General features: G+C 64.8%; 56 protein-coding genes and 2 pseudogenes (1 of these 58 running past the window's edge). 38 read left to right on the plus strand and 20 right to left on the minus strand.

The genetic code is table 11. The annotated features are described in order from the left end of the window. Both FM113_RS13570 and FM113_RS13575 read right to left on the minus strand, forming a co-directional pair. A partial coding sequence (locus FM113_RS13570; RefSeq protein ID WP_087015359.1) for an iron ABC transporter permease occupies positions 1-860 on the minus strand: 860 nt, incomplete at its 3' end. Next, the gene (locus FM113_RS13575; RefSeq protein ID WP_087015360.1) at positions 857-1,870 is read right to left on the minus strand and encodes an ABC transporter substrate-binding protein; all 1,014 of its coding nucleotides are present in this window, start codon (positions 1,868-1,870) and stop codon (positions 857-859) included. The genes FM113_RS13570 and FM113_RS13575, both read right to left, overlap by 4 nt. Before the next feature lie 124 nt (positions 1,871-1,994). On the opposite strand from FM113_RS13575, the gene FM113_RS13580 reads away from it, so the two are divergent. The 10 genes from FM113_RS13580 to FM113_RS13625 all read left to right on the plus strand — a co-directional run bounded on the left by FM113_RS13580 (position 1,995) and on the right by FM113_RS13625 (position 12,428). Then, the gene (locus FM113_RS13580; RefSeq protein WP_254909014.1) at positions 1,995-3,014 is read left to right on the plus strand and encodes a GlxA family transcriptional regulator; all 1,020 of its coding nucleotides are present in this window, start codon (positions 1,995-1,997) and stop codon (positions 3,012-3,014) included. A 157-nt stretch (positions 3,015-3,171) separates the two neighbouring features. After that, positions 3,172-3,555 carry a BlaI/MecI/CopY family transcriptional regulator gene (locus tag FM113_RS13585; RefSeq protein ID WP_087015362.1) on the plus strand — a complete coding sequence of 128 codons (384 nt, stop codon included), beginning with the start codon at positions 3,172-3,174 and terminating at the stop codon, positions 3,553-3,555. A 4-nt stretch (positions 3,556-3,559) separates the two neighbouring features. Beyond that, complete coding sequence (locus tag FM113_RS13590; protein ID WP_087015363.1) at positions 3,560-4,366, plus strand: M56 family metallopeptidase; 807 nt, start codon at positions 3,560-3,562, stop codon at positions 4,364-4,366. Positions 4,367-4,443: 77 nt separating this feature from the next. Then, positions 4,444-4,671 (plus strand): heavy-metal-associated domain-containing protein, encoded by a 228-nt coding sequence (locus tag FM113_RS13595; RefSeq protein ID WP_087015364.1) that lies wholly within the window; start codon positions 4,444-4,446, stop codon positions 4,669-4,671. Beyond that, positions 4,664-6,733: a cytochrome c oxidase assembly protein gene (locus FM113_RS13600; RefSeq protein ID WP_087015365.1), complete on the plus strand. Its 2,070-nt coding sequence runs from the start codon at positions 4,664-4,666 to the stop codon at positions 6,731-6,733. Before FM113_RS13595 ends, FM113_RS13600 begins: the two co-directional genes overlap by 8 nt. Further along, a complete protein-coding gene (locus FM113_RS13605) occupies positions 6,730-8,985 on the plus strand; it encodes a cation-translocating P-type ATPase (RefSeq protein ID WP_087015366.1) in 2,256 nt (751 codons plus the stop codon). Before FM113_RS13600 ends, FM113_RS13605 begins: the two co-directional genes overlap by 4 nt. 26 nt (positions 8,986-9,011) lie before the next feature. Then, a complete protein-coding gene (locus FM113_RS13610) occupies positions 9,012-9,197 on the plus strand; it encodes a hypothetical protein (RefSeq protein ID WP_087015367.1) in 186 nt (61 codons plus the stop codon). Between the two features lie 119 nt (positions 9,198-9,316). Then, the gene (locus FM113_RS13615; protein ID WP_087015368.1) at positions 9,317-9,907 is read left to right on the plus strand and encodes a DUF5134 domain-containing protein; all 591 of its coding nucleotides are present in this window, start codon (positions 9,317-9,319) and stop codon (positions 9,905-9,907) included. A 65-nt stretch (positions 9,908-9,972) separates the two neighbouring features. Continuing rightward, a complete protein-coding gene (locus FM113_RS13620) occupies positions 9,973-10,710 on the plus strand; it encodes a YcnI family protein (protein ID WP_087015369.1) in 738 nt (245 codons plus the stop codon). Continuing rightward, positions 10,707-12,428, plus strand: a complete 1,722-nt coding sequence (locus tag FM113_RS13625; protein ID WP_087015370.1) for a copper resistance CopC/CopD family protein — start codon at positions 10,707-10,709, stop codon at positions 12,426-12,428. Before FM113_RS13620 ends, FM113_RS13625 begins: the two co-directional genes overlap by 4 nt. 224 nt (positions 12,429-12,652) lie before the next feature. On the opposite strand, the gene FM113_RS18635 is transcribed toward FM113_RS13625, so the two are convergent. Next, positions 12,653-12,931 (minus strand): helix-turn-helix domain-containing protein, encoded by a 279-nt coding sequence (locus FM113_RS18635; RefSeq protein WP_369676698.1) that lies wholly within the window; start codon positions 12,929-12,931, stop codon positions 12,653-12,655. A gap of 358 nt (positions 12,932-13,289) precedes the next feature. Here FM113_RS18635 and FM113_RS13630 point away from each other — a divergent pair, with 358 nt between their 5' ends. From FM113_RS13630 to FM113_RS13660, 6 genes and pseudogenes are all read left to right on the plus strand, one after another. Next, positions 13,290-14,546: an MFS transporter gene (locus FM113_RS13630; protein WP_087015371.1), complete on the plus strand. Its 1,257-nt coding sequence runs from the start codon at positions 13,290-13,292 to the stop codon at positions 14,544-14,546. Then, positions 14,539-15,294: a MerR family transcriptional regulator gene (locus FM113_RS13635; protein ID WP_087015372.1), complete on the plus strand. Its 756-nt coding sequence runs from the start codon at positions 14,539-14,541 to the stop codon at positions 15,292-15,294. Before FM113_RS13630 ends, FM113_RS13635 begins: the two co-directional genes overlap by 8 nt. 60 nt (positions 15,295-15,354) lie before the next feature. Beyond that, entirely contained in the window at positions 15,355-15,930 is a 576-nt protein-coding gene (locus tag FM113_RS13640) for a helix-turn-helix transcriptional regulator (protein WP_087015373.1), read from the plus strand. 326 nt (positions 15,931-16,256) lie between these two features. Then, positions 16,257-17,161: pseudogene (locus tag FM113_RS18505) on the plus strand (IS3 family transposase); the annotation flags it as partial. A 46-nt stretch (positions 17,162-17,207) separates the two neighbouring features. Beyond that, positions 17,208-18,605 (plus strand): IS30 family transposase, encoded by a 1,398-nt coding sequence (locus FM113_RS13655; RefSeq protein WP_087015375.1) that lies wholly within the window; start codon positions 17,208-17,210, stop codon positions 18,603-18,605. 7 nt (positions 18,606-18,612) lie between these two features. Further along, positions 18,613-18,903: pseudogene (locus FM113_RS13660) on the plus strand (integrase core domain-containing protein); the annotation flags it as partial. A gap of 165 nt (positions 18,904-19,068) precedes the next feature. Here FM113_RS13660 and FM113_RS13665 read toward each other — a convergent pair. From FM113_RS13665 to FM113_RS13685, 4 genes are all read right to left on the minus strand, one after another. Further along, positions 19,069-19,605, minus strand: coding sequence for a hypothetical protein (locus tag FM113_RS13665; protein WP_087015376.1), 537 nt, complete (start codon positions 19,603-19,605; stop codon positions 19,069-19,071). After that, on the minus strand, positions 19,605-20,567 hold the full coding sequence (locus FM113_RS13670; RefSeq protein ID WP_087015377.1) for a hypothetical protein: 963 nt from the start codon (positions 20,565-20,567) through the stop codon (positions 19,605-19,607). Before FM113_RS13670 ends, FM113_RS13665 begins: the two co-directional genes overlap by 1 nt. Continuing rightward, the gene (locus tag FM113_RS13675; RefSeq protein ID WP_254909015.1) at positions 20,564-21,169 is read right to left on the minus strand and encodes an ATP-binding cassette domain-containing protein; all 606 of its coding nucleotides are present in this window, start codon (positions 21,167-21,169) and stop codon (positions 20,564-20,566) included. The genes FM113_RS13670 and FM113_RS13675 overlap by 4 nt, the downstream gene beginning before the upstream one ends. 876 nt (positions 21,170-22,045) lie before the next feature. Then, positions 22,046-22,639: a helix-turn-helix domain-containing protein gene (locus FM113_RS13685; RefSeq protein ID WP_087015442.1), complete on the minus strand. Its 594-nt coding sequence runs from the start codon at positions 22,637-22,639 to the stop codon at positions 22,046-22,048. 94 nt (positions 22,640-22,733) lie between these two features. Here FM113_RS13685 and FM113_RS13690 point away from each other — a divergent pair, with 94 nt between their 5' ends. The 4 genes from FM113_RS13690 to FM113_RS13705 all read left to right on the plus strand — a co-directional run bounded on the left by FM113_RS13690 (position 22,734) and on the right by FM113_RS13705 (position 26,700). Beyond that, positions 22,734-23,693 (plus strand): NAD(P)/FAD-dependent oxidoreductase, encoded by a 960-nt coding sequence (locus FM113_RS13690; protein ID WP_087015379.1) that lies wholly within the window; start codon positions 22,734-22,736, stop codon positions 23,691-23,693. Beyond that, on the plus strand, positions 23,693-24,310 hold the full coding sequence (locus FM113_RS13695) for a bifunctional 2-polyprenyl-6-hydroxyphenol methylase/3-demethylubiquinol 3-O-methyltransferase UbiG (protein WP_087015380.1): 618 nt from the start codon (positions 23,693-23,695) through the stop codon (positions 24,308-24,310). The genes FM113_RS13690 and FM113_RS13695 overlap by 1 nt, the downstream gene beginning before the upstream one ends. Positions 24,311-24,417: 107 nt before the next feature. Continuing rightward, the gene (locus tag FM113_RS13700) at positions 24,418-26,028 is read left to right on the plus strand and encodes an MFS transporter (protein ID WP_087015381.1); all 1,611 of its coding nucleotides are present in this window, start codon (positions 24,418-24,420) and stop codon (positions 26,026-26,028) included. Positions 26,029-26,055: 27 nt separating this feature from the next. Beyond that, positions 26,056-26,700, plus strand: a complete 645-nt coding sequence (locus FM113_RS13705; protein ID WP_087015382.1) for a DsbA family protein — start codon at positions 26,056-26,058, stop codon at positions 26,698-26,700. 275 nt (positions 26,701-26,975) lie between these two features. Here the strand turns inward: FM113_RS13705 and FM113_RS13710 are convergent, their stop codons facing one another. The 3 genes from FM113_RS13710 to FM113_RS13720 are packed head-to-tail and all read right to left on the minus strand — an operon-like array spanning position 26,976 to position 29,204. Continuing rightward, a complete protein-coding gene (locus FM113_RS13710) occupies positions 26,976-27,692 on the minus strand; it encodes a hypothetical protein (RefSeq protein WP_087015383.1) in 717 nt (238 codons plus the stop codon). A 7-nt stretch (positions 27,693-27,699) separates the two neighbouring features. After that, positions 27,700-28,494 carry an ABC transporter permease gene (locus FM113_RS13715; protein WP_087015384.1) on the minus strand — a complete coding sequence of 265 codons (795 nt, stop codon included), beginning with the start codon at positions 28,492-28,494 and terminating at the stop codon, positions 27,700-27,702. Further along, positions 28,491-29,204, minus strand: a complete 714-nt coding sequence (locus tag FM113_RS13720; RefSeq protein WP_087015385.1) for an ABC transporter ATP-binding protein — start codon at positions 29,202-29,204, stop codon at positions 28,491-28,493. The genes FM113_RS13715 and FM113_RS13720 overlap by 4 nt, the downstream gene beginning before the upstream one ends. 121 nt (positions 29,205-29,325) lie before the next feature. Between FM113_RS13720 and FM113_RS13725 the strand changes: the two genes are divergently transcribed. The 4 genes from FM113_RS13725 to FM113_RS13740 all read left to right on the plus strand — a co-directional run bounded on the left by FM113_RS13725 (position 29,326) and on the right by FM113_RS13740 (position 33,041). Continuing rightward, complete coding sequence (locus tag FM113_RS13725) at positions 29,326-30,180, plus strand: sensor histidine kinase (protein WP_087015386.1); 855 nt, start codon at positions 29,326-29,328, stop codon at positions 30,178-30,180. Further along, on the plus strand, positions 30,177-30,851 hold the full coding sequence (locus tag FM113_RS13730) for a response regulator transcription factor (protein WP_087015387.1): 675 nt from the start codon (positions 30,177-30,179) through the stop codon (positions 30,849-30,851). The genes FM113_RS13725 and FM113_RS13730 overlap by 4 nt, the downstream gene beginning before the upstream one ends. Positions 30,852-31,173: 322 nt before the next feature. Next, entirely contained in the window at positions 31,174-32,124 is a 951-nt protein-coding gene (locus tag FM113_RS13735; protein ID WP_087015388.1) for a DUF4238 domain-containing protein, read from the plus strand. 215 nt (positions 32,125-32,339) lie between these two features. Further along, complete coding sequence (locus FM113_RS13740) at positions 32,340-33,041, plus strand: hypothetical protein (RefSeq protein WP_140393375.1); 702 nt, start codon at positions 32,340-32,342, stop codon at positions 33,039-33,041. 24 nt (positions 33,042-33,065) lie between these two features. Here the strand turns inward: FM113_RS13740 and FM113_RS13745 are convergent, their stop codons facing one another. From FM113_RS13745 to FM113_RS13770, 7 genes are all read right to left on the minus strand, one after another. Then, positions 33,066-33,293 (minus strand): hypothetical protein, encoded by a 228-nt coding sequence (locus tag FM113_RS13745; RefSeq protein WP_087015390.1) that lies wholly within the window; start codon positions 33,291-33,293, stop codon positions 33,066-33,068. Next, the gene (locus FM113_RS13750) at positions 33,286-35,064 is read right to left on the minus strand and encodes a DEAD/DEAH box helicase (protein WP_087015391.1); all 1,779 of its coding nucleotides are present in this window, start codon (positions 35,062-35,064) and stop codon (positions 33,286-33,288) included. The genes FM113_RS13745 and FM113_RS13750 overlap by 8 nt, the downstream gene beginning before the upstream one ends. A 100-nt stretch (positions 35,065-35,164) precedes the next feature. Beyond that, entirely contained in the window at positions 35,165-35,290 is a 126-nt protein-coding gene (locus tag FM113_RS18510; protein ID WP_254909016.1) for a hypothetical protein, read from the minus strand. Between the two features lie 37 nt (positions 35,291-35,327). Then, a complete protein-coding gene (locus tag FM113_RS13755) occupies positions 35,328-36,884 on the minus strand; it encodes a serine/threonine-protein kinase (RefSeq protein ID WP_217896016.1) in 1,557 nt (518 codons plus the stop codon). A 174-nt stretch (positions 36,885-37,058) separates the two neighbouring features. Further along, on the minus strand, positions 37,059-38,522 hold the full coding sequence (locus tag FM113_RS13760) for a hypothetical protein (RefSeq protein WP_087015393.1): 1,464 nt from the start codon (positions 38,520-38,522) through the stop codon (positions 37,059-37,061). Positions 38,523-38,556: 34 nt separating this feature from the next. Further along, the gene (locus FM113_RS13765; protein WP_254909017.1) at positions 38,557-39,597 is read right to left on the minus strand and encodes an XRE family transcriptional regulator; all 1,041 of its coding nucleotides are present in this window, start codon (positions 39,595-39,597) and stop codon (positions 38,557-38,559) included. Between the two features lie 54 nt (positions 39,598-39,651). Next, a complete protein-coding gene (locus tag FM113_RS13770) occupies positions 39,652-40,089 on the minus strand; it encodes a hypothetical protein (protein ID WP_087015394.1) in 438 nt (145 codons plus the stop codon). Positions 40,090-40,724: 635 nt separating this feature from the next. On the opposite strand from FM113_RS13770, the gene FM113_RS13775 reads away from it, so the two are divergent. The 6 genes from FM113_RS13775 to FM113_RS13795 all read left to right on the plus strand — a co-directional run bounded on the left by FM113_RS13775 (position 40,725) and on the right by FM113_RS13795 (position 45,954). Continuing rightward, positions 40,725-41,003 (plus strand): hypothetical protein, encoded by a 279-nt coding sequence (locus tag FM113_RS13775; RefSeq protein WP_087015395.1) that lies wholly within the window; start codon positions 40,725-40,727, stop codon positions 41,001-41,003. Between the two features lie 6 nt (positions 41,004-41,009). Further along, positions 41,010-41,780 carry a recombinase family protein gene (locus tag FM113_RS18300; protein WP_217896017.1) on the plus strand — a complete coding sequence of 257 codons (771 nt, stop codon included), beginning with the start codon at positions 41,010-41,012 and terminating at the stop codon, positions 41,778-41,780. Between the two features lie 30 nt (positions 41,781-41,810). Beyond that, positions 41,811-42,626, plus strand: a complete 816-nt coding sequence (locus FM113_RS18305) for a zinc ribbon domain-containing protein (protein ID WP_254909025.1) — start codon at positions 41,811-41,813, stop codon at positions 42,624-42,626. Between the two features lie 451 nt (positions 42,627-43,077). Next, the gene (locus tag FM113_RS13785; protein WP_254909018.1) at positions 43,078-43,716 is read left to right on the plus strand and encodes an ATP-binding protein; all 639 of its coding nucleotides are present in this window, start codon (positions 43,078-43,080) and stop codon (positions 43,714-43,716) included. After that, the gene (gene dprA / locus FM113_RS13790; RefSeq protein WP_087015397.1) at positions 43,713-44,990 is read left to right on the plus strand and encodes a DNA-processing protein DprA; all 1,278 of its coding nucleotides are present in this window, start codon (positions 43,713-43,715) and stop codon (positions 44,988-44,990) included. The genes FM113_RS13785 and dprA overlap by 4 nt, the downstream gene beginning before the upstream one ends. Before the next feature lie 4 nt (positions 44,991-44,994). Continuing rightward, positions 44,995-45,954, plus strand: coding sequence for a tyrosine recombinase XerC (locus FM113_RS13795; RefSeq protein ID WP_087015398.1), 960 nt, complete (start codon positions 44,995-44,997; stop codon positions 45,952-45,954). A gap of 12 nt (positions 45,955-45,966) precedes the next feature. Here FM113_RS13795 and FM113_RS13800 read toward each other — a convergent pair whose 3' ends face one another. Continuing rightward, on the minus strand, positions 45,967-46,584 hold the full coding sequence (locus FM113_RS13800) for a M23 family metallopeptidase (RefSeq protein WP_176387240.1): 618 nt from the start codon (positions 46,582-46,584) through the stop codon (positions 45,967-45,969). 346 nt (positions 46,585-46,930) lie between these two features. On the opposite strand from FM113_RS13800, the gene rpsB reads away from it, so the two are divergent. The 8 genes from rpsB to FM113_RS13840 all read left to right on the plus strand — a co-directional run bounded on the left by rpsB (position 46,931) and on the right by FM113_RS13840 (position 52,673). After that, entirely contained in the window at positions 46,931-47,809 is an 879-nt protein-coding gene (rpsB, locus tag FM113_RS13805; protein WP_087015400.1) for a 30S ribosomal protein S2, read from the plus strand. Positions 47,810-47,854: 45 nt separating this feature from the next. Then, a complete protein-coding gene (gene tsf, locus FM113_RS13810) occupies positions 47,855-48,685 on the plus strand; it encodes a translation elongation factor Ts (protein ID WP_087015401.1) in 831 nt (276 codons plus the stop codon). Between the two features lie 122 nt (positions 48,686-48,807). Continuing rightward, the gene (gene pyrH / locus FM113_RS13815; RefSeq protein WP_087015402.1) at positions 48,808-49,527 is read left to right on the plus strand and encodes a UMP kinase; all 720 of its coding nucleotides are present in this window, start codon (positions 48,808-48,810) and stop codon (positions 49,525-49,527) included. Positions 49,528-49,563: 36 nt separating this feature from the next. Further along, positions 49,564-50,118, plus strand: coding sequence for a ribosome recycling factor (gene frr / locus FM113_RS13820; protein WP_087015403.1), 555 nt, complete (start codon positions 49,564-49,566; stop codon positions 50,116-50,118). 5 nt (positions 50,119-50,123) lie between these two features. Beyond that, on the plus strand, positions 50,124-51,041 hold the full coding sequence (locus FM113_RS13825) for a phosphatidate cytidylyltransferase (RefSeq protein WP_087015404.1): 918 nt from the start codon (positions 50,124-50,126) through the stop codon (positions 51,039-51,041). 50 nt (positions 51,042-51,091) lie between these two features. Continuing rightward, the gene (locus FM113_RS13830) at positions 51,092-51,637 is read left to right on the plus strand and encodes a DivIVA domain-containing protein (protein WP_254909019.1); all 546 of its coding nucleotides are present in this window, start codon (positions 51,092-51,094) and stop codon (positions 51,635-51,637) included. A 76-nt stretch (positions 51,638-51,713) separates the two neighbouring features. Continuing rightward, positions 51,714-52,379 carry a transglycosylase SLT domain-containing protein gene (locus FM113_RS13835; protein WP_254909020.1) on the plus strand — a complete coding sequence of 222 codons (666 nt, stop codon included), beginning with the start codon at positions 51,714-51,716 and terminating at the stop codon, positions 52,377-52,379. A gap of 48 nt (positions 52,380-52,427) precedes the next feature. After that, complete coding sequence (locus FM113_RS13840; RefSeq protein ID WP_254909021.1) at positions 52,428-52,673, plus strand: ATP/GTP-binding protein; 246 nt, start codon at positions 52,428-52,430, stop codon at positions 52,671-52,673. A gap of 7 nt (positions 52,674-52,680) precedes the next feature. Here FM113_RS13840 and FM113_RS13845 read toward each other — a convergent pair whose 3' ends face one another. After that, entirely contained in the window at positions 52,681-53,205 is a 525-nt protein-coding gene (locus tag FM113_RS13845; protein ID WP_087015407.1) for a ribonuclease H, read from the minus strand. Positions 53,206-53,268: 63 nt separating this feature from the next. Beyond that, positions 53,269-56,108, minus strand: the 3' portion of a protein-coding gene (locus FM113_RS13850) for a hypothetical protein (RefSeq protein WP_087015408.1). The gene runs 7 nt beyond the window's last position; 2,840 of the gene's 2,847 nt are visible here — the last part of the coding sequence; its start codon lies off the right edge, out of view; it ends in the stop codon at positions 53,269-53,271.

Consider the following 56,108-nt stretch of genomic DNA (forward strand, 5'->3'; position numbering starts at 1 on the left):
GCGTGGGGAATGATCAGACCGACGAAACCGATCGCACCGCTGACCGCGACAGCAACACCAACCAAGAGCGAGGTGATGACGAAGAACACGAGGCGCCCACGCCCCACGTCCACCCCCAGACTCACCGCGGTCTCGTCGCCCGTCAGGAATGCGTTGAGAATCCGGGAAAGCAGCACCAATAGTACGGTCGCCACCACTAACACCCCTGCGGGGAGGCCGAGGTCGTCCCAGTCCGCTGCGGCGAGGCTCCCCGCAAGCCACGACAGCACCTCACTCACACCGCCGCCGGGGGTGCTCGCCCGGAGAACGAGGTAACTTGTGACCGAACTCAGCAGGTAAGACATTGCAACTCCTGCCAGCACGAGCCGGTTCGGGGTTACCCGTCCCCGGCGCTGCGCCAGCAGGAAAACGAGGAGCGTCGTGAGGAGCGCGCCGAAGAACGCGGCAACCGGCACCGAGACTGTGGCCAGTGACCCGGTCGCGAGGGTAAGCATCGCAACAGCGGCGACCGACGCGCCGGAGGACACCCCGAACACGAACGGGTCGGCGAGCGGGTTGCGTACGACCGCTTGGAGGACCGCGCCCGCAACGGCCAGCGCAGCCCCGACGAGGAAGCCGAGTAGTGCGCGCGGCAGCCGGAACTCCCACACGATCTGCGCCTGGGTCGCGGTGAACGAAGTTCCGGTATCCCAGGGAATGAGGTGATCCGCGACCACACCGACGACGACGCCGGGATGGATCGGAACCGACCCGACCGCGACAGACAGAACCACCGCAACGACCGCCGCGACGGCAAGCACGAGGATCGTGGTGCGCGGACGCCGACGACGTCTGCGCACCACGATGTCAGCGCGGGTCACGAAGCGGGGACCGGCAGGTCCAGACCGTGCAGCCCGTTCGCGATCTGCGTGAGCCCTCGCATCACAGAGATCGAGGCGTCCGTGTCGGCGACCGGGATCTCAACGAGCCGGTCCTCCTGAACGGCAGTGAGTTCGGGGAAGGTCTGCCGCAGGAAGGCGCTCAGGGTCTCGTAGTCCTGGCCCTCGAACGTCCCGACCAGGATCACGTCTGGCTGAGATGCGGCGAACTCTTCCTTGCTGACGTAGACCGCGTCCCGAGGAAAGACATTTGTGCCGCCGGCTGTGGCGATCGCATCGTCGTAGATGCCACCGGCCAGGACGATAAGCGGTCCCTCACCTCCGTTGTAAAACGCGACCGTGACCTCTTCCTGCCCGGCCACCGCGTCGATCACCGCCTGACGCTGTTCCTCAAGGGATCTGATGAGTTCCTCGGCGCGATCGCTCGCCCCGAAGATCGTCCCGAGGTCGCGGAGCGCGTCGAGCGGGGTATCCAGCGTCATATCCACGGCGCCGCCGGAGTCCGCGTCGCAGACGTTCGCGCCGTATACTTGGGCGCCGCTCTGCTCGAGTTGTTCGACTGAGGCGTATCCCATCGAGGTATCGAAAGCGTAGCCGACCAAGGATTGGCCGAGCACAAGATCCGCGTCATAGCTGAGCACGGTTTCTTTGTCGGGCCATCCCATCGCCGTTCCGATCGAGGGGATGTCCTCCACCTCCGGCGCCACGGACTCGGGATACGTCGCGTAGTCGCCTGCGCGAGCCACCACCCGGTCTCCCAGTCCCAGCGCGAGCATCATCTCGGTCGGCGCCTGCCACAGGCTCAGCACCTTTTCGGGAGCCGAGTCGAAGCTCAGTGTGCGATCGCAGTTCTCGACCGAGATGGGGTAGCCCTGCGCTTCGGATGACGGTGTTCCGCTGGGCTGCGGGGCTTCAGGAGGTGTACACCCGGCGAGTACGAAGATGGTAGCGGCGGCAACCACACCGGTGGCTGCCTTTCGGTTGAGGGTCATGAGTTCCTTGCTGCTGTGTCCACATACGAGATGATCTCCACATGATGTAGAGATAATCCATCATCGCCTCAAGCCTCGCGCTGGGACAAGTGGCATAAATGCCGTGTTGCGATAGATTTACGACATGAGCCATGCCTCGATGCTTTCCAAGCAGAAGAAGCCGCACCGCATCGCAGTGCTCGTGATGGAGCATGCGCTTCCGGTGGAAGTCAGCATGCCGTTCCTAGTCTTCGGCGCACCCGCCCTCGGGTATGAACTCATGCTGTGCGCCGAGACGCCAGGGCCAGTCGAAACCGATCACGGATGGTCGGTGACGGTGCAGCACGGGCTGGACGCTCTGGCGACCGCAGACACAGTCATCGTCACGGCCTTTCGCGGCTTTCTCGACACCCCCTCGCGCGATGTCCTCGCGAAAATGAAGAGTGCGCACGACAGCGGAGCGCGTATCGCATCCATCTGCACCGGCGCGTTTGTGCTCGCCGCCGCGGGACTGCTTGACGGACGCCGAGCCACGACCCACTGGCAGTTCGCGGCAGATCTCGCCCGGATGTACCCTGCCGTTCGTGTCGATCCGACCCCCCTCTACATCGATGAAGGCAACATCATCACTTCGGCAGGCGTTGTCAGCGGGATTGACCTCTGCCTCCATCTGCTCCGCGATGACCGTGGAGCGGCCGTCGCCAATGAGATCGCCAGCACGATAGTCGCCTCACCCCACAGAGATGGCGGCCAGGCACAGTTCATCCGCCGCCCGGACGGCCCACCGCGATCAGCCGGCGGGGTTGGGGCGACCCAGGACTGGGCGCTCGCGCACCTCGATCAACCGCTCACCGTCAAGGACTTCGCCTCGCACGCGGGGGTGCCCGTGCGCACATTCGAACGCCGCTTCGCCGCAGAGAACGGCGTTTCACCGATCAAATGGCTGAATGCCGCGCGCATCGACCATGCGCGCAAACTTCTAGAGACGACTGATGTGAGCATCGACGACGTCAGCCGGGTCTGCGGACTGGGGACACCGGCGAACTTCCGGCAGCACTTCCGCCGAGCAACAGGGACCTCGCCGAGCGAGTATCGGCACACCTTCGCGTCTGTCGGCTCGCCGAGGGAATGGTCGAGGACACATAGCCCAGCAATATCCGTTTAGCCTTCAATGGAAAAGATGCCACCATGACCGCAGGACACCGGGGAGAATGCGAGCGAACTGACGTCCAGTACGAAGTCCACCGAGACACATGGACGAGACGGGTTTCTACGTCAGGATGTAGAGTTGAGGCTGGGCAGGCCGAACACGGAGGTGCCAGATGGCGGGCGAGCGCACGCGCGAACGAGGTGAGCTTGAAGGCGAGGTCATGCGCATCCTTTGGGGGGCATCCGAACCGTTAAGCGCCCGTGACATCCAGGCCGTGTTCACTGGGCACGTTCCTGCATATACGACGTTGATGACGGCCCTTGAACGGTTGCAGAAAAAGGGCGATGTCGTCCGTTCCGGTGACTCGCCCCGGAAGGTTCGCTTCCATGCGGCACGAAGCGGGGACGAGCATGTCGGTCGCTCGATGATGACCGCCTTGGACGGTGCTGGCGATCGGCAGGCTGCGCTATTGCAGTTCGCCGGAAACCTTGCCGAAGAGGATCTCGATCTGCTCCGTAGCGCGCTCACTGGCAAAACCTCGCGCAAGCGCAGGTGAGACGTTGATCGCCACGGCCTCCCTCCTCGTCGCAGCAGCGCTAGTTCTGCTACTCGCGCCTCTCGTGCTGACTGCGGGACGGTGGCAGGTGCGGCATCCGCGTATCGCGCTGACACTCTGGTTCTGCGCCTTCTTCGCCGGGATCGGATTCGCCGTGGCCTCCGCCGCCACCGCGCTGATGTGCGCAGTCGGCGGGGTGAGTCCGGCGAGTTCGGGCGAAGCTTTGGTACTGACGCTCGCCGGCTGGTTGAGTCTCGGGGTGATCGCCGCGGTGATCGCCTTCGTCTCCGCGTCCGCGGAGCCGCTCGCCGACTCGTGGCGGGAAGCGGTCGGTCGCTTCGCGCCGGTCGCGGTCTCCCGCGAGGACTCGGATGGTGCGACCCTGGTCTGGTTCAACTCCGACGAGCCGGTCGCATGTGCCGTTCCTTCCCATGAGCCTGAGATCTTTCTCTCCACGGCACTCAGAGACCTTCTGAGCTCTCCCGAGCTTCGCGCTGTGATCGAGCATGAGCGTGCTCATCTACGTCAGCATCACGGGTGGGCCGTGCGGATCGCCGAGGTCAACGCCCTCTGCCTCCCCCGGCAGTTCGCGGGCGGGCGCGCCCTAAAGAGGGCCACGCTGCTGCTCATTGAACTCATCGCGGACGATGCCGCCGCTCGCCGCGCCGGTGCCGTCCACCTCGCGAACGCGCTCGCGACTATGGGGCGCACGACAGCCGATCCTGGCCTGGAGCTTCGCGCCGATCGTCTCACCCTTCGCCGCTGGAAGAAACCGCGCAGCCAGCGACGCGCAACCCTCGTGCGCGCCTGACCTGGTCTCTGCCAGCCACCCGGATCTACGACACGATGTAGAGTTAAGGGAGTGGTCCGGCGTCAAGAGGAGTGGTCATGGCCGAGTTCGAGTTCTGGGTGAACGGGATGACCTGCGAGCACTGCGAGCGTGCCGTCACTGCGGAGCTCTCCGCCCTTCCCGGCATCATCGATGTCCAGGTCGATGCCGCCTCCGGCCGTGTCAACCTGGGCCACGAAACGCCCGTTGATCTGAATGCGGTGGAGTCGGCAGTCGAGGACGCCGGCTACACGGTGCGGTCCTGGCCCACGACCACGAATGCCTGACGCCATCACCGCCACCCCCGCTGCGGCACCCGTGCCCATCTCGGATCCTCGAATCCGCAGGCCCAGGAGCGCGGTGGCCGCGCTCCTGATCGGCGGGGCCGCCCTCGCCCTCGTCGTCTTCCCGGTCGTTGTGGCGGTCATGCTCGGCGAAGAACCGTACGACCGATTGCATGTCGGGTATCCCGGTGTCGATGTCGCCGTGGTCACCACGATCCTGCTTTCCGGTGCCCAGCTCGGAACCCTGGTCACCAGTGGGGCTCTGGTGCATGTGATGTTTCTGCGAGACGCTCCAGCCCGTAAAGCGCGGTATCTCGAGGATGGTTTCGAGATCTCGGTGCTGCGCGTCGCCTCCGGTGTGTGGGCAACCTGCGCGGGTGCGTTGGTGGTCTTCGAAGCGCTCGACTCCAACGGCACTCCGTTGGAGCGACTGGCTACTCCCGGGGCATTGCCGTATCTGTGGGAGGCGAGTTATGCGCCGAAGGCGTGGACGATCAGTTTCCTGGCGGCGTTGATCGTCTTCTTCGTCTCCTTCTTCGCAGAACGGTGGACGGGTTTGCTGATCCCGTTGTGGGCGACCGGAATCGCGGCGCTCGCACCTGTTGTCACCGGGCAAGTCCTCGTGGGACCGGACCACGACTTCGGCAGCGACGCCGCGATTTTCCAGACCGTCGCCGTGAACGCGTTCTTCGGAGCGGCCGTGGTTGCCGTCGTGCGCGTGGTCTCCGGGCGGCTTGTCTCGCCGCTGACCTTGCGGCGACTGTTCCGGATCGGAGCCGTCGCACTCCCCGTCGTCATCGTCTCCGATGTGGTCATCGCCGTGTTCAAGCTCGCCGGCGGCAGCATCACCGCCTCGCTGACCGGGTGGCTGATCCTCGCCGGCTTCGCCTGCCTGGTTGCGATCGCGGTGGCGTTCGTTACCGTCGCGACCCTCGCGCGACGGGGACAGCTGCGGGCGGGGCACATCACCGGACTCCTCTCCCTAGCGGCCGTGGCGGTGGCGGGGTGGACAGGTGTGGGCGTGGCGATGACACGGCAGCCGCCGCCGCAGTACTTCGTGCCGACGAGCATCGAGCAGGTCTTCATGGGCTTCGAGGTCCCCGACGCTCCGACGCTCGGAGTGTTGTTCGGGCAGTGGCGACCGAACCTGCTGTTCCTGGGTATCGCCGCGACAGCGATCATCGTCTACCTGGTCGCCGTGCGCACGCTGCACCGCCGGGGTGATCGGTGGCCTCTCGGCCGGACAGCCGCGTGGATCGGCGGGTGGACGGTCGTGATCGTCGCGACGAGTTCCGGGTTCGGGAAGTACTCCGCCCCGGATTTCGGGGTGCACATGATCGTGCACATGTCGCTGAATATGCTCGCCCCCGGGCTTCTCGTCCTCGGCGGCATCGTCACGTTGCTGCTGCGGGCATCCCGCTCGGACCGAACCAAGCCCGCGGGCCTGCACGACTGGATCACGTGGGTGCTGCACTGGCGGGTGCTGCAGTTCCTCTACAACCCGCTGATCGTGTTCGTGGTCTTCATCGGCTCCTACTACGGCCTCTATCTCACCGGCATCTTCGGCGACTACATGCGGTTCCACTGGGCGCACCAGCTCATGAACCTGCACTTCCTCATCGTCGGCTACCTCTACTACAGCCTGATCATCGGCGTCGACCGGCCACCACGCCCCCTGCCGCACATCGGCAAGCTCGGGTACGTGCTGGCGGCGATGCCGTTCCATGCCTTCTTCGGGGTGATCCTGATGACCAGCCCTAACATCATCGCCGAGACCTTCTACCGCTACCTCGACCTGCCCTGGGCCGATCTGCAGGCTCAGCAGTATCTCGGTGGCGGTGTCGCCTGGGCGGGTGGGGAGATCCCGCTGATGATCGTCATCGTCGCACTTGGCATCCAATGGAGCAGGCAAGACGCTAAGGATGCCCGCCGTAAGGACCGGCACCTCGACACCGGCCGCGATGACGAGTACGACGCCTACAACCAGATGCTCCAACGCCTCACCGATCGCGACGCGACCCGACCCGGCCCCCGACCGACCGTCCGAGAGGACACCCACTCATGACGACGACAGACACCACCACCCCTGTGGTCCTCGCTCCGGTGGAGCTCGACATCTCCGGGATGACCTGCGCGGCCTGCGCGGGACGCGTCGAGCGCGCACTGGGCAAGCTCGACGGGGTGACAGCGAGCGTCAACTACGCCACCGAACGCGCCATCATCACCGGCCTTCCCGACAACGATGTCGAGACGGCCATCCGGCAGGTCGAGAACGCCGGATACGGCGCGCACCTGCGCGATGGCAGCGACGACGCCTGGTCGACGCGCGCCACCGAGGTACGGATCTCGTCGCTCCGGAGGCGCCTGGCTGTGTCCGCGCTGCTCACCGTCCCGCTCATGGACATCACGATCGTCCTGGCCCTCGTCCCCGGATGGAGGTTCCCCGGCTGGGAATGGGTGTGCGTGCTGATGGCGCTGCCGATCGTGACATGGGCGGCGTGGCCGTTCCACCGGGCGACGCTCCGCAACCTCCGTCACTGTGCGGTCAGCATGGACACGCTCGTCTCTCTCGGCATCGCCGCGTCCTTCGGGTGGGCGATCCTCACCCTGCTGCTCGGGTTCGGCACCACCGAGGCCGCCGGCTACTGGCTCGGCTTCGGCGTCACCCCCGCAGGTGCCGACTCCATCTATCTCGACGTCGCCGCCGGCATGACGACCTTCCAACTCGCCGGCCGGTACTTCGAAACCCGTTCACGCCGCAAGGCCGGTGACGTGCTCGGCGCTCTGAACGCCCTCGCCGCCACCCACGTCCGGGTCGTTCGCGACGGCGTCGAGACGATCGAACCCGCCACCGCACTCCGCGTCGGCGATACGTTCGTCGTCCTCCCGGGAGAGACGATCCCCGCTGATGGCACCGTCCACGCGGGCGCTGCTGCAGTGGATGCGAGCATGATGACCGGGGAACCCGTGCCTGTCGCGGTCGGCCCCGGCGCCACGGTGACCGGCGGCACGATCAGCACCGACGGTCGCCTGGAAGTGACCACGACCTCGGTCGGCGCCAACACCCAGCTCGCGCAGATGGCCGCGCTCACCGAGCAGGCCCAGGCGCGCAAAGCGCGCGTGCAGAACCTCGTCGACCGGATCGTCACCTGGTTCGTCCCCGCCGTCATCACCCTTGCGATCATCGTCACCATCGCGTGGACCCTCACCGGCACTCCGTTTGCGCAGGCGTTCGGCATCGGGATCAGCGTCCTCATCATCGCCTGCCCCTGCGCGCTCGGGCTCGCCACGCCGACTGCGCTCATGGTCGGGATCGGGCGGGCCGCGACGCTCGGCATCCTGATCAAAGGCCACGACGCCCTCGAAGCCTCTGGCACCATCACCACCGTCGTTCTCGATAAGACCGGAACCCTCACCACCGGACGCATGACCGTCGAAACCGCGACCCCCTTTGGAATCGCCGATCATGAGCTGTGGCGTTTGGCCGCGTCCGTCGAGCAGGGTTCCGAGCATGCGATCGCCCACGCCATCCAGGACGCCGCCCGCGCTCACGTCACCGACCTTCACCCGTTGGAGGACTTCACCGCCCTCCCCGGTCTCGGTGCTACCGCCCGCATCACAGGGAGCACCCTCCTCGTCGGGAACGCCGACCTGCTCCGCGAGCACGGCGTCGACCTCACCCCGGCGGTCGCAGCTCTCGCGGATGCCCACGAGCACGGGCACACCGTCGCACTGGTCGCTCGCGACAGGCAACTGATCGGCCTCCTTGCCCTCGCCGACACCATCAAGCCTGGAGCTGCGGACGCCATCACAGCGCTGCACGCCCAGAACCTCACCACCGTGCTCCTCACCGGCGACAGCCCTGCTGCCGGCGCTCGCATCGCGGCCGAACTCGGCATCGAACGCGTCCACGCCGGCGTCGCCCCTGCCCAGAAGGCCGATGTCGTCCGCGAACTCCAAGCAGCCGGAGAGAAGGTCGCGATGGTCGGCGACGGCATCAACGACGCCATCGCCCTCGCCACCGCCGACCTCGGGCTCGCGCTCGTGTCCGGCACCGACATCGCCCTCAAAGCCGCGGACATCATCCTCGTCCGCGACGACCTCCACGTCATCCCCGATGCGATCGCGATCTCCCGCAAGACCCTCCGCACCATCCGCACCAACCTCGGCTGGGCCTTCGGATACAACATCGCCGCCATCCCCATCGCTGCAGCCGGGTTCCTGAACCCTCTCATCGCCGCCGCCGCGATGTCCCTGTCCTCCGTGCTCGTCGTCTACAACAGCCTCCGCATCCAGCGCGTGCGCAGCACCCGGTAGGAGAACGTCAGAAGACAACTATCCCGATGGAGTTCTTCCTACCGCTGTCCCTTGCCGCGATGCTCTACCTCCTCGTGCTCTGGATCGCCCTCACCGCACCACCACGGCCCCCACAGCTCTCAGATCCCACCCTGCGCGACGAATGGGACTCCGTCGCCTTTCGGGTACGCAAAGGCGTCGAACGCCTGCGCAGGCGCTTGCGCAGGTGGTAGCGCCCTCGCGGGAGCCGGAACCGGCTCACCCGCAGAGGCGCTGTGCGCAGGCGTTTTGACCTCGCGATCGCCACCCCGCTAGTGTATCTACTACATGTTGTAGAGATAAGGTGTGTGGCATGCTGTCTGACCCGGTGCTCCAATGGACGCTGACACTCGCCTTCTCCGCGACCGCCGCGTACGCCACACTGCGACTTTTCACAGACCGCAAGCGGCTGCTCATCGTGGGCAACTCTCTGCACCTGGTAATGAGCCTCGTGATGATCGCCATGTGCTGGCCGTGGTGGACCGTACTGCCGTCACTCCCGCAGACGCTCTTCTTCTCGGCCGGCACGGCGTGGTTCGGTGCGGTCGCGCTCCTCCAGACACGGCGTCGCATCACCCGGGCTGCCGTTGGCGGACACAGCGCGTGGCATCAGGTGGCACACGCGATCATGATGCTCGCGATGGTGTGGATGCTCCTCGCGATGCCTTCCGGAACCGACGCCACGACGCATGCCCACCACCATGGAGGACTCGAGCCATGGGCGGCCCTGACCGGGGTTGCCATCACCGCGGCACTGGCGACATCCGGGGTCGTCTTTCTGGTCGAGCTCGTCCGCTGCCTGCGCGGGCGTACCACCTGGCTCGGGCACACCGGGGATGTCGCCTCCGGGACGCTCATGAGCTTCGGCATGGCAGCGATGTGCTGGCCGATGATCACCGGCTGAACACCCTTGACCACCACCATCAATCCGCCGGCCTTGCCGGCGGGCCAACAAGAAAGAGAGACACCATGAGTACACGACGCACCAAGAGACCCCTTCTGATCGGAACCGGAGCCCTCGCGGCTACTGCCGCACTGATTCTCGGCGGCGCGGTCGCCGCGAGCGCACACGTCGGCATTGCCGAAGGCCCGGTCGAGGCCGGCTCGTACTCGATCCTCACCTTCGGGGTGCCGCATGGATGCGATGGGTCTGCGACGACGGAGGTGGCGATCCAGATCCCCGAGGGCATCAACGCCGTCACCCCGACCCGCAACGGCCTATACACGGTCGAGAAGGTGATGGAAGACCTCGCCACCCCCATCACTGACAGTCACGGCAACGAGGTCACCGAACGGGTCGCGCAGGTCGTCTACACCACCTCGACGCCCCTGCCCGATGGGCAGCGGGACGCGTTCGAGCTCTCGCTGCAGATCCCCGAGGACGCCGCAGACACCACCCTGTACTTCCCGACTGTGCAGACGTGCGAGCAGGGTGAGACCGCCTGGGTGCAGATCCCGGAAGAAGGTCAGGACGGCCACGAGCTTGATGCACCAGCCCCCAGCGTCGACGTCGTCGCAGCCAGCGACGCTGGATCGCACGGGCACGGTGACAGCTCCGAGGCCACCGTCGATGCGCACGACGAGGATTCGGCATCCGCGACAGCTCCTGCAGATCAGACGCCGCTCGTGGTCACCTCGCTCGCCGTCGGGGCCCTCGGGCTGATCGTCGCGGTGATCGCCCTGCTGAGGGGACGCAAGAAGGCGTGAGCACTCTCATCGCCGGGAAACGCGCACCGCGACGCGCTTCCGCCCTGGTCCTTCGTGCGCTGGCAGCCCTCCTCCTCGGCTGGTTGCTGGCGCTCACGGGAGCACAGGCGGCGTCCGCGCATGCCGAGCTGCTGTCCACGACACCCGAGGACGGTGCCGTACTCGATGAGGCTCCCGCGGAGGCGGTGCTGACGTTCAACGAGCCCGTACAGCTCATCGACGGCAGCATCCGCCTGTTTCCCGGCGATGAAGACCCCCTCACCCTCGTCGCACACGTGAACAACACCAGCGTCGTCGCCGCGCTCCCCGCCGACCTTGCGGACGGAGCCCATGCGCTGAGCTACCGCGTCGTCTCAGCAGACGGGCACCCCATCTCCGGCGCGATCACCTTCACCATCGGAGACGGCCAGGCGGACGGCGCGACGGCTCCCCTCGTGGAAACCGCGACCCCGCCAGATACCCAGTTCGCCGTCAGCGCCCTGACGGCACTGCAGTACCTCTCGCTCCTGGTCTTCGCCGGCCTGATTCTGTTCGAGCGACTGGTGCTGCGCAGCACGGCACCACCTGAACGCCGGTCCAGGAACATCCTGCGACTGACCGGCATCGGAGCGGGGACCGCCTCGCTGCTGCTCATTCCCACGTCAGCGCTCAACGTGACCGGAAACCCACTGACCGCGGTGATCGATCCGACTGCCTGGTGGTCGGGTGTCTTCTGGGCACCGGTGACTGCGGCCATCATCGTATGCGCAGGGCTCGCCGGAGCAGCCGTGCTATCGATACGACAGCTGGGGAGCAGAGGGATGCGCCTGCTCGCCGTGCTGCCGCCGCTCCTCGCACTGGCCGCGCCCGTGCTCGTCGGACATACCCAGCTGATGGAACCGCGAGCGCTGATCATCGCCGCCGACCTCGGACACCTTCTCGCCGGCTCCTTCTGGACAGGAGGAGTCCTCGGCCTCCTCCTATTCCTCGCGGCCACCCGCGTGACCAACGCCCAGGAGGCAGGCACCTCACCTGCTCTCGCAGCGAAGGTCGTGCAGAGGTTCTCCCGCGTCGCGGTCTGGAGCGTCGTTATCCTCGCAGTCAGCGGAACTGTCATGGGCATCATGATCGTCGGAAGCGTCGACGCTCTCATCACGACCAGCTACGGGCTCACCCTCCTGCTCAAGATCGGGATCGTCATCCCCGTCATCGCGATCGCCGCCTACAACGGGCTCCGACTCCTCCCACGGATCTCGTCACGACCGACCGCAAGCATGCAATGGCAGACGCTCACCCGAGCCCTCAGCTACGAAGCAGCCCTCCTCATCGCGGTTTTGCTCCTAACCGGCTTCCTCACCAACCTCAGCCCTACGCATGAAAACCACGAGACACCAAGTGCGAGCACACCGACGCCCGCACAGACCATCGCCATCGACGCGGACGCTCAAGGACTCACGCTGCGAGGTGAACTCGAACCAGCACTGACCGGCGACAACAAGATCACCTTCACGCTCGAATACGACGGCAAACCAGTCGCCCCCGACGAGGTGACCATTCGCACCACTCAACCTGAGCACGACCTCGGACCGTTCCAGTCCGTAGCCGAACTCGACCCTGAAACCGGTGAATACTCCGCCCACCTGGACATGCCCGTCGCAGGTGAATGGGAGATACAGGTACTCGCCCGCGTATCCACCTTCGCTCAGCCGATCGTCACGATACCTGTCACCGTCAACTAAGCAGATCGCCGAGGCTTCTCATGTTCATGACGACCGAACATCACTGTCGTGGCGGGGGTTCACGTCCACACCTTTCGTAGACGGCGAGAGACGTCAGAACCGTTGCGCGTCGATCAAGATAGCGAACAACGCTCCTCCTCCTAACGTCGAAGAAACCGCTCGACTGACCAAGCCCTTCAATTGCGGAGGCCGAACACTCGCATCCGCACTGAGTTGCCGAGAAGTCATTCACTCGCTTCACGAACTGGCGGAGTAAAGTGGCGCCCTCGCGGACGAATAGTGCCACCGTCAGCGACGATGGCGACGCGCACTGTCTTTGGGTCAACGCCAAGTCGTTCGGCGACTTCCGCCAACGTCAGTCCCGCCTCGTAAAGGGCAACCGCTCGACGACGGCTATCGTCATCCAAGCCAGGCGTTCTGAGACGACCTCCAGCACGCGAAACCAATCCCGGGATCGTTCCACGATGCACCCGATACTTCGCAGCGATAGCCTTTACTGGCATCCCCGCCTCGTAGTCGGCGACCAGCGCCGCACGCCGCTCAGGGGTCAACCGTGTTTGAGACTTCACCGAACTCTTCGCGACTGCACCTCGCGAGTCCTGCCTATCCGGGGTTCGGTTCCGCTGTCCGCGTCGCTCAGAGCCCTTGAGAACCCGGCGAATCAACGATTTCAGCGCCGGGCGCTTGTTTGAGAATCGCTTGGGAAGGTCCACCCAAACCTTCTTGCTCAAACCCTGGAGCTTTCGGCAGGTTAGGCGTGCTGATGTCGGCCAGGGCGGGCGCAGGCCTAGTTCGTCGCAGGTGAGTGCTCATCTGTGCGGCGCTTGACTCCGCCCTTACGTCATGGTTCTGACTGGATGTATGAAGCTCATTCCGTTCGCGTACCTGGCGTCCTATCTGCTGTCCCTGCTCGGCAACTCGATCGCTGGGGTTGCTCTGCCGCTTATCGTGTTGCAGGTCACCGGGAGCGCCCTGAGCGCTGGTGCCGTTGCCGCAGCGACCGCGATCCCTGCGGTGCTCGCTGGTCTGCTGATGGGTGTCGTGATCGACAGGATCAACCGCCGCACGTCGTCAGTCGTGACCGATCTCATCTCGGCGGTAGCGGTCGCAGCCCTCCCGCTGATCGACATGATCTCGGGGCTGAGCCTGGGGTGGTTCATCCTTTTCGGCATCATCGGTTCGCTGGGCGACGTGCCCGGCATGACAGCGAGGGACGCTCTGTTGCCGGCGATCGTGCGTCACGGTGGGGTCGCTGCGGAACGGCTCGTGGGCATCCGCGAGGCGTTGGGCGCGGTCGCGCTGCTGCTCGGCCCGGCGATGGCAGGTGCGCTCATGGTGCTTTTCGACGGGTCCACGGTGTTGTGGATCACCGCGGCGACCTCGCTGGCTGCCGCGCTACTCACCCTGCTCATCCCGCACCGCGTTGGGGTGATCTTGATTGCGGACGGCGCGGCGGCGAGCACGACGGGGAATGGGTGGTCACAGCTGCGTGACGGGTGGCGGGTGCTGTTCCGCAGCCCGTTCCTGCTGGTCACGACGACGCTCAGTCTTGTGTCGGTGATCGTGCTCGCCTCCTTGCAAGGCCTGATTCTGCCGGTCTACTTCACGCTGGTCGAGCAGCCCGGAATGCTCGGGTTCGTTTTCACGGCCCTCGCCGGGGGGATGCTCGTCGGCGGAACGGTCTACGCAGTTGCCGGAACGAAGGGGCATCGGCGGACGTGGTTCCTGGCCGGGCTGATCGGCAGCACCCTCGGCTTCGGGATCATCGCGCCCCTGTCCTCAGTGTGGGTGGTGTTTGCCGGGGCGTTCGTTGTCGGGCTGTCCAGTGGACTGTTCGGCAGCCTGATCGGGGTGCTGATGATCGAGTGGATCCCTGAGCAGATGCGGGGACGGATCATGGGAACACAGAACGCGATCATGACCGCCGCCCCACCAGTCGGGATCGTCGCCGCCGCGGTACTGACTGAGTACGCCGGGGTGAATGTCGCGGCCGTGCTGCTCGCCTCGCTATGGCTGATCGCTCTCGTCCTCGGCCTGTCAGCCCGGTCCTTGCGTAATCTGGAGCCCCAGAGCGAACAGGCAGTGAGAGGCGAGAAGGCGGAGGCCGGCGGTGCATAGCAGCGAACTGGCGCGACTGTCCGGAGTGACCGTTCGCGCGCTACGTCACTACCACCACGTCGGTGTTCTCGCGGAACCGGAGCGTCGCAGCAACGGATACCGCGAGTACGACGTCCATGACTTGATCCGTGTCCTGCGGATCAAACGCCTCGCCTCTCTCGGCATACCGCTAGAGAGAATGCCTGACCTTCTCGATGACCCCGACGACGACGCCCAAGGTCTGCTGGATGAACTGGACGAGGAACTGGCTCGGCAGATCGACCACCTCACCACACAACGAGACCTGATCGCGCGACTCCGCGACCACAACACCGCCCCAGACCTCCCACCCGAGCTGGCTCCGTTCCTTGCCGTGTTCGCCGCCACGGGCTTGTCGCCGGAAATGGTCAAGATCGACCGGGATCAGTCCGTGCTCCTGGCCCACCTTGTCGGCGAGGACGGAATGCCGCACCTGGCCAGCTTCTACCAGCGGCTCAGCGCGCCAGGGCTTGCCCCGGAAGTGACGGCCGTCTCCGAACGTTTCGCGCGACTCGGCCCCGACAGCACCGAGCAGGACGTCGCCGATCTGGTCGAGGACTTCATGACTACCTTTACCACCGCGATCGAAGACTTCGCTGCGGTAGAACCGTCGATCGAACTCAGCGGAACAGCCGACCTCGTCTCCGAGTACACCAGTGCCTTGTTCAACAAACAGCAAAGACGAACCCTCAAAGAACTCGAGAGTCGACTCGGCGAATCCAAAATGTAGTGTCAGTTCCAGCGCCACGGGGGAGCGCCACCGGGTGAGAGTCTTTCGTAGAGTTGACAGATGATCCTCACCAACGCTGTTGCCGAGAGCATCGCTCGTGGCGAGATCACGGTCGTCTTCCGACGGTGGAAGATCCCGCGCGTCTCAGCGGGGCACCGGTTCCACTCGGTCGCCGGGATCATGATCATCGACGAAATACAGGAAACCGACGCGACGTCAATCACCACAGCAGACGCGGAGCACGCCGGATTCACCACGACGGCGGACGTCCTCGCAAGCCTGCGCGGAGACCCAGCCCATCCGGTCTTCCGCATCCAGCTGTCGTGGGGAGGAGCGGACCCACGCATCGCCCTCGCCGCCACCACAGAGGTAGCCGCCGATGAGCGCGCAGGAATCACTCGCGCGCTGGACCGACTTGACGCTCGCAGCAGTCACGGTCCCTGGACCAGAGAAGTCCTCCGGCTGATCCGACAGCACCCGGGCATGCGCGCAGCGGAAATCGCAAGGATTCTCGATCGCGACAAGAACGCGGTGAAGATCGACATCCGCAAACTCAAGAACCTCGGCCTCACCCGCAGTCTGACCACTGGCTACGAGATTTCAGACCGAGGCCATGTCTATCTTGCCCTCGCCTGATCTGAGTCGGCCATCGTCGGTCTGAGATCTGGACCAATGATCAACCCCGTCAACAACCCCCTCGGCGGTTAAAATGAGATCACCCAATCGAGGTGTACTCCATTCCCTTTTTGAGGCCCGCGAGATCACTGTTACACCCGACCTCATGCGGGAGGATGTAGCCGAGGCTTTTGCGGATTCTGTTGGGCGGGGGAGTCGAACTGACCTCGACCCCCATCACGCCGCGAATCTCGGTAGCGCGTTCTCCCGCACAAGACCGGGTCTGCTGCACGAATAGGTGACAACTGACCTGGCTTGCCCGTGGGCAGGCTTGAGAGGATGTCGCTGTGCCCAAGCCCTACCCCCGCGAGTTCCGTGACGACGTTGTGCGCGTCGCCAGGAGCCGGGACCCGAAGACCCCGTTGGAGCAGATCGCGAAGGACTTCGGGATCCACCAGACCACGTTGAACTCGTGGATGCGCAAGGCCGATGTCGAAGAGGGCGTGAAGCCCGGGATGACCAAGGACCAGAACGCCGAGCTGCGTGAACTGAAGCGGCGAAACCGGCTGCTGGAGCAAGAGGTCGAGGTCCTACGTCGGGCGGCTGCCTATCTGTCGCAGGCGAACCTGCCGGGAAAATGATGTACCCGCTCGTCCGCGAGCTGGCCGCTGACGGAATTCCCGTCACGGTGACGTGCCGGGTGCTCAAGATCGCTCGCCAGCCCTACTACCGCTGGCTGCAGTCGCCCGTCACCGCCGCCGAACTCGTCGAGGCCTACCGCGCCAACGCACTGTTCGACGCCCACCGCGACGACCCGGAGTTCGGCTACCGGTTCCTGGTCGATCAGGCCCGTGAAGCAGGTGAGTTGATGGCCGATCGGACCGCGTGGCGGATCTGCTCGGACCTGGGCTGGTGGAGCGCGTTCGGCAAGCCCAAGCGCGGCAAGGCGAAGAAGCCCGGTCCGCCTGTCCACGACGACCTGTGCACCGTGGTCGACGAGAAGGGCCGGGTCCGGCACGTCTTCGAAGCCGATGCTTCGAACGAGCTCTGGCTGACCGACATCACCGAGCACCACACCGGTGAGGGCAAGCTCTACGTCTGCGCGATCAAGGACGTCTACTCCAACCGGATCGTCGGCTACTCCATCAGCGACCGGATGAAGTCCCGGCTCGCGGTCGCGGCGCTCAACAACGCAGTCGCCCGGCGCGGTGACGTCGCCGGTTGCATCGTGCACAGCGACCGAGGGTCGCAAGCCGTATTCAATCGGTCGTCGCAACACCGACGAATCGGGGTATCGGATGAGCGTGTGGGACAGGCAGAAGCAGGTCCGGGCGTATCGGGGTCAGATCGTGTCGCCGGGGCGGCCGACGGTGGCGTGGCGTCAGGATCGGGTGCGGTTCTGGGTGGCGATCGCGGCGGGGAAGAAGACGCGCGAGGCCGGCGAAGCGGCGGGTGTTTCGGAGCCGGTCGCGCACCGATGGTTCCGAGACGCTGGTGGAGTGAACCCACGATTACCTCCCACCGTGTCAGGTCGATATCTGTCGCCGTCGGAGCGCGAGGATATCGCGCTGTGGCGCGCGCAAGGCGGTGGCGTGCGTGAGATCGCCGGACGATTGGGGCGTGCTCCGTCGACGATCTCGCGTGAGTTGCGGCGCAATGCGTCTACGCGCACGTATCGGCTCGAGTACAAGGCATCGACGGCGCAGTGGCATGCGGAGCGTCGTGCACGCAGGCCGAAGACCGCGAAGCTCGTCACCCACGATGCGCTGCGCACTTACGTCCAGGACAAGCTCAGCGGCAGCCTCTTCACTGCGGACGGCACACGGATCGGGCCGGCCGGACCTGCATGGGATGGGAAGAACAAACCGCATCGCGGGGATCGGGAGTGGGTGACGGCGTGGAGTCCACGGCAGATCGCCAAGCGGCTACCGATCGATTTCCCCGGCGATCCTTCGATGCGGATCTCGCACGAAGCGATCTATCAGGCCCTCTACGTCGAAGCGCGCGGAGGACTGGAGCGGCACCGATCCTGGCATCTACGTCGAGGACGCACCAAGCGCATGCCAAGGGCACGGACCAGGCAGCAAGCGTGGGCTCACGTCACCGAGGACACGGTGCTATCGAAGCGTCCGAAGGAGGCAACGGATCGCAAGACCGCTGGGCATTGGGAAGGAGACCTCATCATCGGGTTGAAGCGCTCCGCGATCGCCACGCTCGTGGACCGGACCACACGATTCGCGATACTCGTTCACCTTCCGCGACAGGCCGGATACGGGATCATCCCACCACGCAAGAACGGCCCCGCGCTGGCGGGGTATGGCGCGATCACGATGAAGAACGCCCTCACCGCGACGTTCTCCACCCTACCCGCGGCACTACGTCGTTCGCTGACCTGGGACCGCGGCAAAGAGCTCTCTGCACACCGATTGCTGACGACTGAGATCGGGCTGCCGGTCTACTTCGCCGATCCGAAGAGCCCCTGGCAGCGCGGCAGCAACGAGCATCTCAACGGACTCCTACGCCAGTACTTCCCCAAGGGCACAGATCTCTCCCGGTGGAGCGCGGCGGAGATCACCGCTGTTGCGGACGCGATCAACAACCGCCCGAGAGAGATCCTCGACTGGCGCACCCCCGCCGAGGCCTTCGAAGAGCTACTACGATCGATCTCACAAACCATCGTTGCGACGACCGATTGAATACGGCCAATTTCGCAGCCGGAAATTCGTCCACGCGCTCAACCGTCACGGCATGGTCGGATCCATGGGCCGCGTCGGTGCAGCCGGGGACAACGCGGCCATGGAGTCGTTCTTCTCGCTGCTGCAGAAGAACGTACTGAACCGGCGCTCCTGGCAGACCCGCGAGGACCTCCGGATCGAGATCGTGACCTGGATCGAGCGCACCTACCACCGACGCCGAAGGCAGGCCGCCCTCGGCCGATTGACCCCCATCGAATACGAGACCATCATGACCACGCCAGCCACCCAGGCTGCCTGACCCAACCTGTCACCCGATCGTGCAGCAGTCCCACCAACTAGCTACGGCATGTGACCTGTGGATAACTCCACAGTGACCCTCCGACCTACAGGTTGCTTAGCGCTTTCGTTAGCACTTTTCGCTGCCGCACTGAGCGGTGCAACTACGAACGCCACAACTGCTGGCTCAGCGTCGTTTCTTCCATCGAACCAGGACGAGCCCCCCAACCCAGATCGCCAGCATCACGACCGGGATTGGCGTGATGGGGAGCATGGTGATGGTGAGTGCTCCAAGAATCGCGATCAGAGGGTCGCTGAGTGCCCAGCCGATTTGCATGACGATGCTGAGGTCGCCTGCCGGTGTGTTGACGGGCGTGAGCAGGCTCGGAGGTAGCGGCCCTTTCAGTGCGCTACCCATGCGAAGTGCCAACGCGAGGACGCCGAGCGCGCCCACTCCGGTAAGCGCAACCCCAAGGGGCACACCGCTGGCGAATGCAGTGACGGTAGCGGACGCAGAGAGGACGGCCAGCAGAGCTATGAGCGGAAAGAGGGCGTGGAGGATCACGAGGTGTCGGTCGCTGATGCCGTATAGCGGGTAGTCGCCCGCGACGCTTGCGGCGTGCTGGAGCCCCTTGGTGAGCGGGCCAGCCGCGCCGTAGATCACGATTCCGGCCGTGCCCGCCAGAAGCGCGGCCGGTGTGCCAGATAGGAGTGAGAGCGTCATTAGGGCTCCCGCAGCGACGGTCGCAGTGATGGCTCCCAGTAATCGGCCGGGCGTTCGAGCCTGTCCAACCACATCGCGGAGGAAGAACGTCGCCCATCGGTGCCTGCTCGGTCTGATGCCGCGGAGGTTGCGCCCGAGTGTGGTTCGGCCTCGTAGACGGCGGTCGCTGCGCGGAAGTCGAAGGAGAACGAGAACGCTGTCGCTCGTTCCCACTGCGTCGCCTGCTTGCTGAGCTGGATCCCGGTGAGTCGGTCGAGCAGTGCCGGAATCATGAAGATGGATGCTGTGGCGAGCACCGTCGTGCCCGTCAACGAAAGGACTCCTAATCCCGCGAGCGGGTAGGTCGCTCCCACCCACCCCCACGGCGTGAACGCGAGCACCTCCGGTACCGAAGGACTTATCGCCGCAAGTACCAGCGCGGTCAGCGCGCTCGGGAGAGCAGCACGGGGGAAGACCTGCCCGACCAGCCACAGCGTCGCGGTCACGATACCGGTCGCGACGGCGGCAACAACGAAGACCATGACGCGCCAGAGTTGTGCGTGGCTTTCACTGAGCAGAGCCATTCCCACGAGCACTGCTCCGGCAGCGCATGCAGCGACGATGATCGTCGCGGAGCGGAGCACGGGCCGTCTGAGGGTGAGCGCGCGGCGGATGCTACTGGCGGTCAGCGCGTGAAGCAGAAACGGCGGCAAGAGTGCCGGGCCACGCTTTCGCCCCGCCATCAATGCCCCACCCCAGAGCGCTGCAATGATCATCGACACTGCGGCGGAAGCGTCCGCGGAGGCCAGCACTGCCAGCCCGTTCGGACTGCTCGCGAAAACCCACAGCGCGCGAACGATAGGCACGATGGCGATCACCGTAACCAATAGGAAGGCGTAGAACGCGTAGGCCTTGTCCCCACCGGAGTGTTCTCGCCGGGCTCCCCAGATGACCCATGCAGCCGAGAGCCGTGGGGTGCTCATGATTGTGCCTCTAGCGTGATCGTGAGGTCAGCGGTGCGGTCCGCAAGGCTGCTGCTGTGCGTGGCGGCAATGATCGTCGCCCCGGCCGCTCGACGTTTCAGCATCGCCTGTGCGAGCGGTTCAACCCGGCCAGGGTCGAGACGTTGCTCGGGCTCGTCGAGGAGGAGCACGTCGAAGGGGCGAACGAACACCAGCGCAAGCCCGAACAACTGGGTCTGCCCGGAGGAGAGTTCATGCGGATACCGGGCCCCCAATGCGATGAGACCGAACTCAGTGAGCACACGACGGGTCACCGCTTCCACTGATCCGGGGGTCTTCTCCCAGGTCGACGACACGAGCGCGACATGATCGAATACCGTCAGGTCAGACGCCATCGGCGGCAATCCGATCATGACCGCCACCCTGCGCCGGAACTCGGGATCACGTTCGTTCACCGCCTGGCCACGAACCTGAACGGCGCCCGTTGTCGGTCTGATGCGCCCCGCCAAGGCGCGCAGGAGCGTCGTCTTACCTGACCCGTTCTCGCCGCGTAGCGCCACGACCTGGCCCGGCCCGGCCTGGAACGTCGTCGGTGGGAGCAGGAGCGTGTCGTTGGCCGTCACACTCACCGCTTCTACGCCAACGAGCGACGGCAACACACTTGCCTGGACGGCGGCGCTCTGGGGTCTTGGAGTGACAGGAAAAGAAGGATCGTTCGTCGGGAAATCTCTGTGGTGCACAATTCGCCTTTGGTCGCGTACGGGCATTCGGAACTGACCGATGCCACCCACGACAGCGCGACTAACGTTCAGCGCTCATGAGGGCGCGAGCGAGGATCGAGCTACTTAGCCGTGGGTAGCGAGCAGGCCCGACGGTGCACGCGAGCGCACTGTCCCACGTGCACCTGGGGCGACGGGGCGGAGTAGTTGCCAAGCACCTAGGGTCGTTGAACGAACAATCGACGGCTGAACACGCGGGAAGAACCGGTGAGACAGGGTGCGCGCGAATCGCAGGAAGAGCGGAACCGCAGCGACCAGCGCCAGCGCCAACAGTACGAATGCGAACGGAAGCGGAACATCGGGAGTCAGCGGCAGCACGCCCAAATACACCAACAGCAAAGTGAGCTTCATCGACGCCCAACGCTTCTCCACAACACTCACCTCCAACCACCATCAGAATATCTGACCGCGACTGACAATCCAGATTCGTCGTGCCTCGCCAAGACCGTTGGCTAGACTGGCTGCACGAATTGGGTGTACTTTCCATTCCTTGCTGATAAGAACCGAAGCGCTACAACGACGAATGAGGCCCCGGATTCCGGGTGGTCGCGGGGCAACACGGAAGCGGCGTCGCTGATCGTGGTCGAGGTGAGCAAATCTCCGCGTGCGTCACTGGCGGTCGTCACTCTGATCGACATCGTCCTGTAGGCCTGGCGCGCTTGGGGTGCGGGACACTGAAGGCGGAGAGAAGGTCTCCTCGACTCCGTTGCTCGTTGAGGGTCAGCGCTGGTGTTCGGTGTCGGTTGCGCGTACGTGGGCGCGTTGCCCTTGTCTGCCGACGAGGCTGAGGTATTCGACAGGGCCGGCGCTGGTGGCTCCGAACCAGTGCGGAGTGCGGGTGTCGAACTCGGCTGCTTCGCCTGCTTGAAGGAGCAGATCTTGATCGCCGAGCACGAGGCGCAGGGTGCCGTTGAGTACATAGGCCCAGTCGAAGCCCTCATGGGAATGCAGGTCTGGTACTGCATCGTCGCTGCCCGTGGGGAGGACGAATTTGAATGCCTGGATTCCTCCGGGGCGTCTGGTGAGCGGGATGACGATCGACCCATCGGCGCACGACATGGGCCGCAGATCGATACGGGGGTTCGCGGTGCGGGGGGCATCGACGAGGGAGTCGAGGGTGACGCCGTAGTAGCGGGCCAGCGGCAGCAACTGTTCCAGGGTCGGTCGCCGCAGTCCGGCTTCGAGGCGCGAGAGGGTGCTCGTGGAGATGCCGGTCTCATCGGCAAGGGTCGACAGGGTGATGTCGCGGCGCAATCTGAGGTGCTTCAGGCGGAGCCCTACGGTGTCGAGGGTCTGGTCATCGTGTTCGCTCATACCCTGATTTTGCCATTCGGCAAGGATGATTGCCAGGCGTAATCCTGTGGGCCATTCTGGTACAGACATCACGAGTGCCCAGGAGGGGAATACCATGAGCGCCACGAACAACCAGGTCTACGACGTCGCGATTATCGGGGGTGGCGCGGCGGGGCTGAGCGCGGCACTGATCCTGGCGCGTGCGCGTCGCGGTGTCGTGGTGATCGACGGTGGCGAACCTCGGAACGCTCCTGCGTCCGCGGCACATGGGCTCCTGGGTCAGGAGGGCGTAAACCCTCTCGTGCTTCTTGAAACGGGACGCAATGAAGCCGTCTCCTATGGTGCTCGCATCGTGCAGGCAAACGTGCAGCACGCGTCAGGCTCTGCCGACAATGGTTTCGCGGCTGCACTTGATGACGGCTCGACGATTCATGCGGACCAGGTGCTGATCGCGACCGGCGTTCAAGATGAGCTTCCCGCGATTCCCGGTCTTGCCGAGCGGTGGGGCCGCGACGTAGTGCACTGCCCGTACTGTCACGGGTGGGAGATTCGCGATCAGCGGATCGGACTGCTCGCGACCGGGCCGATGTCGGCGATGCAGGCCCTGCTGTTCCACCAGTGGACTGATCGGATGACGTTCTTCCCGAACGGCCTCGACTTCCCTACAGAGCAACTCGAGAAGGTGCGGGCGCTCGGGATCACGGTCGCCCCCGGAACGGCGAGCGGCATCGAGGTGGTTGATGATCGCCTCACCGCGGCGCTCATGGAAGACGGGTCAAGGGTCGAACTCGACGCACTGGCTGTTCCCGCCAAGACTCATGCACGCCTCGATGGCCTGGAAGGCCTGGGGTTGGATGTCGCTACGAACGCGATGGGTGTCGCCGTGATCGCCGATGCGGCCGGGCACACGTCGGTACCGGGTGTGTGGGCGGCGGGCAATGTTGTGAATCCTGCGATGCAGGTGAGTGAGTCGGCATCGAATGGTGCGCGGGTGGCGATGACGATCAACACCGAGATGGTGTTCGCCCGTGCAGATCGCGCTGTCGCAGACGATCGTGCTCGGGTTGGTGTGTGATGGCCGAGTTCGATAAGGACTACTGGGAGGCCCACTGGGATCCCGCTGCGTCGAGCGGTGAGCGCGAGCTCCTGGCCAACCCCTACCTGGCCACCGAGACTGCGTACCTGCACCCGGGCGGGGCCTTGGATGCAGGGTGCGGGACGGGAGCGGAAGCGATCTGGCTCGCCGAGCAGGGCTGGCAGGTCACAGCCGCCGACATCTCCCCGACTGCACTGACAACCGCACAAGCCCGCGCAGCGACTACCGATGTGATCACGCCGATCGATTGGGTCGAGGCAGATCTGGCGCGGTGGGAACCAGAGCGCACGTGGGACCTTGTCGTCACGAGCTACGCCCATCCTGACATCGGGCAACTCCCGTTCTACCGGCGCATCGCTTCCTGGGTCGCCCCCGGCGGCACGCTCTTGATCGTCGGGCACCTCCACGATCACCAGCACGGTGATCATCACGGGCACCCGGAGAACGCGTCGGCAACGCTCGAAGCGATCACAAGCCTGTTCGATTCACCGCAGTGGCAGATCGACGCGGCATACGAACACGCGCGCACCGTGCACCCCGGCGGCGCCCCGGTGCAGCTGCGTGACGTCATCGTTCGCGCACACCGGACCGCCTAACCACCACACACTTTTCGGCTCGCGCAGGTCAGACGACCTTGGCGCAGTTTCACGCTGCCCGCACACCTCCGGCAGGCGGCACACATCCCTGAAAGGAACACAGCCCTATGGCTTCCACCACGCATCCCGGCGCAGCAGATGCCGCGCCCGTTATCGACGACCCACGCCGCAGGCGGGCCATTCTCTGGGCCGTCTGTATCGCCCTCATGGCCGTCGTCGCCTCGGTATCCGGCCTGAATGTCGCCCAGCCGCAACTCGCCACGGAGTTCGACGCTTCCCAAGGGCAGGTGCTGTGGATCATCAACACCTACACCCTCACGCTCGCAGCACTCCTGCTCCCACTTGGGGCATTGGGCGACCGCGTCGGACGCAAGCCAGTCTTCATCGTGGGCCTACTCGTCTTCGGCATCGCGAATGTTGCCGCAGCCGTTGCCCCGGTCATGGAGGTCATGCTGGCGGCCCGCCTGCTCAGCGGGATCGGGGCGGCGCTGATCATGCCCGTCACCCTCTCCGTGATCACCTCGTCCTTCCCGGATCAGGAACGCTCGAAGGCGATCGGGATGTGGACCGCGGTCGCCGGCGGCGGCGGCGTCCTCGGCATGTACCTCTCCGCACTGCTCGTCGACGTGGCCTCATGGCGGTGGCTGTTCGCCCTGCCCATCGTGCTCACCATCGCGGCGCTGCTCATCGGCACGCGCGCAATCCCTAACTCGCGAGAGAAGACAGCCGGACGGTTCGACGCGTTCGGAGCCCTGACCTCGATCGTCGCAACCGTTGGCTTCACCTTCGCCCTGCACGAGGCCCCCTCGCTAGGGTGGACAGACTCGACCGTGCTGATCCCGCTCATCGCAGCCGTGCTCGCCACAGCCGGATTCATCGCGTGGGAGCTGCGCACGCCGTTCCCGCTGCTGGACGTCCGGCACTTCCGCACCCGTGGCCTCTCGTCGGGCACCACGCTGCTGCTGGTGTTGTTCGGTGTGCAAGGCGGGGTCTCGCTGGTGCTGTACCCGTTCTTCCAGGTCGTACTCGGATGGAGCGGACTGCTTTCCACCTTGGCCATGATGCCCATGGCGCTGCTCATGATGCTCGCCTCCGGTCTCGCACCGCGCCTCGTCGCACGAATCGGAGCCCGCGCCACCATGGTCGCAGGCCTCACCATCGCCACCGTCGGCCTCGCACTCATGGCCGGACTCGTCTCCGCCGACGGCGGCTACCTCAGTGTGCTCCCCGGACTGATCGCGATGGGCCTCGGCGCAGGCCTCGCGATGACACCCTCCACCGAAGCCATCACCTCATCCCTGCCCCGCGAACAGCAGGGCGTTGCATCCGCCCTGAACGACCTCACCCGAGAACTCGGCGCAGCACTCGGTATCGCACTCCTCGGAGGTCTCCTGGTCGCCGGATATCAGAACGCCATCGCAGGACACCTCACCGGCGTGCCTGAAGAACTCGCGGCAACCGCTCGCGAAGGCATCGCCAACGCCACCGCGATCAGCCAGGAGGCAGGGGCATACGCGGAACAGATCCTCACCGCTGCGAACGGAGCATTCATCGCCGGATGGCAACACGCCACGTGGGTCGGCGTCGCAGTCATGAGCATCCTGGTGATCTTCGTTCTCTTCCGCGGCCCCAAGAACACACCCGCAGAGCACCCGGAGGGCACTGATACTCAGGCAGAAGAGGCCAACGAGTTCCCGGCTGCTCAGCACGAGAACTGATCACCCGCTTCACGAAAGGAATCACTCATGGCCACTGCGTCATCAAAGCCCGTGCACGTCGAGATCTGGTCCGATCCGCAGTGCGTGTGGTGCTTTGTCGCGCATCCCCGGTTCGAGAAAGCGGTCGCCCTGTTCGACGGTGAAGTCGAGGTGAGCTACCGGTCTTTCGAGCTCCGCCCGGATGCCCCCATCGAGATCAACAAGGAGCAGCAGATCGCACAGCACGCTGGAGCGAACCGCGAACGCATCGACACCGTTAACGCCCAACTCGCGGAACTCGCCCGCGCAGAAGGCGTCAGCTATCGACCCGATCTCACCCGCCCGACGAACTCTCGCCTCGCACTCGAACTCCTCCACTATGCCGACACGGCGGGTCACCGCGCTGCGTTGACCCGCCGACTGTTCGCGGCCTACTTCACCGAGGGAAGACATATCGGTCATGTCGATGAACTCATCGACCTAGCCCAAGAAATTGGCCTCGACCCTGACCTGGTCCGCGAGGTACTCACCGACCGCAGATACCAAGACGCCGTCACTCGAGACAGCGAAAGACTTCAAGCGCTCGGCGCGAGCGGTGTGCCGCTCTACGTGATCAATGGCACCTGGGGCATCTCCGGAGCGCAGCCCGTGCAGACCTACCTCGACGCCCTACAGAAGGCCGCGAACGCATGAGCCGCGAACTGCTCGTCTTCCTCTCGCCCGAGCCCAGACCGTCCGAGGCGAATGACCAGGAAGCCACCTGCGCAGACGGTGCATGCGCAATTCCATCGACACCGGACACATCGAATGTCGTACGTATTGCGCCGCGGTGGGCGGATAGAATGGCAGCACAAATCGGGGTGTAGTTTCCATTCCTTGCTGATAGGAACCGAAGCGCTACAGCGGCATCGCGAGGGTCTACCCGGTTGTCGCACGCGGTAAGTCATTCCCACCGATGCCGCCGGAGTTCAGGCGTCGCGTCGTGTGAATGTTGTGCTCGCGGCGATGCTGATGGCGATGATCCATGCGAGGAGGATGAGTCCGCCGGTCCCTGCGTCGAGCACCGCATCTGTGTCCGTGAGATAGAGCAGACTTCCGGCTTTGTCGGGGAGCCAGCGTGTGTGCTCTGTGAGGCCGCTGGCGAGGGGAGAGACGATGAGGACGAGGCTGAGCATCGTTACCAGGGGTGGGATCAGCGAGCGCAGCAGCACGGTCAAGGCGAACGCGAGTGACCCGATGAGGGCGAGATAGACGGCTACACCCACTATCGGCCACAGACTCGCTTCGCCCGCGGCGGCGAGGTGACGAACGGACAGGGTGATCGTGGCCGTGACCCAGCCTGCGCCCACCGCGACTCCGCTGGTGACCACTGCCGTCACAAGGAAGGCGAGGCTCTTTCCGGTAAGGGTGCTCAGCCGACGGGGTGTCGCGGTGAGGGTGGTGCGGATCTGGCCACCCTGGTACTCGGTGGCGACGGCGAGCACACCGAGCAGGATGACGCCGATCTGAACGAACGGGATGGTCGCGCGGGTCACCTGCACACCACTGATCGCAACGGTGGAGGATGCGGCGATCGCTGCGGAGAGCGTGATCGCGGTGCCGATCGTTGCGAACACGGTTGCGGCGATGACGGGGAGCGTGCGGAGCTTGATCAGCTCGGCGGAGATGACGCGTGGGAGTGTCATCGAGTGCTTACGCGTCCCTGCGTCGGAACACAATGCCCGCGACGATGAGAAGGGCGAGCGCCCACCCGGCCATGACGATGGCTCCGGGGGTCGGATCGAGGCCTCCGGGGACGACGGAGTCTGCGGGAAAACCGAAGAGATTGCGGCCGGCCATGTCGGGAAGCCAATGGGCGGCCGGGGTGAGGTTGGTCAGCAGCAGTGAGACCGACACGACAGAGCTGTTGGCGATGAGGATGATGAGCGGGATGATCCCGCTGCGGGCGAGCACAGTGATCGCGAACGCGATCAGGCCCATGAGAATCCAGTAGAGCGCACCTCCTGCCCAACGGCGAACCGCGTGGTCTAGGGAAACGATCTCTGTCCCGGCGTCACCGATGATCACGTTCGCGACGAGGACACTGAGCGGCACCGTGACGAGCGCTATCGTCGCGACGAGCACCATCACCGATAGTGCTTTGGCGGTCAGTAGTCGAAGGCGTCCGGGTAAGGCGGTGAGGGTGGTGGTGATCTGTCTGCCACCACCGGCGTCGGTGCGGACGGCGGTGTATTCGCTGCTCATCGCGATGACACCGATCACGACCGCGCCGACTGTTCCGAGGGGCATCATCGCGAACGCGGTCTCGAACGGTGAGGTGTCCGCGACCCGGTCCGGGTGCCCGGATGTGACGGCGCTTCGGACAGTGACCGCGTTGAGCACCGTGAGGGCCACCGACCCGAGAACGGCCACCGCCATTCCGGCCCACGCTCCGGGGAGGGTTGCGGTCTTTCGCAGTTCCGTGAGGGTTATGCGGAGGAAGCTCATTGGGGCTGTCCTGCCGCGTCGCCGGTTAGTCCGAAGAAGGCGTCTTCCAATGTTGCGTATCCTCTGGTTACTTCCGCGACCGTGCCGGTCTTCACGATTCGGCCGCCGGCGATGACGACGAGGTCGTCTGCGATTTCGGCGACCTCGCTCATCAGATGACTGGAGAGCAGGACCGTCCCGCCAGCATCCGCATGGCCACGAAGCAGACCGCGTATCCATCGGATGCCCTCCGGGTCAAGCCCGTTCACGGGCTCGTCCAGTACCAGAGCGCTGGGTTCCCCGAGGAGTGCGGCGGCGAGTCCGAGGCGTTGGCCCATGCCGAGGGAGAACTTGCCGACGCGGGTGCGGGCGGCGCTTCCGAGACCGACCTGTTCGAGTGCGGCGTTCACCCGAGTCTTGGGGATGCCGTTGCTGCGTGCGACCCAGGCCAGGTGATTACGGGCAGAGCGGGACGGGTGCGCACCGGAGCCGTCGAGCATCGACCCGACTGTGCGCAATGGATCGCGCAGGTTTCGATACGGCTGCCCGTTGACAAGTGCCGTGCCTAGGGTGGGGCGGTCTAGGCCGAGCAGCACGCGCAGCGTTGAAGACTTGCCCGCCCCGTTTGGTCCCAGGAATCCGGTGACTCGGCCGGGGTGCGCTTGGAAGGTCACGTCGGAGAGCACGGTTCGGGAGCCGTGGCGTTTGGTGAGGCTATCGATTGTCAGCATTCCTCCATGCCAACAGTCCGCGTCCCCATCGTCATCGGACCTGGGCAGGGTCGTGCTCGGTCTCCGGTCCCTCAGACCCAGGTCCGATGTTCGCGTGGGGCCCCGAATCTAGACTTGAGTGATGAATATCGACCGGCCGACGTGGCGCTCCCGTGCCTGGCTCGTCGCCGCCATGCTCCTTGCCGTCCTCGCTGGAATCCTTTCGTTCGTGGGAGTTGATCGCCCGGCGTCGGCTTGGGCGGCGGTCGCTGTTGCTGGCGCGGTGGCGGTGTCAGTGATCGGTTGGGCGTTCGATCGCACCAGAAGGCAGCGCCGACGATACGAGGAGGAGCTCGCGTCGTGGGCAGGGGAGCGGGCGAGGCAGACCGAGCGGCTGCGCATCGCATCGGACCTGCACGATCTGGTCTCGCACGGTCTCGGCCTCATCACGGTTCGCGCAGCCGTCGCCCGCACCGTCACCAGCCCGGACGGTGATCCTGAGCGTGCGGAAGCGCTCACAGATATTGAACGGGTCAGCCGGGAGACCACGACAGAGCTGCGCCGCATGCTTATCGTCCTGCGCGATCCGGACACCGCACCGCTCCGGCCCGCCGACACCCTCGCCGATCTTCCCGCGATCGTGCAACACGCGAACACCGCCGGCCTGACCGCCACGCTCGGCGTCGAGGAGCTCGGTGATGTATCGCCGGGGGTCCAGCTCACCGTCTGCGCCGTCGTCCGAGAGGCCTTGCACAACACAATCCGTCACGCCGGCCCGACCAGCGCTCGCGTCGGCGTCCACCGCGACGGGGGGACGGTTTTCGTCGAGGTGCAGGATTCCGGGCAGCGCACGTCGTGGCAGCCGCAGGCAGGAGCCGGGCACGGTCTTGACGGACTGCGCGAGCGTGTCACCGCCCTCGGCGGCACGCTCGACGCCGAACCTCGGGGCAACGGATTTCATGTCACCGCTCGCATTCCCGACGTGGTGCACATATGACGGCCGAGATTGCTCGGCCTCGGGTGCGCGTGCTGATCGCCGACGACCAACCCCTGCTGCGATACAGCCTCGCCGTCCTCATCAACAGCACAACCGACCTCACGGTCGGGGCGGAGGCCGGCACGGGGGAGGAAGCCTCCCGTCTCGCCCGCGAGCTCGTCCCAGATGTGATCCTGATGGACATTCGGATGCCCGGCGGCGATGGCATCGAAGCGACCCGCACCATCACCAGCGACCCAGCTCTGTCCAGTTGTCGTGTACTCGTGCTCAGCATGTTCGAACTGGACGAATACGTCTACGGTGCGCTGCGCGCCGGGGCGAGTGGATTCCTCCTCAAAGACGCGCAGCCCGATCACCTTCTTGACGCGATCCGCCGCACTCACAGCGGAGAGTCGCTGTTCGCGCCAGCGATCCTGACCAGACTCATCGAGCACTACACCAGCCGCCCGCCGGCGCCCGAACGACGACTGGACCGGCTAACCGACCGCGAGACGGAAGTGCTCCTGCTTGTGGCACGTGGGCTCTCGAACGACGAGATCGCCTCCACACTGACCATCTCGATCAAGACGGTCAAGACCCACATCGGCAACCTCCTCGCCAAGCTCCACGCCCGCGACCGAACCCATCTCGTTATCACCGCCTACGAAACCGGACTCATCGCTCCTGCCTGACAGCCGGATCTTCCGTGAGGGGTCTGAGACGCCAAGCCGACTGCTCCCTGGCGGCGTAGAGGGCTGCGAATCGCGGATGGGAACCGAAGCCCTACACGGAACTGTTGTGGGACGGATTTGCTTCCGAGCAGTATCGACGAGGGTCAGCCTATGTGCGGTCGCCGCCAAGCGATAGCAGCAGTGGCATCCACGAGGTGGGACTGCTCGTATCTCTCCCGGATATGAGCCAGATCACTGTCCGGGTGGCGACCTGGAAAGGCTAGCTTGAACAGAGAGCCTCGACGAACGAGCTGAAACGAGGTTGTTCATCGCGAGGAGTGACATGTCTGGCAAGCCAAAGCGGCATCACACCGTGCCGAAGTTCTATCTCGAGGGTTTCGCTGGTGGGAAGATGCTCCACGCGGTCAACATCCGAGATGGCAGCGAGCACAACGCCAACGTCGTGAACGCGACGGCTGAGTCGCACTTCTACAGGGTCCAGGACCATCCGACCGACCCGGGTGCCTTCGAAGCTGCACTCTCGGAAGCAGAGGGCGTTGCAACCGGGATTCTGCGGTCGATTTCCGAGGGCTCCTGGCCCCTGAGCGTCAGCGATCGTTACGCGTTCGCACAGTTCATGACGCTGCAGTTCCTCCGTGTACAGAGTCACCGGCGACAGATGCACCACGCCATCGCCGCCATCCTGCGCGAGCTGGCGACCGACGACCCCGCTGAACTCGAACGCATCCTCTCACTACCCGGCGCCCCGGAAGGCGTCGACTTCGCGAACGGAGAGGTGCCCGCGCTCGTCTCTTCGGCCGTCCACATCCGGCAGATCTCGACCCTGGTTCCCGCACTCGTGGGGCACCTACTTGACCGCCCTTGGGAGCTGGTCAAATTCGATCAGCCATCACTCATCACGTCCGACGAGCCGCTCACTCCGATTCCGAACCCACGAGAGAGTCAGAACGTGGGGCTGGGACTCGAGAACTCCTGGGCATTGCTCTTCCCATTGACGCGCGAACTCGCGCTCGTAATGTTCCGGACTCCCATCCCCTTGCGGCTGACGCCTGTGGATCAAGAAGTTGTCGAGGGCCACTTCGATTTCAGTCGCGAGGGTGACCCTGTCTCGCTCCAGGCCTTCAACGTCAACACGGTGATGCACGCGTTCAGGTTCGTGTTTCATCATCCGGCCGACGCTCATCTGATGCCGGCGAACGCGATCGGCCTCGCGAAACGGGGTGGCCGCATCAATCTCGACGACCTCCCAGAGGATCTTCGACCAACGCCATGAGAGGTCGCTCCTAGCGGAGCTCTCAGAACGACGGTGCTAAGTCGGGCTGCTTTTGATGCTTGGATTGAGTAATGAAGCTATCGCCGTTCGAATCCGAGTATGCAGATTCAGTTCTGCCGACATTCGAGGGCGCCCCAGCCACACATGCTGCGGTGAGAACAAGTGCGGATGCGGAGACTCCGTGGACACAGATGTCGGCACTTCTAGGGACCACAGTGATTCAAGCGGTCCAGAGCTTCTACCTGGCAAAGCGGTCTAGGCAGTACTTCAGCGATTTGCTCGAGAACGACGATCGAGTTGGTCGGGCTATCACTGACATCAACAGCCGATTAATGCGTATGGCTGTGCTCGACATCGCCGCGCTAAATGACGGCGGACTGGCGGGCAACGATCCCGAGAACAGTCGGACCGCGTCATTGCCCACAGCCCATCAACGTATGAAGCGGCACCTGACCGACGCCAACGCGTCCACTACCGAGCTGGATCGCCTGCGCGATCTGCAAACTGACATCAATTCTGACCGCCACGCCCCGTTGAAGTATGTCCGTCACCTTCGCAACAAGTGGGCAGGGCACCCGTCATTGGATCGTCGGTTCGACGCTTGGGCAAGCGCAGATAAGACACTCTCGATTGCTACGGTGGAGGCTGCTTTGGCGCGGCTGGTCAACAATGCCCATGGCACTGCGCTATTTGTCTCCTCAGCCCCTGCTTTGCAGGTCTTCCGCCAGCCTCCGGCGGCAGCGAATCCTGATGGGTCTATTCCCATGGGGGTCGATCTGAGCAACGTCATAGTCTTGGCAGAGATCATGCGAGAGTCCGCTGATAACAGCATCCATGCTCTCCGTGCTCAGATCACAGGCGAATCCATGCTCGAGCGTTTGGCTCACACGGAGGCCTACCAAGGTGAGCGGTACTAACGCGGTTGGAGTGGGGTTGGGGCATCATGAAGTCGCCTGCAACTCGGTTTCGAGTTCCGCGAGGTTCGTGCGTGCGGTGGCGATGAACTTCCCCGCGCAGTCGAGGCAGTAGTGGAAGCGGTCGCGTTCGATTTTGATGACCAGGATACGATCGCCTTTGACGATGACGTGCTTCTTGTTTCCTTTGCAGTAGTGCCGTCTACCGGCAGTGCCTGGCGAAACTGATTTGAGGAGCGATCGCTGACTACCCACGGCGCAGCTCCTCTTCGACAGTCGTGACGATCTGAGGAAGCTGTGCGATCAGGGAGTCCAGGTCGGCTGCCGTGTACTCGCTGCGCGAGGTGGCTCCGCTGGGGACCAGCTTCTTAATCTGGAGATCGATCGAAGACTTCACGACCTTGAAGTTCTCCCTGCTCTTGTCGAGATCTCTGCCCACCGGTTTGAGGCCATGCTTGGCGAAGAACCTGCCCACCTCGGTCTTGACCAGGTCATCGAGGAGAGTCCGCTTTGCCTTGCGGGTGGCTTGCTTGGTGGGTGTGATGCGTTGCAGTCGGTCGAACTGCTCACCAGTGATGCCCGCGTCCTTGAGCACTGCCAGCGCCGCGGCGATCGCCGGGTCGGCGTTGATTAGTGTGAGATTTTCTAGGAGGACATCGTCCTGGCTGGTGATCACCGGAAGTGGGCTGCTTCCGGTGCCTCCGGCACCGGGCTCACGGGTGGTCGTGGGTTCGATGAGGTGCTCGTCGATTAGGTTCGCGAAGAAATCTTGGTCTGCTTCAGCGAACTGCTGGAAATCGGTCCAAACGCCGGTGATGTTCCCTCCTACGTGGAATACGACAACGCCGTCATTGACCGGGTCGAACGGATCCACGCCAGGGATTACCCGCATGATCCGTCCGACGAACTGCATAAACGGTCCGAGGTTGCTAAAAATGCTGAACACCGCGGCGACGCTGAGGTAGGGGTGGTCGAAGCCTTCGCCGAGTTTGCGTACTTGCACGATGACGTCGAGTTCGTGGTTCTCGAGCTTCTCGTGGATGCGTTCGTTCGCCTTCCCGGCGAGTTGGCTGTGTACGAAGTCGGCGCGCAGTCCGAGCTCGCGGTACTTCGCGACGACCTGCTTGCAGTGCTCCATGTTCAGCGCCGAAGCGATGATTTTCAAACGCGGCTGACCGGTCGTTTCGCGCATCTCGCGCAGCTTGCGGATGGATGCCTCGGCGATGGTGGTGAGGGTGGCCTCGGAGCTGACGATGCTGCGGCGGAAACCGGCGTCCTCTTCGCCGAGGCGGCGTACTTCGTCGAGGGTCACCTCAACCTCCGCGCCGCCTTCATGGCGCACGTAGTGGAGTGTTGTCGGGTTGAGCCGGTAGCCGTTGATGCGTTTGACGTAGCCCTTCTCGACGGCCTTGGAGATCGGGTAACTGTAGATGACCTCCCCGGTCATCACCTTCCCGTCGGCTCGGGCCGGAGTGGCGCTCACGTTCAGGATGCGGGCGTCCGGGAACTTGCGTCGCAGCACGTCCCAGCTCTCGGCCACGTTGTGGTGGCCCTCGTCGAACAGGATCAAGTCGAAGAAGTCGCCGGGGAGTTTCGCCAGCCACTTGTTGTTCTCGCGCTGCAGCTGCTGGATGTTGGTGACGACGATGTCGGCTTCTTCGAGGTCGCTGACGTTGCTGGAGGCCCCGCGGATTTCGGCTGGCTCCGGGAAGGGCCCGTCGTCGAGCACCCTTCGTTTCGTGTAGAAGTATTTCGGGTTGCTCGGGGTTAGATCACCCAGCAGCTGGTCGGCGATCTTCAGGTTGGGGGCGACGAGCAGCGTTCGCTTCGACTTCGCGGCGAAGGGTGCCAGCGCGAGGAGTCCGGACTTGCCGCAACCAACGGGCAGGACTACCGACACTTCGCGGGCGTCCGCTCCTTGGAAGTCATGGTTCTCGATCGCTTGGTAGGCGAGGATCTGGGGTTCCCGCAGATCGGGGTTGCCGGCAACCGAGGGTTGCACGATTGCGTACTGGTCGATCTTCACTTGCTGCTCCGAACATTGTGGTTGTGGGTTGGTGTCTATGCTGGGAGCGGGACCGCCCGCCAAGGCGGCCCCGCTCGGTGTCACACGAAGTCTCAGCCGCTCAGCCCTTCTTCTTGTGAACCACCGTCGTTCTCGGGTTCCGCTTCGCGTAGTTGAGCTTCACGAAGCGACCCGAGACGGCGCTGCGCGCGTGGCCGCGCGATGCGGCGCTCTTGCCTTTGGTCATGTCATCACCACCTTCCGTGGTCTCGCACGAGGAGCCATCAGCCTGCCTCGCTCACCCAGTCCGCGATCCCGGCACGGATCGCTGGCGGCAGCGTGCGTACCGTGAAATCGGTGATTGACCAGCCAACCTGATCGCGGCCCACTGAGCGCAAACCTTCGATCGCCGCCATCGACATCTCCTCCAACTTGACGTCCTGCAGCACCGAGACCAGCACGTCTCGCACATGCCATCGGTTGTGCTCGGGGCCGAGGACAGCGAGGGCAGCGACCGCCATGCGCAGGACGCTGGAGTCACTGACGACGTCGACGGTGCGGCGCATGAAGTTCGCCAGCACGTCGCAGTACTCGAACGAGAATCCGGTCCGTTTGACGTAGTCCGTGAACCGTTCGAACAAGCGACGGAACGCGCCACGGTCCCGGTTCCAGAGGAACTCGACGGACGACGACGTGCACCAGGGCAGCACGCGAGTAAGCGCCTTCATGTCATCGTCGTCCGACTCATCGAGAAGCGTCGCCCACTCAAACATCTCGATCAGGTCCGCCGGGGTGGTCGAAGGGCTGAGCATCCTGTCGCGGAGTCGTTCAGCGGTCTGTTCGCGCGACTCCCAGGCATCATGCTCCTGGCGCGTGCCCAGGGTCCTCTCGAGCGCCTCAAGGAATTCCGCTACCGAGCTGTATCGGCTCGCGGGACTGTTCGCCGTGGCACGCTCGACGACGGGCCGCAGAGGTCCTGCTGGCATCTCGGTGTTCACCGGGTACTCCTGGGTCACCAGCTCCTGGAGCATCTTGCCCAGGCTGTAGACATCCGAACGGTGGTCAGCGCTACGTGCTCGGGTCCACTGCTCCGGTGCCGCGTACACCCATGAGCCCATGCCAGCGCGAAGCGTCGAGGTCAACGGTGTCGTTTCCCGCTCAGCTTCGACTGCCAGTCCGAAATCGGACACCGCCCATTCACCGCTCTCTAGCCGGAGCACGTTCGCGGGCTTCAGATCACGGTGATAGACCCCGTTGCCATGAATGTATGCCAGGCCGGCGCAGATCTGACGCATGATGTCCACGATCAACGGCGGGTTGCCGTCGACCTTTTCGATAAAATCAGCCAGACTGCCCTGCGCCAGGGGCATCGCGTACCAGACATCCTGACTGTCGGTTTCGCCCTGTGCGATCACCGAAATCACATTCGGGTGCCTGAGGCCTTCAAGCAGCCGCAGCTCCCTTGTGAACCGACTGATCACCTCAGGATCTACCGCCGCGCTCTCACGTAACACCTTGATCGCAACGACATCTCCGGTCTTGCGGTCGGTCGCGCGGAACACGTCCGCGAAGCCGCCGCTACCGATCGCGGGGAGCTCCAGAATGAACCGGCCACCCAGAGTCCTGACCGTCAGATCAGTCTTCGGCCGCCCGGCCTTCTTCTGCCGCAACCCCGAGCCGTTCCATGCCTTGATGACGTCCAGATCCCAGATGGGCCCCTGGGCGATCTCTCCGACAGCATCAGGGAAGTCGGGTCGCTGCCGCAATGCGGCGATGCGTTGCGGCGTGACGCCCAGCTCGTCTGCGACTTCACTCAATCCGCCCAGGCGCACGGCTACCATCCTCCGCGATAATTATTGTCCATAAGACAATCATACCATGGAAATGGTTGATGTGATGGAAACCATTAACTTTTACTGGTTGGGAAGCCATCTATAGTTCTAGGCAGGCACTTCGCGATGCCGAGCCGCGCCTACACGGCACCCCCCCACTAGCCGTCGGCATCGCCTGTGCGCTCAGGCCACCGACGCTGAGGGCTTGTTGTCGGATCGTGCGTCAATCAGGACGACGGATGGGTTCTTGTCTAGATCGAGCTTTCGCAGGATCGCACGCACGCGACTCTCTTCGGCCTCGCTGTAGAAGACGATGACCTTCAGAGATTTGTTCGTCTGGTTCGCTGCCTCGTAGACCTCGACTTGGTTGCGCAGGTTCTGTTCGAGCTTCTTGTTGCTGGCGAGTTTGAACTCGATCAGAGATTTGTCGCCTGAGCCGTAGCTGACTTTGAAGTCGACTGGTCCGCGTCCGTTGTTCGGTTCGCGGTTCACATCGAAGTCGGAGAGTCCCCAGATCAGTCCGAAGAATATCTGGACTTCGCTCTCGCGGGCGAAACCTGTTCCTTTTCGGTTGATCAGCCGGTATCCATCCTGTGCTTCGACGTAGTGCTTGAAGATGAGCACACGTTCGCACGCTTCGTCATAGCTGTTCCAGCCGGTTTCGTAGAACTTCGACTTCGCTGATAGTTCGCGGACGGCCTCTCGAAGCGTGGTGTCGAAGATCCCGAGTATCTCGTCGCGCTTCTCTTTGCTGATCGCGGAGGCTTGATCGCCGCGATCCTCCTGGATCGCGATGTAGCGGTCGAGTAGCTCGGGAAAATTGCGGAGCGTTGCTGCGGCTGCTGCCTTGAGATCGGAATCTTTGGGCTTGTCTCCGAGCTGGCCGCGGAAGTAGCGGTTGATGCGGTCGCGCGCGACGTCGTTGTCTACAGACTCGGTGATCTGGTGATATTGGCTCACCATGTCCTTGTAGTTGATCCAGTTCTCATCGTGGGTCAGCAGGTCCAGTGGCGTCAGTAAGACGTAGTCGTCTCGAAGCTTCGGGAGGAAGTAGTTGCGAGACTCCCAGCTTTGCGTGTCGTAGTTGAACGCGACGCGTTTGACGTGAAATGTCGTGCAGTGCCTCGCGTCGAGGTGTTTCTTGGCGAACGTCTCGGTGTAGTCGAGTAGGAACTCTTTGATGAGGTTGGTCGTGAAGTCGCTGATGCTGTCGCGCCCGGTCCGTGGCTGGAGGAGGCTGAGCTTCTCCAGATGGGTTCCCTTGGTGACGTTCTCGTCGCCGAAGTTGCGCAGAACCGAGTTGAGCGAGTCATGAAGGGCGCGCGCGAAGAGGGGGCCCGGGCCTCGGCCTTCGTTACCGAACTCGCAATATCCGAGCCAGTTCTGCTTCACTTCGGAGAACTGGTAGAGGTCCTTGATTGTTGCCTTGGTCTGTGGTGTCTGCGACAGGCGCTTCAAGTACCGCAGGTACTCGACCACGCGCTCGTGGAGTTCCTGATACGGCTTCTTCTTGCTGTTGAAGAGGAGGAACGGGTCGACGAACAGGGGTAGGTCGGTTACGAGGTTGACATCGAACGCGCCGTAGCGGTCCAGGACGCTTCGGTCGACGTTGAAGTAGTCCGAGAAGAAGATCTTCGTTTGTGCCACGGCGTATCACGCTCCTGAGTACGGGCCAACTGTTTCATGCCGCTGTGGGCACGAGGCCCGCGATGTGGCTGCGGATCTCTGACGGTGGGACTTGTAGATAGTCGGATGCTTGTCGGGTTGCGGACTTCACCTCGGTGTTAAAGAGCACCTTGCGCAGAACCTGGGACGTCTCCGGAACTATCCCGCCGGGCTCCGCCTTGCGGTAGCCCATCTCAGACAGCGTCACGCAGGTGCTGCGATACATCCACTCGGTGAGGAGTTCCAGCTCGCGCAGGCGGTGAGTCATTGCCATGGCAGAGACGCGCCAGTACGATCGTGCGGCAAGGATGCGATCTAACGTGGCGTTTCGCATGGACTGTGACAAGACGCCATCCGCGGGCATGAGTAGCGCGGCAGCGAACCTATTGGCTTCGGCTTCCTTGGCTCGACCTTGGGGACGGTCCTGACCGCCATCGCTATGCAGCACAAGGTGACCGAGCTCATGAGCGGCGTCGAAGCGCTGTCGCTCACCGGTCTTGTCAGTGCTCAGGAAGATGTAGGGGACTTCGTCTCGATAGAAAGAGAAGGCGTCAATCTCTCTGCACTCGGCGGCGATGTTGAAGACGCGCACGCCGTGTGCTTCGAGAAGGTGCACCATGTTTGAGATCGGTTTGACACCAAGCCCCCAACGAGTGCGGATCACGTCGGCCGCGGTCTCGGGGTCGAGCTTGTCCAGCGTCGGAACTGTCGGGTTCGGCAGCACGAACTTGCTGTGTATCCAGTCGGCGAACTCCAGCGTGATGGTGGCCGCGGCGAGAGCGGCATCGCGCTTCGCAGCGGTCGTCTTGCTCAGCTTCCGGAAGCTCACCGTCTCCGGAGGGAGGACGTCGATCGACTCTCGTTGGAAAAACTCTGGAAGTACGCTGAGGTGACCAGCGAGAGCATCGAGAGACTCCTGCGGCGGGTGGTACTCGTCGTTCTCGTAGCTCGACAGCGTTCGCGTTGAAATGCCACTGATCTCCGAGAGCTTCGTCAGGGTGAGCCCCCGGCGCTGACGCGCAAGTCGGAGTCGTTCCGGGACGAACATGGGTGTCATCACCTCTCTTCGTATTTTTCAGGTGTGTGAGCGCCACCCGAAGATGGCTGGGGGTCAACGGGGCTGAACAGGAATATCGAAGCCGTCGCCCTCGTCGTCGCTGAACATGGATGTATCTGAGGGGGCGTTCAGCTGGGGGAGCACGATTCGCGGACCCCACTTGTCAACTCGCCCGTCTGAGCGGTACCCGGCAGGCTGAGACAGTTCAAGCAGGAGGCCCGTCATGGTCAGCTCGTGCAGCAACATCCATAGCGGAGCTGTTCTCGCGAGTTCTTGGAATTGTGGTTTCGCCGGCGGCAGCTCGGGGATGTTGAGCATGCCATCAGTGCTGATCGGGAAGCTCGCTGTGATCGCACCGTGGGTTGCCGGACCTTTCGGCCGCGTGATGGGTCCACGTTTCGGGTCGCCCCCAATACTGCCCACATGATCTGCCGACGCAACGACGATGGCCATCTTTCCCTCGGGGTGAACTGTGCGAATCTGCTGATCCACACTCACCGGCTCCCAACCCGTTCGGCTAAGTCGAAGGCGCAACTGCTCGCTCGTGTCTTGATACAAGTCGTTGGACTGGGCGCCAGGGTTCGCCGCACGTGTTCGGTTCAGAGCCTTGCTTAGTCCCGGCCTCGCCACCTGATGGAGAAGCTCGACGCTCAGGCCGAACTCGGCAAGAAGCGCATCGGCGTCGCCGTCATGCGGCTCCGGGACTGCTCGTAGTAGCGTCACCATCGGGTACCTCCAACTCTCTGTTGCTCATGATCCTCCCTCAAATGAGGAAGAAAAACACGCGACGCGCCGAGTGGGTTCGCAAAGTCGCCATTTCCGACCGGCCATCAACGGCTTTTTCAGCTCAGCGGATTGGTGCGAGAGGCAGGCGTGAGCGCAGCGTTGAGCTATCGCTAGAACCATGAGGGGCGATCTACATTTGAATGATGGAGGAGCAAGACGGCGATTTGGCCTACCGCACGTGCGCTGAGTGCGGCCGTGATCTTCCGCCTGAGCCGTTCAAAGCCGATGGGCATCTCCGGATCGGTTTCGTGTGTGCCGAGCATGGTGTGCATTCGGTCGTGAGCCCGTTCGAAGACTGACGGCACCGCGTGTATGTCGGTGGTCGCGCCGACGATCGTCGTATGGACTACTTGTATACGAAGAACGGTCGGCCGCTGAAGCGTCGCGGCGATGACCTGTTCAGTTCCTCGGGCACCCACGTCGGTCGTATCCGTGGCGAGAAGGTCTTCGATTCCACCGGCCGGTACGCAGGAACCGTGGTGGGCGACCGGGTGATCTACCGCAGCACTCACTCGGCCTCGATCAGCGGCCCGTTCGCGCAGCGTGCGAGCGCGGGGTTCGGGCGTGCGAACCGTGCCGGGACGGGAGCGTGGGGTGACGAACCACCTTTCCCTGACTAGGCATCTATGACGACACTCCTCCTCCCGCACGCACAGGCGAAGCCTCCACCGTTTCGGTGGACAGGACCCGAGGTGCCGTTACCCGGCACCCGGCCGGTGTTTCTGTATCTGCGGCTTTCGCGTGCACACGGTGACGGGCGGGATGCGATTGAGCGGCAACGTCTCGACCTGACACGCAAGCTCGCAGCAGAGGGCGGGTGGACAGTGATGGGCGAGTACGTCGACCGAGACTCCGCCAGCGCGTACGCGCGGACGGAGCGTGCGGGGTGGCGCGCGCTGAATGCAGGGATCGCGTCGGGCCGGGTGCGGGCGGTGGCGTTCTGGAAACTCGACCGCACCTTGCGGATCGCCTCGCGCTGCTTGGAATGGGTGACCTCATGCCAACAGCAGGGTGTGACCTTGCTGTCGCACCAGGACTCCACGGATGAACTGAACAGCGTCACCGCCGCCGCGAAACTCTCGACCGGGGTGAAGGCGTTGTTGGCGGAGGCTGAGACGGACACGATGAGTGAGCGTCAGCGTGCCGCGAAACGCCACGCCGCGCAGGCGGGGTTCATCAACGGCGGACGTCGCCCTTTCGGCTGGCAACCCGGACAACGAGTCACCGATAGTGCTGGACGGACGGGTCGGCGTCTGGAGCCTCACCCGGTCGAACACCTGGCGTTGAAGGATGCTGTCGCCCTCGTGCTCGCCGGGGCCGGCCTCCGTGAAGTCGCTGTGCACTGGCAGACACGCTACGGGATCACCGGCACCGAGGGCGGGCTCGTGAGCGATTAGAAGGTGCGTGCCGCGTTGATCTCGCCCCGGATGGTCGGCTACCGGCAACACCAGTTGCCGCCACATCGTCGAGGCGTCAGTGTCGATCCGCTCGACCACATCGCCCGAACCCCGGACGGGGAGCCAGTAATCGGCCAGGAACCAGTGTGCGATCTGGCAACCTGGCACCGCATTCAAGCAGCCCTGCGATCACGCAGCACCGGCGCACGGAATGGGTGGGGGACACGCGCGTGGTTGCTCACAGGGCTACTGAGGTGCCCGTGCGGAAGCCCTCTGGCCGGTGTCGCGCAGCCACAAAAGCCGGACGCCGACGGCCACCGGGTGGTCCGATACGTGTATCGATGCAAAGCGAACCGCCGCCACGGGGCAGGCACCTGCACGGGCGGGGTCTCGATCACTGCGCCTGTTGCGGAGCAGTTCGTCGTGGACTGGTTGTTCGAGTTCTTCTCCAGCGACCGCCTTGATGCTCACAACAGAAAGGTGGAGAGCGCGAACGTCGCGGCGGTTGGCCGCGTCGACGCAGAGCTGACGGTTGCCGGTGAGGAGCTCGATGCCCTTCACGGCAGGGCGGCTTCACTGACTGTCGGTAGTGGGCTTCACCAGATCGTCACCGGGATGATCGCCCGCGTGCAGGAGGGCATCGCGAATCTGAACGATGAACGTGTTGCTCTCACGGTCGAGCACCCGGCACCGCTCACGCATGAGCGACTCGTCGCGGTGTGGACGACGCTGAACAACGAGTCACGCCGGACGGTACTGCGTCAGCTCATCCAGCACATCGATCTCGCGCCGGGTCGCGGACGTCCCGCTGAACGGCTCAACATCGTTCTCCGCTCTGGACAGTGATGCCCGCGCGGCGGCGACGCGCCGCTCCGCTCGCGCGAGCTGCCGTTTCAATCTCGCCACCTCGTCGAGCGCGCGTCGGTGCTCAATCTGCGCTTCTCGGAAGCGCCGGGCCCGCTCCCGAATGTCGTTCACAGGAACTGAACCGGTGATTCGGTAGCGGTGACCGCAGTCGGCGCACGGCCAGGTTGGAGCGTCCGGGGCATGGAGGGTTGCGTGTTGCCGGTAACGAATCGTGTGACCGCACGCGAGCGATATTTCCCACTCCCGCATCGGTGACTCGATGGTGGCGGCTGACTCGATAAGGGTCCGCAACTGTTCGACAGCGGAGGGCGTCAACGGCGGGATCGTGTGCATATTCATGCTCCAATCTGACCGCGCCGGACCAGGATTCGCCCGCCGACCAGCCCGGTTCTGAGCCCGCTGGCGGCTACACTGGGAGCACCCAATCGAGGTGTACTTTCCATTCCTTGCTGAGGCACCCGAATTTCCGCGAGCCACCCTCGATGCGCTCCGGCAGCCCCTCGAATCTGGCAGCGTCGAGATTCACCGATCCCAGCTGCGCGCCAGGTTCCCCGCACGCGTGCAACTGGTGCTCGCCGCGAATCCGTGCCCGTGCGGCAACGCGGACTCGATCGTGACCGGGGAGGAGTGCCGGTGTGCCCCGAGCGCGCGGATCCGGTACCAGCAGCGCATCTCGGGCCCGCTCGCCGACCGCATTGACGTTCGGCTGACGCTTCGTCGGGTGTCGCAGGTGCTTCGATCCGACCCGGAACACGTCGCCCCGACGAGTGCAGAGGTGCGCGCTCGAGTATCCACGGCACGAGAACGGTCTGCTGTGCGCCTCGCGGGGACGCCGTGGCGGGTGAACGCCGAGGTCCCCGGGCACTGGCTTCGCGCTCCGAAACAGCGACTCCCGCGGGCGCACACCGCCGTGCTCGACCGGGCCTTGGCACGCGGCGCACTCACACTGCGCGGCTACGACCGGGTGTTGCGTGTGGCCTGGAGCGTCGCCGATCTCGCCGGGCACGAGACTCCGGATCGCGCAGACCTCGCCTATGCGCTTCTGCTCCGCAACGGGAGCACGCCATGATCGATCCCCGGAGGGGAATTGGCGCTGACCCTGATCTCGGAGGTCGCCTGGGTAGGCTCTTGGGGCCTGCGCAGAATAGCGGAGCGGCGCTCAGCGAAGCGTCTTCGGACGAGACCGCAGCCCGCGTGGTGTGGGCACGCCTCGGTGAACCCGGTGACGCGACCGCGGGGGCACTCATTGCGAGCCTGGGGGCAGAGGTCGCGCTCCGGCTCCTCCGGGAAGGGCACAGCGCCCGCCGAATCGCAGACCAGGCGCGGGAGGCCGGTGCCGACCTCACCGACCCTGTGGTCGCGTCGGGCCTGGCGCGTTGGCAGCCCAGGCTCAGCTATCGAGAGCTCCTCGAAGACCTCGACCGGGGAATCGCCGCGGGCCTCCGGCTCCTCACCCCCGCATCGGCGGAGTGGCCCGCGGGGCTCGGGGACCTCGGCGATCACGCGCCACTTGTGCTCTGGGTTCGGGGCGACCCCGCGAGGCTCACGGACCCCCAAATCGCCATCGTCGGGGCGCGCGCCTGCACGGGCTACGGCGCACACGTCACCGCGGAGCTCGCCGACGTCGCCGGGGCACTCGGTGCGACCGTGGTTTCTGGCGGCGCATATGGAATCGACGCCGTCGCTCACCGCACCGCGCTCGCCGCAGCACGGACGACGATTGCGGTGCTCGCCGGTGGGGCGGATCGTGCCTACCCTCGGGCCCACACCGCTCTCCTGTCCCGAATCGGCGAGACCGGGCTGGTGTGCTCCGAGATGATGCCCGGAGCCGCACCGACGCGATGGCGGTTCTTACAGCGCAACCGGCTGATCGCCGCGCTCGCTCAGGCCACGCTCGTGACCGAGGCCGGGCTGCGCTCGGGGTCGCTGAACACCGCCGGCCACGCCGCGACGCTCGGGCGCCCCATCGGGGCGGTGCCCGGCCCGGTGACGAGTGCCGCATCGGCAGGGTGTCATCGGCTGATTCGCGACTACGGTGCGGCACTCGTGACCGGAGAAGAAGATCTCCGGGAACTCCTGTCATTGCCGCGAGCAGGGGTTGACGAGCTCGCGGAGGAACATGCAAGCGCAGCGGTGGATCGGCCACCCGCGCTGCATCGCCGCATCGTTGACGCACTGCCGCTCCGTGGCGGGCGGACGACTGAGAGCGTGGCTCAGCACGCGGGCGTCGGGATCGCTGAGGCGCGCGGCGCACTCGCCGAGCTGGCGCTCCTCGGACACGTGGCCCGCCACGAAACGCCGGGAACGGGGGAGACGCGATGGGCGTTGCACCGGCGACAATAGGAGCATGCACCTGGAAGCGGCTACCGCGGCGTTCCTCGCGGCCGTGCGCGCCGAATACGGCTATTCCGAGCACACGGTGCGCGCGTACGAGCGCGACCTGCGAGACTTCGCCGACTTCGCCGAGCGCATGGGCAGCGCCCAGCTCGCCGACTGCGAGCTGGAACTTATGCGCGCGTGGCTCTGGGACCGACAACAGCGCGGCCTTGCCGCGAGCACGCTCGCCCGCAACGTCGCAACCCTAAAATCTTTCGGCAGCTGGCTCGAACGCACCCGGCTGGTCCCCGGAAACCCTGCCTCACGCCTACGCACCCCGAAAGCTCCGCGCGCACTCCCGCGGGTGCTCGGGGACGAACAGATCAGCCGGATCCTGGAACGGGTTGCCCGCCGCGCCGCGGCCGGGCCCCCTGATAGTCCGGGCGTCCCGGAGGCCGGGCGCGATTCCACCGTCCTCGAGCTGCTGTACGCCACGGCGCTGCGCGTCTCCGAGCTGTGCGGCCTCACCGCCGGTGGGCTCGACCGCCGCGAACGTACCGTGCGCGTGCTGGGTAAGGGCAACAAAGAACGGATTGTGCCCTTTGGTGCCCCCGCAGCCCGCGCGCTCGATGATTATCTTGCCCGCACTCGCCCCGTACTCGCGGCGCGCTCAGTATCTTCCGCGGCGTCTTCCGAAACACCCACGCACCGGGACAGTCCGCTCTTCCTGAACAATCAGGGAGGCCCGCTCACCCCGAGCGCTGTGTACCGACTCGTGTCCCGAGAGCTCGCCGATGAACCCGGGAGTGGCCCGAGCGGACCGCACACCCTGCGCCACACAGCTGCCACCCACTTGCTCAACGGGGGCGCCGACCTGCGGGTTGTGCAGGAGATGCTTGGCCACTCCAGCCTCGCAAGCACGCAGGTGTATACGCACGTCTCCACTGAGCGGCTCGCGGAACGGTACCGGCAGGCCCATCCACGCGCCTAAGACGCGACGACGCTACTCCCACGGCAGCAGCACCGGCCTGCCCAGGAGGTACCGGAGCGGCGAGACATACTCGCCCCGCACGCGAACTCCGAGGTGGACGCACTCGGTCGCGCAGTGCCCGCCGCGTGCCGCGGTGCCCAGGGGCGCACCCGCGACAAGCTGATCGCCCACGCTGAGCGTGCTCGCTATCGGCTCCCAGGAGTAGACGGTGTCGGCGTCGACGCGGATCGTCAGCGTGCCCCGATCCACGACAACTCCGACAAACTCGACGGTGCCGGGCGCGGGAGCGGCGAGGACGCTCCCCGGCACTGCGGGGATATCTATGCCACGGTGCCCGGCGGTGTAGGGCGAGGGTGGCGGGCGATACGCTCCGGTCACGTGCAGTGGTGCCCCGAAGGGCGGGAGCCACAGTGTGTCTCCGCGCGACGGATCGTCCGGAGACACGGTGCTCGGGTGCGGACTGCCGTGGCCAGCGGCCGGCAGCCCAACCACGGAGCCGAACGCAAGCACGGCGACGAGCGTCGCGTGTGCAAGGACACGGCCGACACGCGGTTGTGCGCGGAATGCAGTGAATTCCCGAGTTGGCGCGGTCAGAATGGATGGTGATGGGGGGTCTCGCGGGAGAGTCATGCGCTCAGGCTCCCGGACACGCCGCGCCTCGGGCGCTGCAGCGGGCCCGGTGTGGAGAAGTTGCAAGCGGTACAGAAAATCCTGGGCTGTGAGCGACGGGGCAGGATCCCGCGCAGCGCGAAAACCCGCGCGCACTGTGCGCGCAGGCGGGCCCGCACGGATGCTAGACTTGTCGACGCACCTCGACAGAGGTGACTTCGCGTGCCCGCTCATCAGCGCATCGCCATCGGTCTTCATTCACTCGAACGAAGCGGCGAGGCCTGAGGGCACCAGGATCTGGTCGCATCCGCGACCGACATAACCGCAAGCGCGTGCCCGCACGGGTGCGCAGAACAGGAGGACGGCAATGGCCGTCGTTACCATGCGCCAGCTGCTCGACAGCGGCGTCCACTTCGGACACCAGACCCGCCGCTGGAACCCGAAGATGAAGCGCTTCATCTTCACCGAGCGCTCGGGCATCTACATCATCGATCTGCAGCAGTCGCTGACCTACATCGATGCAGCCTACGACTTCGTGAAGCAGACCGTCGCACGCGGCGGCAACGTGCTCTTCGTCGGCACCAAGAAGCAGGCCCAGGAAGCCGTTGCCGAGCAGGCAACGCGCGTCAACCAGCCCTACGTGAACCAGCGTTGGCTCGGTGGCCTGCTCACCAACTTCCAGACCGTTACCGGTCGTCTCGAGCGTATGAAGGAGCTCGAGCAGCTCGACTTCGAGGGCACCACGAGTGGCTTCACCAAGAAGGAGCTCCTCCTCAAGAAGCGCGAGCTTGACAAGCTGCAGAAGTCGCTCGGCGGCATCCGCAACATGGGCAAGACGCCGTCAGCGCTCTGGATCGTCGACACCAAGAAGGAGCACCTCGCAATCGACGAGGCGCGCAAGCTGGGCATCCCCGTCATTGCGATCCTTGACACGAACTGCGACCCCGACGAGGTCACCTACCCGATCCCGGGTAACGATGACGCGATCCGCTCCGTTGCACTCCTCACCCGCGTGATCGCTGACGCGGTTGCCGAGGGCCTCATGGAGCGTCACCAGAAGCCCGAGGCTGGCGAAGCTGCTGCTGAGCCCCTCGCTGAGTGGGAAGTTGAACTGCTCAACGCAGACGCACCCGCCGCAGACGCAACCGAGGCACCTGCTGCTGAGGCAACCGAGGCACCCGCCGCTGAGGCAACCGAGGCACCCGCTGCCGAGGAAGCTGCTGCAGAGGCACCGGCAGCCGAGTAATTCGGTTTCCCCACCGTTCACTGAACCACTCAAAAGGAGTCACACATGGCTGCAGTAAGCATGGCCGCTGTGAAGGAGCTGCGCGAGCGTCTCGGCGCCGGCATGCTCGACAGCAAGAACGCGCTCGTCGAGGCTGAGGGCGACATCGAGAAGGCGATTGAGATCCTGCGTCTCAAGGGCCTCAAGGGTGTTGCCAAGCGCGGCGACCGCGAGGCGAGCGAGGGTCTCGTTGCGGCGCGTCAGAGCGATGGCGCTGCCACGATGATCGAGCTCGTGTGCGAGACCGACTTCGTCGCGAAGAACGCGAAGTTCATCGCCCTGGCTGATCGTGTCATCGATGCAATTGTCGCCGCTTCGGCTGGCACCGTCGAGGAAGCCCTCGCGGCTCCCCTCGAGGGCAAGACCGTTGCTGACGTGATCACCGACGAGTCGGCGATCCTGGGCGAGCGCATCGTGCTCCGCAAGGTGTCTCGTGTCGAGGCACCGGCTACCTCGGTGTACCTGCACCAGACCTCGAAGGATCTGCCCCCGCAGATCGGCGTGGTTGTCGGGTACGAGGGCGAGGGCGCGGACGTTGCCCTCAGCATTGCACGGCACATCTCCTTCGCTGATCCGATCTACGTGACGCGCGACGAGGTCCCCGCGGCCGACGTCGACAAGGAGCGCGAGATCGTCACCGAGATTTCCAAGAGCGAGGGTAAGCCTGAGGCTGCACTCCCGAAGATCGTTGAGGGGCGTCTGAACGCGTTCTTCAAGCAGGTCGTGCTCGGCGAGCAGGTTCACGCGCTTGACGACGAAAAGCGCGAGGTCCAGAAGGTCGCGGCTGCGGCCGGGATCACGGTGACCGGTTTCGCACGAAACAAGGTCGGCGCCTAACTGGTGTTCACAGGACCCGGGCCATTTTGGTCCGGGTCCTGTGCTATGCCCGCACTACTATTGCCTCAACTGAGGCGTTCCCTATTCTTTCCCCCACCGCGCCCCACAAAGGAGACCCCCACATGACCGAGACCGCAAACCGCAAGCGTCGAGTTCTGCTGAAGCTCTCTGGCGAGGCATTCGGTGGGGGCACGCTCGGGGTCAACCCCGACGTTGTCAGCCAGATCGCCCGCGAGATCGCAGCAGCAATGGAGCACGCTGAGGTCGCCGTTGTGGTGGGCGGTGGCAACTTCTTCCGTGGCGCCGAGCTTTCGCAGCGCGGCATGGATCGCGCTCGTGCGGACTACATGGGCATGCTGGGCACCGTCATGAACGCCCTCGCCCTGCAGGACTTCCTCGAGCAGGCTGGCGTCTCAAGCCGAGTGCAGTCCGCAATCACGATGACGCAGGTTGCCGAGACCTACATTCCGCTGCGTGCCGTGCGCCACCTGGAGAAGGGGCGTGTGGTGATCTTCGGAGCCGGCGCAGGCCTCCCGTACTTTTCCACCGACACAGTCTCGGCGCAGCGTGCGCTCGAGATCCACGCTGACGAGGTCCTCGTCGCAAAGAACGGCGTCGATGGTGTGTATACCGCGGACCCCGCGAAGGATCCGAACGCGACGCTGATCCACGACATCAGCTACAACGAAGCTCTGGTCCAGGGCCTCAAGGTTGTCGACTCCACAGCGTTCAGCCTGTGCATGGATAACGGGATGCCCATGCGCGTGTTTGGTATGGAGCCCGCCGGAAACGTGACCGCGGCGATCCGTGGCGAGAAGCTCGGAACCCTGGTACACCGCTAAGCTTGAAGCAGTTCGGCAACACATAAGGAGAACACCGTGATCGAAGAGGTCTTCGTAGACATCAAGGACCGGATGAACGGCGCAGTGGCGTCCGCGAAGGACGGCTTTGCCTCGGTGCGAACCGGCCGTGCGACGCCCGCTCTGCTGCAGAACCTGCAGGTCGACTACTACGGCACGCCCACGCCGCTGCCGCAGCTCGCCTCGGTCCAGAATCAGGACGCCCGCAGCCTCCTCATCACGCCCTACGACAAGGGCGCGATGAAGGACATCGAGCAGGCGATCCGCGACATGCCCAACCTTGGCGCGAACCCCTCGAACGACGGCACCGTCATTCGCGTAACGCTGCCCGACCTCACCGAGGAACGCCGCAAGGAGTTCGTGAAGATTGTGAAGGGTCGTGCTGAAGACGCACGCGTTGCAATTCGCAACGTGCGCCGTCAGGGCAAGGACGATCTCGAGGCCCTCAAGAGCGATCTTGGCGAGGATGAGGTCGCCCGCGCAGAGAAGGAGCTCGAAGCTGTGACGAAGCAGTTCATCGAGCAGATCGATGATGCGCTCAAGCGCAAAGAAGCTGAGCTGCTGGAGGTCTAGGCGGCATGTCCGGCTCGGAGAAACGCGAGGAACTGCGCAGCGCCCTGGAAACAACGCGCGCGCAGCTTGAGGCGACCAACGCGCGAATCGAAGCACGCGCGGGGCGCAACCTGTTTTTCGCGATTCTCTCCGGGCTTGTCTTCGGCGGGGTGTTCCTCGTCAGCCTGCTCCTGATCAAGGAACTGTTTGTCGTACTCGTTGCGGCGCTTGTCGGGGTGGCGCTTGTCGAGCTCGCCTCCGCATTCCGCGTCGCAGGACGACGGGTTCCTCGAATTGGCGTCGTGCTGGGCGGCCTCACGGTTGTCGCCGGTGCCTATTTCTGGGGCGCTGAGGGGATGCTGCTGGGCCTGTTCGCGGGATCGGCCTTGCTCACCGTCTGGCGTCTGCTGGAAGGACTGCTTCCTGCGTGGGAGACACCGCCCCGGACACTGATCCGTGACGTGTTCTCCGGGCTCTTCACCCTTGTCTACGTCGCATTCCTGGCCTCATTCACCGTCCTGCTCGTTGATGCCGAGCGGGGGGAGTGGTGGGTATTCTCCCTCGTGCTGATCGTGGTCTCCGTGGACGTGGGCGCGTACGCCGCTGGTGTGACCCTCGGTCGTCACAAGATGACGCCCCGGATCAGCCCCAATAAGACCTGGGAGGGGTTTATCGGGGCCGCCATCGTCGCGATGACCGTGGGGGTGCTCGTCTCGATCTTTGCGCTTGAACAGCCCTGGTGGGTGGGGATCATCCTCGGTGTCGTTGTGCTCCTCACTGCGACGGGGGGAGACCTCACCGAATCTCTCATCAAGCGAAATCTGGGAGTGAAGGATATGAGTAGCTGGGTCCCAGGACACGGTGGTTTCTTGGACAGGCTCGATTCGCTGCTGCCGTCCGCAGTCGGCGTGTACGGTGTGGCGCTCTTTTTGGGTGTGGTCTGATGGCTGCCCGCTCTCAGGAACCCCGACAGCGCGCCGGGCAGAATGGTCCCGTGCACACCTCATTTCCTCTCGCGCCCGGATCTCAACAGGGCTACGCCCCCGAGCCGGTTGATGAGTTTCTGGGCCGCGCCCGGCTTTCCTACGAGGGCGGCGGGCCCGGCCTCACCGCCGAAGACGTGCGCCATACGGCATTCCCGATGCGGCGGGGCGGATACGCGACGCGCTACGTCGACGCTGCGCTGGATCGGCTCGAAGAAGTCTTCTTCGAACGGGAGCGCCGCGCCAAGGTACGTGCCTCCGGTGAAGACGCTTGGTGGGACGAGACGCGAGCACTGCTTTCCGAGGTTCGGGGACGGATCCAGCGCCCCCGGGGGCGTCGGTTCCGCCGTCGCGGTCTCTTCGCGACCGGCTACCGCCGTTCACAGGTTGACGCCTTTCTTGACCGCGTCTCCGAGATGTTTGAGCGCCGTGAGCTCGGCCTGAAACCCGCCGAGGTTCGAGATGTGGTGTTCCACTCGCAGTGGCGCGGGTATGACGAGGATCAGGTTGATGCGCTCCTCGATGGCGTCGTCGAGCTGATCCTTGCGACCCGCTAGTGCACCCTGCCGGGCCCCCTCGCCAGCGGGACTCCACATTGTCGAAACAGCTTTGCTGAGATAAGATCGTTACATTGTGGCATCACTGAATGGAAAATCCGTCTCCCGCTGGTCGCGCTTTCGCGCCCCCGTCGCCGGGCTCGCTGTCGCGGGCTTCTTAGGTGCGGCCGTGATCGCGCCGTTCGCGCTGCCCAGCGCCCAGGCCGATGCGGAAGCAATGGCGTTCCAAGAACGCATCCATCAGGAGTTCACTCCGAACGTGACCGCCGAAGCCGACCTCGTCTACGCGGATGTCCCCACGATCCAAATGCCGGATCCTGAGGAAGAGCGCAAGAAGAAGGAAGCCGAAGCAGCGGCCAAGGCAGCGAAGGCTGCTGAGGAAGCCGCGAAGGCTGCTCAGGCAGCTCAGGCTGCCGGCGGCTCCGCAGATGCTGGTCTCGGCGCACCCCCGAAGTACTCGGGCGGCGGTTCTCCCGCGGAGTGGATGGCCGCAGCTGGCATTCCCGAGGCCGACTGGGGCTACGTGGACTACATCGCGTCCAAGGAGAGCACCTGGAACCCCAACGCGACAAACGCGAGCTCGGGTGCGTGCGGCCTCATTCAGGCATACCCGTGCAGCAAGGTCCCCGGCAACGGCTACGACCCTGTAGACAACCTGCGTTGGGCGAGCGGCTACGCCGTCGACCGCTACGGCTCCTGGGCGGCCGCCTACGCGTTCTGGACCGCCAACCACTGGTGGTGATCCGGGGAACCCATGCCCCGTAAGCATCGAAGGGTGCCGCCAGGCGAGATGCGCGACGTCACGCGCCTCGCTCACGGCGGTGCTCAACAGCAGACGCGCCGCGGCCGAGACTGGTTTGTGCGCGAGATCCCCGCTCACCGCGCCGAGAAGGCGTATCGCTGCCCGGATTGCGGGCAAGAGATCCCGCAGGGGCAGGCTCACGTTGTCGCCTGGTCAGCAGAGCACCTGTTTGGCGACGGTGCGGCCGTGCGGGATCGTCGGCACTACCACGCACACTGCTGGCGCCTGAGCTAACCGCGCACTAAAACAGGGTGGGCGGTGCCGGTGGTGTCGCAACATTGACGGTGGGGGAGCTCCCCGCACCGGCAATTCCCGGTCCTGCGTCCGGTTCACGGCCCGCTTGGAACGCGGTGGCTGCGGCCCGAGCCCGGTCGTCAGCAAGCTCGTTCAGCGGGTGACCTGCGTGGCCTTTGACCCACTCGAAGGTGACAGTTCGCCCCACCAGTGCTGCATCCAGGCGCTCAAGGAGGTCCCGGTTCAACACGGGCTTCCCGTCGGCCTTACGCCAGCCCTTCCGCTTCCAGCCCGGCATCCACTGGGTCACAGAATTGATCACGTACTGGCTGTCGCAGAGCACATGCAGCGGTTCGTCGGCGCGATGAGCGGTGGCGAGCAGCAGATCCAGCACAGCCATGAGCTCGCCCTGATTGTTGGTGGCCCGCGGCCAGCCGCCCGCCCGCCACTGGGTTTCATCGATTACCCAGGCCCAGCCGGCGGGGCCGGGATTCCCGAGTGCTGATCCGTCTGCGGCGGCCGTGAGCGTCATAGTTCCATCCTGCCAGTGCGGCGTGCGTGGGGGATCGGGGCGGCCACCCGGGCGCGCCCCGAACTAGGAGTTCTCAGCGGGAGTGTCCGTTGCCTGCGGTGTCGTTGCGGTCTCCTGCGCGAGCATATCCTCGGCGACCGGTGCCTCGACCAGGCGGCCAGCGACGGTGCTCATCTTCTGAGCGTTCGTGATGACCTCGCCGAGGCTCTCGAAGTAGCGCGCTACGGCACCCCGCTCCACCTTCAGCTGGGTCATGCGATCCTCAGCAGCGGCGAGTACCTTCGCGGCGCGCTCTTCCGCGGCTGCGAAGGTGACCTGCGCACGCTGTTCCGCCTCGACAACGATCTCGGCGGCCTGACGCTCAGCTGCGGCTCGCATGGTCCGGGCTTCTTGTGCCGCATCGCGGGTCAGCGTCTCGTGCTCGGCGCGTGCTGCGGCCAACTGCGTCTGCAGCTCGGTGAGCTCCGCGGTTGCCGCTTCGACCCCGCGTTGCGTCGCTTCTGCGGCTTCGCGCTGTCGCGTGGCAAGGTCCTGTTCGAGGGCCTCGCGCTGCTCCGACGCGGCTACGGTGAAGGTGCGAGAGTCCGTCGCAATCTGCTCTTGGAGTCGGCGCACGGTGTCTTCTACTTCGGTGCGCTGTGTACTGAGACGTGACTCCTCCGCGGCACGGTAGTCCGCGAGTTCCGCGACAGTGTCGGCGCGCAGCAGGTCGGTCTCTTCGGTAGCGCTGCTCCGGAGCGCGGCGACCTCGCGGGCGATGGCCGCCTCCTGCGCTGCGCGTTCCGTGCTGAGGTCGTTCTCGTGCTGTTCGCGTTCCGAAGCGAGCTCTCGGTCGTGCTCCGCGCGCTCACGAGCCAGCGTTGCGGTGAGGGCCGCGCGCTCGCGCTCCATCCGGAGCTCAAGCTCTTCTCGTTCGAGACCCAGAGCTTCGGCGGCCTCTTCCCGGGCGATTCGTGCTCGCTCAGATTCCGCGGCCTGCTCGTCTGCCAACTGCTGTTGGTGCGCCGCCAGCTGGGCGGCGAGGCGTTCATCCTGCACCGTCGTGGCGTCCGCCAGACGTGCTTCGTGCTCGGCGAAGCCGCGGGCCTGCTGTGTGGCAGCCTGCTCGCGTTCCGTGGTGAGCTCCAGCTCGTGTGTCGAGCGCTCCGCGTCGATCTGCGACCGGTGCGTATCCCACTCCGCGATGAGGCGATCCTGGTGGGCGGCGAGTTCCTGACCGATCCGGCTTTCGTGCGCAGCGCGCTCGGCACCGATCCGAAGGACATGGGCCTCGGATTCGGTCGCGATCGCTGTCTCGTGCGCGTCCCGTTCCGACTGAAATTGAGTGTCGTGAGCCGCGCGTTCGGCGGCGAGCGTCGTGTCGTGCGTTTCGCGCTCGCCGATGATCTCGGCTTCGTGTGTGGCCCGCTCTGACTCGATGAGTGACTCGTGGGCGGCCCGCTCCTCGGCGATGCGGCGTTCGTGTGCCTCGCTCTCACGCGCGATGCGGTCATCGTGGCCGGCCCGCTCGGTGGCAATCTCGTGATTGTGCGCCGCGAGCTCGGTGCTGAGGCGCGTATCGTGTGCGTCCTGCTCGTCGCGCAACCGCGCCTCGTGGGCCACGATCTCCGCGCGGAGCGCGTCGTCGTGGACCTCCCGCTCCCGCGCAATATCGGCTTCGTGAGTGGCGATCTCGGTCGCGATGCGCGTGCGGTGGGTGTCGAGCTCGCCGCTGAGGAGCGTTTCCTGCTGCGCACGCGCGGCAGCCAGTTCGGCGTCGAGCTGCGCGCGATCGTCGGCGCGCTGCTGCTCAGCACGCGCGGTGAGGAGTTCCTGCTCTCGGGCAGCCTGGTCCGACAGGGTGGCGAGCTCGGCGCGGTGGGCGTCCAACTCGCGCGCGATCGCGGCCTCATGCTCCGTACGCTCCTGTGCGCTGCGATCGAGGTGCGTCTGCTGTTCGAAGGCGATCCGTCGTTCGTGCTGGGTGCGCTCGGTCTCGAGAGCCTCATCGTGGTCAGCGCGCTCCTGCGCGATACGCCCGCGGAGCGTCTCCATCTCAGCGGTGAGCGCGCGGCGTTGGGCATCGATCTCGGCTTCGAGGGTGCGCGAGCGTTCGGTAAAGCGCTCTTCCAGTTCCGCTTCCTCGCGCTGGCGCTTCGCCTCGAACTCAGTGCGCGCTCGCTCGCCTTCCCGGACGAGCCGCGCACGCTCCAGCTCCGCCTCGCGCTCGCTCTCTTCTTGCTGACGCGCGAGCGAGACTGCGTGTTGTTCGGTGACCGATCGCAGGTCTTCCGCGGCGGCACGCGCCTCAGTGGTGACGCGATCGGCCTCCGCCTGCGCGGTGGCGAGAGTCGCCTGCGCCTCGCGCTTGGCGCTCTCGAGCTGCGTGTGGGCCTCACGCTCGGAGGAACTCCGGGTGAGTTCAGCCGAGCGGCGGGCCTCTTCCCAGAGCCGCTCCCGCTCGGCGTTTGCGATGGCGTCCTGCTGCGCGGTGTCGGTGCGCGCGCCGGACACGAGGACGTCAGCCTGCTCGCTCGCGGAGCGCAATAGTTCATCAGCTCGTTCCTGAGCGGCGGTCAGGACGCGCGCGCTTTCGGCTTCGGAGGAGCGGCGCAGCTTTTCAGCGTCAAGATCCGCCTGAGCCATGAGCCGCTGGGCGTGATCCTCTGCGACCTGCAAACTCTTCTCGACCCGCAGCCCGAGTCCCGAGTAGCCACTGGCCCCGAGCTCTGCGACTTGCTCTTGCAGTTCAGCGATGAGCTGCCGCTGCTCCTGGCCGATCCCCGTCGCTTCTTGATGCGCGACCTGCAGTGACTCGATGTGCGACTGGAGCGAGCCGATGTGGCTCATCAGCGCGGTGACACGCTCGTCAACTTCCTCGCGGTTGTAACCGCGGAAGGCAGGGGTGAATGGCTGAACTGCTT

The sequence above is a fragment of the Leucobacter sp. 7(1) genome, assembly GCF_900163635.1.
Classification (GTDB): domain Bacteria; phylum Actinomycetota; class Actinomycetes; order Actinomycetales; family Microbacteriaceae; genus Leucobacter.

What these genes read in the sequence shown, in the direction of transcription:
- FM113_RS13575 (WP_087015360.1), bottom strand. Translation starts at nt 1,870, where the DNA reads ATGACCCTCAACCGAAAGGCAGCCACCGGTGTGGTTGCCGCCGCTACC.
- FM113_RS13580 (WP_254909014.1), top strand. Translation starts at nt 1,995, where the DNA reads ATGAGCCATGCCTCGATGCTTTCCAAGCAGAAGAAGCCGCACCGCATC.
- FM113_RS13585 (WP_087015362.1), top strand. Translation starts at nt 3,172, where the DNA reads ATGGCGGGCGAGCGCACGCGCGAACGAGGTGAGCTTGAAGGCGAGGTC.
- FM113_RS13595 (WP_087015364.1), top strand. Translation starts at nt 4,444, where the DNA reads ATGGCCGAGTTCGAGTTCTGGGTGAACGGGATGACCTGCGAGCACTGC.
- FM113_RS13600 (WP_087015365.1), top strand. Translation starts at nt 4,664, where the DNA reads ATGCCTGACGCCATCACCGCCACCCCCGCTGCGGCACCCGTGCCCATC.
- FM113_RS13605 (WP_087015366.1), top strand. Translation starts at nt 6,730, where the DNA reads ATGACGACGACAGACACCACCACCCCTGTGGTCCTCGCTCCGGTGGAG.
- FM113_RS13610 (WP_087015367.1), top strand. Translation starts at nt 9,012, where the DNA reads ATGGAGTTCTTCCTACCGCTGTCCCTTGCCGCGATGCTCTACCTCCTC.
- FM113_RS13615 (WP_087015368.1), top strand. Translation starts at nt 9,317, where the DNA reads ATGCTGTCTGACCCGGTGCTCCAATGGACGCTGACACTCGCCTTCTCC.
- FM113_RS13620 (WP_087015369.1), top strand. Translation starts at nt 9,973, where the DNA reads ATGAGTACACGACGCACCAAGAGACCCCTTCTGATCGGAACCGGAGCC.
- FM113_RS18635 (WP_369676698.1), bottom strand. Translation starts at nt 12,931, where the DNA reads ATGCCAGTAAAGGCTATCGCTGCGAAGTATCGGGTGCATCGTGGAACG.
- FM113_RS13630 (WP_087015371.1), top strand. Translation starts at nt 13,290, where the DNA reads ATGAAGCTCATTCCGTTCGCGTACCTGGCGTCCTATCTGCTGTCCCTG.
- FM113_RS13640 (WP_087015373.1), top strand. Translation starts at nt 15,355, where the DNA reads ATGATCCTCACCAACGCTGTTGCCGAGAGCATCGCTCGTGGCGAGATC.
- FM113_RS13655 (WP_087015375.1), top strand. Translation starts at nt 17,208, where the DNA reads ATGAGCGTGTGGGACAGGCAGAAGCAGGTCCGGGCGTATCGGGGTCAG.
- FM113_RS13665 (WP_087015376.1), bottom strand. Translation starts at nt 19,605, where the DNA reads ATGACGCTCTCACTCCTATCTGGCACACCGGCCGCGCTTCTGGCGGGC.
- FM113_RS13670 (WP_087015377.1), bottom strand. Translation starts at nt 20,567, where the DNA reads ATGAGCACCCCACGGCTCTCGGCTGCATGGGTCATCTGGGGAGCCCGG.
- FM113_RS13685 (WP_087015442.1), bottom strand. Translation starts at nt 22,639, where the DNA reads ATGAGCGAACACGATGACCAGACCCTCGACACCGTAGGGCTCCGCCTG.
- FM113_RS13690 (WP_087015379.1), top strand. Translation starts at nt 22,734, where the DNA reads ATGAGCGCCACGAACAACCAGGTCTACGACGTCGCGATTATCGGGGGT.
- FM113_RS13695 (WP_087015380.1), top strand. Translation starts at nt 23,693, where the DNA reads ATGGCCGAGTTCGATAAGGACTACTGGGAGGCCCACTGGGATCCCGCT.
- FM113_RS13700 (WP_087015381.1), top strand. Translation starts at nt 24,418, where the DNA reads ATGGCTTCCACCACGCATCCCGGCGCAGCAGATGCCGCGCCCGTTATC.
- FM113_RS13705 (WP_087015382.1), top strand. Translation starts at nt 26,056, where the DNA reads ATGGCCACTGCGTCATCAAAGCCCGTGCACGTCGAGATCTGGTCCGAT.
- FM113_RS13710 (WP_087015383.1), bottom strand. Translation starts at nt 27,692, where the DNA reads ATGACACTCCCACGCGTCATCTCCGCCGAGCTGATCAAGCTCCGCACG.
- FM113_RS13715 (WP_087015384.1), bottom strand. Translation starts at nt 28,494, where the DNA reads ATGAGCTTCCTCCGCATAACCCTCACGGAACTGCGAAAGACCGCAACC.
- FM113_RS13720 (WP_087015385.1), bottom strand. Translation starts at nt 29,204, where the DNA reads ATGCTGACAATCGATAGCCTCACCAAACGCCACGGCTCCCGAACCGTG.
- FM113_RS13725 (WP_087015386.1), top strand. Translation starts at nt 29,326, where the DNA reads ATGAATATCGACCGGCCGACGTGGCGCTCCCGTGCCTGGCTCGTCGCC.
- FM113_RS13730 (WP_087015387.1), top strand. Translation starts at nt 30,177, where the DNA reads ATGACGGCCGAGATTGCTCGGCCTCGGGTGCGCGTGCTGATCGCCGAC.
- FM113_RS13735 (WP_087015388.1), top strand. Translation starts at nt 31,174, where the DNA reads ATGTCTGGCAAGCCAAAGCGGCATCACACCGTGCCGAAGTTCTATCTC.
- FM113_RS18510 (WP_254909016.1), bottom strand. Translation starts at nt 35,290, where the DNA reads ATGACCAAAGGCAAGAGCGCCGCATCGCGCGGCCACGCGCGCAGCGCC.
- FM113_RS13755 (WP_217896016.1), bottom strand. Translation starts at nt 36,884, where the DNA reads ATGGTAGCCGTGCGCCTGGGCGGATTGAGTGAAGTCGCAGACGAGCTG.
- FM113_RS13765 (WP_254909017.1), bottom strand. Translation starts at nt 39,597, where the DNA reads ATGACACCCATGTTCGTCCCGGAACGACTCCGACTTGCGCGTCAGCGC.
- FM113_RS13775 (WP_087015395.1), top strand. Translation starts at nt 40,725, where the DNA reads ATGGACTACTTGTATACGAAGAACGGTCGGCCGCTGAAGCGTCGCGGC.
- FM113_RS18300 (WP_217896017.1), top strand. Translation starts at nt 41,010, where the DNA reads ATGACGACACTCCTCCTCCCGCACGCACAGGCGAAGCCTCCACCGTTT.
- FM113_RS18305 (WP_254909025.1), top strand. Translation starts at nt 41,811, where the DNA reads ATGGTCGGCTACCGGCAACACCAGTTGCCGCCACATCGTCGAGGCGTC.
- dprA (WP_087015397.1), top strand. Translation starts at nt 43,713, where the DNA reads ATGATCGATCCCCGGAGGGGAATTGGCGCTGACCCTGATCTCGGAGGT.
- FM113_RS13795 (WP_087015398.1), top strand. Translation starts at nt 44,995, where the DNA reads ATGCACCTGGAAGCGGCTACCGCGGCGTTCCTCGCGGCCGTGCGCGCC.
- FM113_RS13800 (WP_176387240.1), bottom strand. Translation starts at nt 46,584, where the DNA reads ATGACTCTCCCGCGAGACCCCCCATCACCATCCATTCTGACCGCGCCA.
- rpsB (WP_087015400.1), top strand. Translation starts at nt 46,931, where the DNA reads ATGGCCGTCGTTACCATGCGCCAGCTGCTCGACAGCGGCGTCCACTTC.
- tsf (WP_087015401.1), top strand. Translation starts at nt 47,855, where the DNA reads ATGGCTGCAGTAAGCATGGCCGCTGTGAAGGAGCTGCGCGAGCGTCTC.
- pyrH (WP_087015402.1), top strand. Translation starts at nt 48,808, where the DNA reads ATGACCGAGACCGCAAACCGCAAGCGTCGAGTTCTGCTGAAGCTCTCT.
- FM113_RS13825 (WP_087015404.1), top strand. Translation starts at nt 50,124, where the DNA reads ATGTCCGGCTCGGAGAAACGCGAGGAACTGCGCAGCGCCCTGGAAACA.
- FM113_RS13840 (WP_254909021.1), top strand. Translation starts at nt 52,428, where the DNA reads ATGCGCGACGTCACGCGCCTCGCTCACGGCGGTGCTCAACAGCAGACG.
- FM113_RS13845 (WP_087015407.1), bottom strand. Translation starts at nt 53,205, where the DNA reads ATGACGCTCACGGCCGCCGCAGACGGATCAGCACTCGGGAATCCCGGC.